The organism is Ignatzschineria indica (assembly GCF_003121925.1).
Classification (GTDB): Bacteria; Pseudomonadota; Gammaproteobacteria; order Cardiobacteriales; family Wohlfahrtiimonadaceae; genus Ignatzschineria; species Ignatzschineria indica.
Genome location: NZ_QEWR01000002.1, coordinates 1 through 57,671, shown reverse-complemented (window position 1 = coordinate 57,671; position 57,671 = coordinate 1). Strand labels below are relative to the sequence as shown.

Here is a 57,671-nt window from a genome sequence, read left to right as displayed (position 1 = left end):
AAAGACGATCCTTCTCATCAATCTCTTGAAGTTTATAGATTGCCCGAGAACGCCACCCTTCTCGTTTTGATCGCAATACATACTCATCGTCCATATGCTCTTTAAGCCATCTTGTACTACTTGCGCTTCTCTTTTTTGCCATAATTTTTACTCTTTTATTACTTTTAATTTTTGCTTTCGTTTTTTGCTTTCGCTTTTTGCTTTTATTTTTAAGCTGTTACATTGCTATTGTTATAGTGCTACTTTCACCATTTTTTTATCATCTAATAGCACTACTCAAAGAGAACAATCCATATTCAATGCTACTGTTTAACTATTTAATTAATAATTGACTAACAATTGATTAATTAATTGATTGGTTGATTAGCTAATTAACTACTGAGCTCTCCATCTCTATGCATCCTTAAGATATCCACTTAGGTATATGCACTATGAATTTTGATCCGGTGCCTCTCCTATTTGTATCGATCTCTTAGCCTTCTTCTTTTCATCCTCATTTTCTGCTTTAATATTCGCCTCTATAGCATGATACTGAAGGAGAAAAGATCGCCCTCGCCCTACAAGATAGAGCGCACCACAAAGACCAAAGAAGAGCAACAACCCTAGCTCTACTGCTGGAGTGAAATTCATAAATTGAATTGCAACTAACAAAATAATACCGGCAAGTAGTAGACTCACCGCCAACACCTTCAAATTTTTAAAAAGATGACGAAGCTGCGCTTGATGTGATACGCTAATCTCTTTATTTCGAGAACTATTTTCATTACTCATGACACAAATTAAACTCACAATTGAACATATCAAATTTCTTAAAGGTAAAGCCCATCATCTTGATCCGGTGCTTATTTTAGGTGATAAAGGCGTTACAGAAAGCTTCATCAAAGAGGCTGACAAAGCGCTTGCACATCACGAGCTTATTAAGATTAAACTCGCAGGTCGTGACCGTGAAGAGAGAGAGTCTATCACAGAAGAGATCGTTACTGCACTCAATGCAACTCTCATCCAGAAAATAGGTGCAATGATTATTCTCTTTAGACGTAATCACGAAGCACCTAAAATCTTCTTCAACTTCAAATAAGTTAACAAATTAATCAAATTAGTCGATCTTTAACCCGCTCTTTCTGCTCTTTGATCGATCATTAATAAGCTAAAAATTTAAATTAGAAGAGAACAAAAGGTCATCTTATCCTTTAAGATGACCTTTCTTTTATCTATTCAAGAGATAAAAATCCGACAAGCGCTATAAACCTATAATTCCCTTGCATCAATACGTTTACGTAACTCTTTAGGGGGAAGATATCCTGGTAAAATAGCACCATCTTCTAAAATAATTGCCGGCGTTCCCTGTACTCCCATCTCTAAAGCAAGCTGATACTGCTCCGCTATAGGATTTTTGCAGCTCGCAGGCTTAGGTTTTGCTCCACCTCGATTATCAGCAAAAGCAACAGCCTCATCTAATGCTTTATTACGATCATCAGCACACCAAACAGATACCATCTCTTGATACCCTTCTGAGTTGAGCCCACGGTAAGGGAATCCTACATAGCGGATCGTGATCCCTTCTGCTAAATAATCATCAATCTGTGAATGAAGCATACGACAAAATGGACAATCTGTTGTTGTAAATACAGTAACAACATGCTCCTCTTTCGGCGATTGATAGATCACCATATCAGTAGGATCTAATTTAGCAATCTTCTCTTTATTTTGTCGATTGGCATAGTTTTCACTCATATTGACCCCTTTGACGAGATCAATCGCATTTCCCTCTAACATATACTTCCCATCCTTAGAGAGAAAGATAGGATAAGGGCTCTCTTTTACAAAGACCTCATACAAACCATCAATTACTGATGGTTGGACCTCTTCAACAGTGACCCCTTGAATTAAGTTATTAAAGTGCTTCAAGTTTGCATCTGCATTTGCAACTGCCGATAAGCCTAATAGAGTGGCCGAAACCAGGAGTAATTTTTTCATGAATTGCCTCTGTGGATATTTTAATAATTGTCTTCTTTTATGATCAGTGTCTGCTCAATTTCTCGCTTACCTGCTCGTTCACTTTTACAGGACACTTTTTCACAATAATGTAGAGAGTGTATCGTATTCACTTACAATGTAAATAGAATATCGTAAAGATCAAACACTTTTTATCAGTACTCTTTTCCAGTAAACGCACCTATCATTACCCTCTCGGGTGATTTAAAGCATGTAACTGTTTTAGTCGCTCTTTAGCAACATGAGTATAAATTTGTGTGGTAGAGAGACTGCTATGACCTAATAAGAGTTGCACTACCCGCAGATCAGCACCATTGTTAACTAAGTGAGTTGCAAATGCATGGCGTAAGGTATGGGGCGAAACCTCTCCTTGAATACCAATCTCTTGGACATACTTCTTTATTACATACCAAAAAGCTTGCCGAGACATTGCCGTCCCTCGATTACTCACAAAGAGGGTATTACTCGCACGATCCTTGAGAAGCAGCGGTCTTGATCGATCGATATAGCTTTTTACAGCCTCTAAAGCGACCTCGCCAATAGGAACTAAACGCTCTTTATCCCCTTTCCCAACAACACGCACATATCCCACTTCAAAATTAATTTGACTATATTGCAAAGAGATTAACTCTGTCACACGAAAACCACATGAATAGAGAATCTCCAACATTGCATAATCTCTTAAACCTATTGGCGTTGATCGATCCGGTGCGTTGAGAAGCGCAACAACCTCCTCTTGCGAAATAGATACCGGAAGCGGTTTATGAAACTTAGGCAGCTTAATTTTCTCTGCAGGATTCCCTTCATTGACCTTCTCAAGCTGTAAAAAGGTATAAAAATGCTTATAGCAAGAGAGATAACGTGCAAGACTTCGCGGATTTGCATCTGCCTCAATCAGATCTTGAAAAAAATTATTAAGATCTTCTGCGGTAATTGAGACCAAATTGAGCTCACGCTCTTGTAGATAACGACTCAATTTACCTAGATCTCTAATATAAGAATCATCTGTTTGATCACTCGCACCCTTCTCAAATATTAATGAGTCACGAAATCGCTCGATCGCCACTGCATCATCTAACCACTCCATTTTTTGCTTTAATGCTCCTATCTTTACTCTAAGTTATGATTAAACGTTATGACTCAGTGTCACTCTCTTCCCATTCTCTCTTTTGAGCATACCGACCCGATACTTGCTCAAAGCGCTCTAATAATTTGAGCAATAGGTCAACACTACCTATAATAACCTCTTTCACTCAATTCTTTCTGCATCTAATGTCTGCAGCAAATAGATCTAGCTATTAGATACAATCGATTATCCACAACTATATAAATTTACGCTATCTGATTTAATTGATCTAGATAATTTAATAATTTAAGCGAGGCAATGTGGTCAAAAAACTACTTAAAAATATCGGCATCATTGTCATTACTGTCCTTCTGCTCTACTCATTCTACCTCAATGGTGATTGGCTTGAATTGTGTGCAGGTCTTGCCTTCTTCCTCTTTGGAATGCAGAGCATGCAAGATGGACTAGAAAAACTTGCCGGTGGTAGATTAGAACGAATTTTAGCGAAGAGAACGGAAACGCCCTTTAAAAGCCTTCTCTTTGGAATAAGCTCAACCTTAATTTTACAATCAACCACTGTTGTTGCCTTACTTATTATTGCCTTTATCAGTACCGGTCTTATCACTTTAACTGCCGGTATTGGCATTATTATTGGGGCCAACATTGGTTCAAGTGGTGGTATCTGGCTTTTAGCTCTTGCAGGACAAAATGTGAGCTTAGGTCCTTTTGCCTATCCGATGGTTGTGATGGGAATTCTCGCCTCGTTTGCCGGGAAAACAGCCAAAGCTGCCGGACGTGTCTTAATTGGTGTCGCATTTATTCTATTGGCGATTGATCTTATTAAGAGTGGTTTCTCTAGCTTTACAGAAGATTTTGATATCTTAAGCTATCAACTAGAAGGGTGGATGGGGATCTTAATTCTTGTCTTTGTAGGAACCGCATTAACCATAGTGCTTCAATCAAGCCATGCAACAATAATGTTGATCTTAACAATGCTTGCTCTTGCCCAGATAGATGCACCTCAAGGCTATGCTTTAACGATTGGAGCGATCGTCGGAAGTGCCTTAGCTACAGGTATTTTAGGTTTTTTAGGCGGAGATCGCGCCGGCATGAGAGTTGCCGGATCGCATGTTATCTACAATGCAGAAACAGCAATTGTCATTCTAATCCTATTCAAGCCGATCATTACACTACTCGATCTCTTCGCAATAAAATTAGCATTAGATCCCCTTATCCAAATTGCAGCTTTCTATACCCTCTTCAATATTGTAGGTCTTCTACTCTTTTGGCCGCTGAAAGGGAGATTAGCGCTCTTTTTAGAAAAAATGATTCCTAACATTCCCGAGCCAAAGCAGATTGTCGATTTTAGTGGCGACTATAGTGAGAGAGAGGTAGAGGTTCAATATACTCCCCCTAAATATCTTCTCGATACAGCGCTCTCTTCAACACAAACAGCAACCCAAGCTGTGCTCCAGGAGCTCACCTATCTCTCTAAAGTCAGCCTAGAGGTGATCTGCCATATCCTCTTTTTAAAAAGAGAGGTACTATCGGCTAAAGAGGTAACCCCAGAATCTATTACCCAATATGATGATTTTGATCCTGTTGATGCTGATCTACTCTATCGAAAGCATATTAAAAATCTCTATAGTGAGCTCCTCACCTTTATCAGTAAGATTGAATATAACAAGAATGAGGAGAAGTATCAGAGCGTTCTTTCAACTTGCCAAATTATCGCTTTTAAGTTGGTCTCTGCCGTTAAAAATAGCCATCATCTGCAAAAAAATCTCAAATATTACCTCTCACGAGATCCAAGCATGGCCCAAAACTTCTATATCCGTTTGAGAGAGTATATTGTCAGTAATTTACGGACGGTCTACTCACTACATGTCTACAATGAAGATGAATCCTCTTCTCATCTCTCTAGCCCAGAGATGAAGGAGGAGTTAAAGAATCAAGCATCTCTTCTCTACCCACAACTACAAGAGATTCCCCTTGCGGAATTGATAGAGTACTCACGTAAATTTGAGAGTCAATTTCGCTCTGATGTCTACTCAGCACTCAAGAGCGGCTCAATTGATGGATTTACCACCAGTTCTATCTTAAATGATTTGAACTACTCCACACAGATCGTTGAGAGTCTATTCAATATCCTCAAAATCATCTCACTACAAGACCAACCTTTTCTAGAAAAGGTCGATGATATCTTAACAATGGAAGAGAATGATCTTTAGCAATCATTGGTAATCTCTCTCCAAAGTCGCCTTACCCTCTTTCAGCAGAGGCTTAACCTAGAGCTATTTGATGAACAAATAGCTCTTTTTTGTGATTTTATTGCTTTTTACTGCGACTTCTACGCTAAAATAACGAATTAAGATGGTGAAAATTTAAATAAAATCAAATGAAATCAAAAAAAATTAAACAAATTTAGAAAAATTAGCTAATCATTGCTCTCTATAGTTTTTTTTATAAGGTAAATACCGTATAATCGGAGAGATAAACTATTTAAGTATTGAATATCATTTCAATATTCATTTCGGCATATCATTTCGATATTACTTAATCACAAATAATCACTTATTATTTACTTGTTTTTTAAATAATATATTCACTCTACAATAAGGATATTTGACTATATGAAAAATATTACAAAATTACTCTTAATCAGCTCAATCGCTTTTGCAGGTCTTGTTGCATGCTCAGATGAAGCAAAAGATCCCAAAGCAGCTGCAGTCAAACAGACTGAAGAGATTGCTAAAAAAGCTGAGAAAGAGGTAAAAAAAGCAGAGAAAGAAGTTGTTGAGCAAGCTAAAAAAGAGAAAGAAGCAACTGAAAAGGCTGCAAAAGAGACTGAGAAAAAGACCATAGAGCAGGCTGAAGAGACAAGAAAAGCGGCTGAAGAAGAGGCTAAAAAAGTAGAAAAAGCGGCTATTGAGAAAGCTGAAGCTGAGAAGAAAGCAGCTGAAGAAGCTAAAAAAACAGCAACAAATAGTGCTGAAGAGAAAGTTGATGAAGCAAAAGAGAAGTTAGCTGAAGCGGAAGAGAAAGCAGCAAAAAAAGCTGAAGAAGTTGCAGAAAAAGCTGCGAAAGAGAGTGAAAAAGCAGTTGATAAAGCAGCTGAGTTAAAGCGCGAAGCAACTGATAAAGTCGCAGAACAAGCTGAAAAAGCAGAAGAAGCTGCAGCAAAAGCGGTAGAAAAATCCGTTGAAACAACAGAGAAAGCCGCTGCAGATGCTGCGAAAAAAGCTGGCGACAATATGGATAAGATCGAAGAAGCTAAAAAGGCCGCTGAAGAAGCAGCTGCTGAAATTGCAGAAGAGATGAAAAAAGCAGCTGAAGATGCTATGAACAAGACCGTTGAAGAGACTAAAAAGTCTGTAGGTGATCTTGTAAAATAGAGAGAGCTTAGCTCTAAAACTTAGATCTCTTTAAAGAATCCACAGGGATTCTAGATAAAATTAGAGAACTAGAGAACAAGAAAAGAATAAAAAGCCATCCTCTTTAATGAACTGCACCCTAAAAGTCAAGTGAACCCCATTAAGAGTGATGGCTTTTACTATTTTAAGATGACTTCTTTAAGAGTTTTTGATCTTTTAAGAGTTTTGATTTTTTGAAATATTTTACGATATCTTACAAATATACCCAAAAGGACCTAAAAGATACTTACAGCATATCTGAAGGATATACCGCAAAGAAAAAGAGATGAGAATAGAGAATGGGAGAACCGTCTTCAAAGGAGCTTTCAAACTTTAGACCTTTAATCGCCTGACTAATCCATCTGTCCCGTCGATCTTTAACATTAATGCCAATTGCATCAACTCTCCTAACTCACCTTTTGGAAAGCCCTTATCAGCACGATTAAACCATAAAAGATACTCCTCAGGTAGATCTATCAAGATCCTTCCGGCATAACGACCAAAAGGCATCTTGATTGTCGCTAGTTTTAATAGATTTTCTTCCGTTAGAAAGCTCTCCATACGATTAAACTCCTCATCCCTGATAGATGATAGATGATAGATGATAGATGATCACTAAGTTAGCACTTAACTACTTCTTCCTAATGCTCTTCCCTATTATCTCTTTCTAATACTACTTACCGATACAGAAGTTAGAAAAGATCTCCCCTAAAAGGGCATCAGAACTAAACTCCCCTGTAATCTCTCCTAAAGCAATCTGAGCCAGTCGCAGCTCCTCCGCTACAAGTTCAATTGCAACTTCATCTTCAATCAATGATAATGCCGTTGCAAAATGTTCTAAAACAGAACGAAGTGCTTGCAAATGACGCTCTCTCGCACTAAAGAGTCCTTCTTGCGCCTCAAAGCCGACCTGCTTTAAGATCGCACTCTTCAGTGCCTCTAACCCTTGACCATCTTTAGCACTAATTGCAATATATTTCTCATGTGCACCAATTGCTCTACCCGATAGATCCGCCTTATTATGAATAATAATTGTAGGAATATTGAGTGCTGCTATATCGGCATCAATGCCCTCAAAAGGAGTGCGATCATCATGCATCCAGAGCACTAAATCTGCAGTTGCAGCTTCCTGTTTTGCACGCTTAATCCCCTCAGCTTCAATCTGATCTGTCGTCTCTCGAAGACCTGCTGTATCGATAACATAGAGGGGCATTCCATCCAAAATAATCTGTTCACGCAACACATCTCTTGTTGTACCTTCAATGTCGGTCACAATAGCTGTCTCTTCGCCAGATAATGCATTAAGAAGACTCGATTTTCCAGCATTAGGTCTTCCGGCGATAACAACACGAATACCATCGGTTAAAACTTTCCCATTGCCAGCAGATTTTAATAATTGAGAGACTTGATCATTTAACTCTTTTAAGCCTTTAACAACATTACCATCTGAAATAAAATCAATATCTTCTTCACTAAAATCGATCGCTGCCTCAATATAGACCCGCATCATAATAAGGGATTCTAAGAGTTCATTTACACGCTTAGAAAAATTACCTGTCAAAGAACTCATAGCCGCTTTTGCCTGCGCTTCACTCTGACTAACAATAAGGTCATGAATAGCCTCTGCTTGGACTAGATCGAGCTTTCCATTTAAAAATGCTCGCTCAGAAAATTCTCCTCTGCGTGCCATGGTTGCACCTAGTTCCAAAACACGATTTAAGACTCTGTTGAGTACAATCACGCCTCCATGCCCTTGAAGCTCAACGACATCCTCCCCTGTAAAAGAGTTAGGTCCTTTATAGAAGAGCACAACACCCTCATCAATTGTAACGCCATCATGATCTAAAAATGGAGAAAAATAGGCATGTCTCGGCTTAAGATCTTCAAGAGTTGTCATCTTTTTAACAATCTCTAACGCTTCACTTCCCGAGATTCGGACAATGCCAATCCCCCCTATTGCGGTACTTGTTGCAATAGCTGCAATTGTTTGATCTTTTAACACTCTTATACTTCCTCATAAAAAACAATCCCCATATAGGGGATTGTAAATTGTTATCGTTAATAGTGATTTTAACTATGTTTTTTCGAGTCCCGCTCAACACGCTTCATAATAATAGTCTGTTGAAGGATTGTTAAGAGGTTATTTGTAATCCAGTAGAGAACGATTCCTGCCGCGAACCACATGAACATAAAGGTAAAGACCACTGGAATCCACTTCATAATCTTCGCCTGCATTGGATCTGTTGGCGCTGGGTTTAAACGTTGTTGGAAGAACATCGTGATTCCCATAATGATCGGTAGAATAAAGTAAGGATCCATCTTCGAGAGATCTTTAATCCATAAGATCCATGGCGCTTGACGTAACTCAACACTCTCCATCAACATCCAGAAGAGCGCAATAAAAACAGGAATCTGAATAATAATCGGCCAGCAACCACCTAAAGGATTGATCTTCTCTTTACGATAGAGCTTCATCATCTCTTCCGATTGTTTTTGACGATTATCGGCATATTCTTCACGAATTAGGGCAAGCTTAGGTCCAACCTTACGCATTCTTGCCATTGAGGTATAACCCTTATTCGCAAAATAGAAGAGCGCAATCTTAACAGTAACTGTTAAAAGAATGATCGACCAACCCCAGTTGCCTAAGAATGAATGATAGAACTTCAAGATCCATAGCATCAATTCTGAAATTGGGCTAAACCAACCAAAATCGAGCGTTAAATCAAGATATTCTGCTGTCTCTTCTAGCTGCTCTTTCAACTTAGGACCGATAAAGTAACGACCTTCAAAACTATGAGCTTCACCTGGCTTTACAGTAACCGGAGCTTGGTCCATCATCCGAATCACATAAGTATTTTGTGATTCATCTTTAAAGTTACCATACTGCAACGTCTGAATGACATTTTGAGTCTGCTTTGTGGCTTCTTTATCTTTACCAGGAATAGAAGCAGCGACAAAGTATTGCTCAATCATCGCAACCCAACCACCTTCACCTCTAAACTCTTTAGGACGATATTGCACAACCTCATGCCCTTCAGCATTGAAGCCTCGCTCAGTAGTTGTCATTTTGCTATAAGCTAATTTCTCATACTTATAATCATTGTTAGGAAGAGAGAAGACGCTACCATCGAAGCTTGATGCGCCAATAGCACTCCCTTTAGGGGTCTGCGGTTTCTTAGTGGCAATCTCACGATACTCTCCACCGACCCAAACTTGGTCAGAATTGTTCTGCAACTCTTGAGTATAACCAATAGTGTAGAGCCCACGCTTGAACTCATAAATCTTATTAACGGTTAATCCGCTCTCAGGATCAACATAGGTTAGAGGAACAATGATGCTCTCATCACCAGGTTGTAACTCATAATGATCTTTTTGACTACTAAAGATAGCGTTCGTATGATTGGGCGTCCCCTCATGAGTCTGGCTCGATAATCCAGAACGAGTGACTTGGTAACGCTCGCTACTATTATCCATCACCTTAAAGGGTTTATCCTTCTCCTCTAAGCTTTCAGGATATTTAAGAAGCCCTACCTCAATAATATCACCACCCTGCTTTGCAATATTGACCGAGTACACATCTGTAACGACAGTAATATACTCATCAAGAGCAACCGCAGTTTGTACTCCTTGATCTGAGGAACCAATCATCGGGACCTGTCCATCACTATTTAGACTTCCAGTTGCACCTGGCACAACCTGCTCTACTGGCGTAAGTGGCTTAGGATCGTTGTAATCCACCCACTTCGTGTAGAGAAAATAGATGATGACAGCTAAAATCAATAAGAGAAAAAGACGCTGCTGATTATTCTGCATAAATAATTTCTTTAATAAATGTTAAAACAAATTGAGAAGTTCCTAAGGTACAGGATCTTCTCCACCTTTACAAAGTGGCTGACAACGAACAAGCCGTTTAATTGTCAACCAACTTCCTTTGATTGCACCATATCGCGTAATTGCTTCTAAAGCATAAGTTGAACAAGTCGGCTCAAAGCGACATTGATTCCCCACTAGTGGGCTCAAAAAATATTTATAAAACTTAATAAGCCATATCAAGATTGTACGCATATTTTATTGATCTGTTCCCAATGTTTTTCAAGTGAAGCGTGTAATGCTAATGAATTATGCACATCTGTCGTTGCTCGACTCATCACAACAATATCAAGCCCCTTTAAGAGCGCTTGATGTCTTCGAAATGACTCTCGAACCACTCGCTTTACAAGATTTCGATCTACTGCTCTTTTAAAGTTCTTTTTTGAAATCGCCAGACCTAATCTCGGCACTCTCAAATCTAAAGTATTCTCCTGCTCTTTTGAGTCAGATCGCTTTACTAGTTTAACTAATATAAGGAAAGAGCGATCTTTAAAACTACGGTTATCTTTAAACACCGCACTATAATCTTGTGCGGTTAATAACCTTTTCTCTCTTCCAAATTGAAAATTATTCATATCGATATATCTGATCTCAATAGATACTAACGCAATAGAGTACATTGCAAAACAAAAAGGCGCCTATTATTCAACGATAACAAGCGCCTTGAATCTTTAGAAATTGATTCTATTTAATTATGCTGATAAACGAGCACGTCCACGAGCACGGCGACGGTTGATCACTTTACGACCATTTTTTGTAGCCATACGCGCACGGAAACCGTGGTTACGTTTTCTTTTGATTAAGCTTGGTTGAAATGTACGTTTCATACCTAAATCCCTTTATTTATATAAGTGACAACACTCGTAGCGGTTACTGTTAGCACTACGAGTATCAAATTCATACTAAGACAACGGAATATTCTAGCTTTTTCCACTGCAATGTCAAGAATAATTGCATCAAGATGGAGAGAGAATAACCATTTATCTTTGCCAATTAAGACTCTTTAAGACCCGCCTCTTCTCTGAGGATATCAGCCTTATCTGTCTTCTCCCAACTGAAAGCTGTTGCCGTAGTTGTAGTTCCATCTGCAGCCTCATATTCGATCTCATAAGGATGGCGCCCAAAGTGACCATAACTAGCAGTTGGAAGATAGATAGGATGCAAGAGATCTAACATCGTAATAATGCCATAAGGGCGAAGATCAAAATGTTTACGTACTAATGTTTCAATCTCTGCCTCAGGAACTTTATTCGTTCCAAACGTAGTGATCGAAATAGAGGTTGGCTCCGCAACACCAATAGCATAAGAAACCTGAATCTCACACTTATCAGCTAATCCGGCAGCTACAATATTCTTTGCAACATAACGTCCTGCATATGCAGCTGATCGATCCACTTTAGAAGGATCTTTTCCAGAGAAAGCACCTCCACCATGGCGCGCCATACCACCATATGTATCAACAATAATCTTACGCCCTGTTAAGCCACAATCTCCAACTGGTCCACCAATTGTGAAGCTACCTGTCGGGTTAATATGATATTTTGTCTCTTTTGTTAACCACTCTGCAGGAAGCGTCTTCTTAATAATAAGCTCCATCACAGCTTCTTCCAAATCTTTCGCCTTGACTTCCTCATCATGTTGCGTTGAAAGAACAACAGCATCAACGTGAGAAATGGAACCATCATTATTGTAGGCAAAAGTCACCTGACTCTTAGCATCAGGGCGAAGCCATGAAAGCTGACGACTTTTACGTGCTTCTGACTGACACTCCATTAATCGGTGCGCAAATGTAATAGGCGCCGGCATTAAGACATCAGTCTCATTCGATGCATAACCAAACATCAAGCCTTGATCCCCCGCTCCTTGCTCTTCCGGCAATTTACGGTCTACACCTTGAGCGATCTCACTACTCTGTTTACCGATGATATTTAAGACACCACAAGTTTTACCATCAAAGCCTACTTTTGAAGAATCATAACCAATATCTGTAATTACACGTCTGACGAGATCTTCAAGATCTACCCAAGCATTTGTAGTTACTTCACCAGCAACGATCGCAACACCTGTTTTAACAAGCGTCTCACACGCGACTCGCGCACCCTTGTCTTCCTTAATAAGAGCATCAAGGACAGCATCAGAGATCTGATCTGCCACCTTATCTGGATGGCCTTCCGATACTGATTCAGAGGTAAATAAATATGTCATACTTCTCTTCTTTTAATGTTCAATAGTAAAAAAACTGCTCCCAAGCTCTTTAATTTTACCCTTCAGTCTTACTCATTAGACCTACACTTTAGATCTGTATGAAGGGTTTATATCAGCTTGAAAAAGTTTAAAAAGGATTCAATTAGTTCCGATAATTCTACCATTTTCTCCCATTATGTGCCGAATAAAATATCTTTCAACAAAATGGAAATTGAGCTATTTCCTTCACGCTCCCTCCCTCTCGCCTCCCCATATCACCACTCTCTCCAAACAACTAAAATATAATTCAATGAGTTACCAAAGAGAATAAACCCCACCAAGATAATGCTACAAGATAGAATCAATTCCATAAAAAACTGGTAAAACAGACAAAGCTGACAATCTAATGAGACTGATAAAGAAGAGGAGTAATAGAAGACAATAAAAAAGGATGGTACCACACATACTCTATTAATGGCCTCCGTAGCTGATTTCTGCTACTGATCACCGCTGCTGATCAAGATTCCATATGAGATTAATATTATTGATACCACCCGTTAAAAGATCCCTAAAATCTCCTCTAAAGGATCTACTTAAAAGGATAGATAACCCTTTGCTAATGCTCTATTTAATGCCGAGATAACAGCCTTCAATGAAGATCGTGATGTGTTGGCATGTGTTGCTGCACCAAAGAGCGTACGGTTACCGATCTGCATCTCCACATAGGAGACAGCATGTGCTGATGAACCTTTACTTCTGGCGTGCTCGCTATAATCTACGACATCTACATCCCAGGAAAAAAGCTCATTGACCCCATTCACTAAAGCCGCTATAGGTCCATTCCCCGTTGCTTTTAATACTTTCTCTCCCATCGGAGTCTTCAAGGTTAACATCATAGAAGTATTACCTTCTGCGTCCTCTTCAATATCGATTGGTGTCTTAATCTCTAATAGAGGATTAATATTGAAGTACTCTCTTTCAAAGATCTCATAAAGATGATTTGAGGTAAGTTCTACCCCTTCACCATCAGCAACCTCTTGTGCAACTTTACTAAATTCGATCTGTAATCGTCTAGGAAGCTCAATACCATGATCTTCTTCAAGAAGATAAGTAACTCCCCCTTTACCTGATTGACTATTCACTCGGATCACAGCCTCATAAGAGCGGCCTAAATCAAATGGATCAATCGGCAAGTAAGGCACTCTCCAATGTTGCTCAGGATTCTCTTTCATATCAGATAACCCTTTTCTAATCGCATCTTGATGTGATCCTGAGAAAGCGGTAAAGACAAGCTCACCGGCATAAGGATGTCGAGGATGAACTGGTAAATCAGTACAATACTCCACCTCTCTAACAACCGTGTTGATCTTACTAAAATCTAAACCAGGATGGAGTCCTTGAGAATACATGTTGAGCGCAACTGTGACTAAATCCACATTTCCTGTTCGCTCACCATGCCCAAAAAGACACCCCTCAACACGATCAGCACCGGCCATTAAAGCAAGCTCTGTCGCCGCAACAGCACAACCGCGGTCATTATGGACGTGAGCACTGATGACAACAGAATCACGACAACTAATATGATCACTGAACCACTCAATTTGATCTGCATAGACATTAGGTGTTGACATCTCAACAGTTGCCGGCAAGTTCAAGATTAACTTATTCTCTGGTGTTGGCTTAAAGACCTCACAGACAGCTTCACAAACCTCGAGTGAAAATGGCAATTCTGCATCGGAGAAGATTTCAGGAGAGTATTCAAAATGCCATTCCGTTTCAGGATACTTTAATGATTCAGCTAAAATCATCTCACCACCTTTTACGGCTAATGCTTTAATCTCCGGCTTTTCCATCTTAAAGACAACACGTCTAAAAGTGGGGGAAACAGCATTATAGTAATGAATAATCGCTTTCTTAACCCCTTTTAATGCTTCAAATGTCTTTGTGATAAGATCTTGGCGCGATTGTGTTAATACCTGAATCGTCACATCATCTGGAATACGATTCTCTTCAATCAATTTACGTACAAAACTAAATTCTGTATCGGAAGCTGATGGGAATCCTACCTCAATCTCTTTAAAGCCACACTCAATCAAAAGATCAAACATCCGAATCTTCTTCTCAACACTCATTGGTTCAATCAGTGATTGGTTACCATCACGTAAATCTGAACTTAACCAACGTGGCACTTTAGTAATCTCTTTATTCGGCCAAGTACGGTTTGTATAGTTAGGAACTTCAAAGCGTTGATATTTCTGCTCAGGATTAGGGACCATAATTAAATTCTCCTCTACTTTTATTAGTATGCTATTTCTGCGCACTCAATATGCGCTTATTATCAATAAATCGATGAATCAAAAAAAGGGGGCGGTAACAAAAAGGAAAGGTAGCAATTGCCGAAAGTGAGTACCTCAATCATCAATCACAAGAGAGATAGATGACCGACAAGATTCTACTCTTCCCAATCAAAAGAGCTAAAGAGTAGTTGTAAACTATAGGTTAAGACATGCCAACGGACGAAATGATCATTTCGTGTTGTGATATTGATTAAGGTATTTTTATCTGAGAAAGAAACTAAGGGATTCATAATCACACCAAAGAGAACTACGGATTTCTAAAATCTTTAAAATAAGCAGATTTAGGCTGCAACCATTGCGGTTACAGCAGAATAAGTCGTAGTGGTAGAAGTGTGATATTTTTAGTTTTCATAAGAAAAACCTTACCCTCTTTTAAAAAAGAGTTCAAGCTTTATTTTAAATGAATGATTTTCAATCAATCACTATTCAGTAATTCTCTGGATGAATAGAGCTCAAGAGTAAGTGAGTAAAAGAGAAAAAGAGAAGAAGAGAAGCAGCAAAAAGATAACATAAAACGATAGTGTCACGCTTTAGAAAGCCATTTAAAACAATAGGTCATCACAAAAAAAGGATGTGGCCCTAAAGCGCACATCCTCTTAATGATGAGGTAATTTCCAACTATCCTCCTCACCATCATCTCTACATTCATTATTAAGCAATTATTGAGGCTTAAATGCATCCGGCATATCCGCACCATCACCAAAAAAGAAATCATGCATCTGTTTTTCTAAAAACTCTCTCGATTTAGGATCAAGGGGGTTAATACGATACTCATTGATTAAAATTGTTTGCGCTCTTAACCATTGTTGCCATGCTTCATTAGAGACATTTTCAAAAATTTGCTTTCCTAGCTCCCCAGGATACATCTGTCTTGGCATACCTTCTGCTTCTTTTTGCAATTTGACACAAAAAACTTTACGTGACATAAACTTCTCCTCAAGTTAATTCATCTGATCTCAGTTAAACTGATCTCAATTGATTTGATCTCTAATTTCGATTCTCCATTATATAGAATGCCCCGATAGATTGCTGAAGAATCTCCTTATCGTTAGAAGATCAGACAAGAAAAAAGGTATCACTCTAACGAGTAATACCTTTTCATCTTTTTATATGGCTGGGCTACCAGGATTCGAACCTGGGAATGGCGGGATCAAAACCCGCTGCCTTACCGCTTGGCTATAGCCCAATAAATTTTATTCCATTGAGAAGAGAGTACTCACTGATTCCTCTTCATGAATGCGACTGATAGTGTTAGCAATCACATCTGCAATTGAGAGAACTCGAATCTTTTCACAGTTTCTAGCTTCTTCACGGAGAGGTATTGTATCAGTTACAATCATTTCGTCAAGCCCTGAACCTTCAATATTTTCAATTGCTTTTCCAGAGAAGATCGGATGCGTACAATATGCTCTAACAGTCTTCGCACCACGAGACTTTAAAACTTTCGCAGCTGACGCTAATGTACCTGCAGTATCAACAATATCATCAACAATGATACAGTTACGACCCTCGACCTCACCAATAATGTTCATTACTTCAGCAACATTCGGCGCTGGACGACGTTTATCAATAATTACTAAATCTGCACCCGGAATCTGTTTTGCAACAGAACGAGCACGGAGTACGCCACCAACATCAGGAGAGACGACAGTGATATCTTCAGCACCCTGAGCAATGATATCATTTTGGATAACTGATGATGCATAGATATTATCCACAGGAATTTCAAAGAACCCTTGAATTTGATCAGCATGGAGATCGATAGTCAATACACGATCACACCCTACACTTGTAATCATATTTGCAACAACTTTTGCAGAGATAGGTACACGAGCTGAACGAGGACGACGATCCTGTCTTGAGTAGCCATAGTAAGGAATGACTGCTGTAATTCTACCCGCTGACGCTCTACGAAGCGCATCACATGCTACCAGAAGTTCCATTAAGTTATCATTAGTTGGATAACAAGTTGGCTGAATAAAAAAGACATCTTTACCACGAACATTTTCATTGATAGAGATCATCACTTCCCCATCTGAGAAGCGTCCTACTGTCGCATCCCCTAACTCAAGCCCTAAATGTTCAACTACCTTTTTAGCTAACTCTGGATTGGCGTTGCCGGTAAACACCATCATCTGGTCTTTGCTACTCATTACAAAGAATCCTCTATCAATAAAGAAAATTTTCGAAAATTAAAATAGAAAAAGGTATTGCAACTATTTGTAATTTACCTCTTGACATAATCAACTCAATTACAGTGCAATACCTTTCATAATATGGCTGGGCTACCAGGATTCGAACCTGGGAATGGCGGGATCAAAACCCGCTGCCTTACCGCTTGGCTATAGCCCATCAGAAGAACAACTATTATAAACATTTATATTTTGAAGTCTAGTTTTATTTATGTCTTATTTTCGACCAACTTAACTTCTGTTTATAAGCCGCTTCAAAGTGTAGAATATCATTCTCTTTTAAGAGATTTCTTTCTGCGCTGTGTAACGACGGAAACAATTCTATCAAACTTTTTTTAAAAAACCATGAAAAGATCAAAAATTATCCCTTTTATTTTTTTCACTTTAGCAGTTACCGCCTGTACAGCCCCTAATTATGTGTCATTAGAGGAATCTGACTACTATAAAGTTTTTGGCAGAACCGCAATCAAGCATCCGACACAGAGCGGGCAAGTGAGCTTTGCTATCGAACAGGCCAAAAATAGTACGATCAACATTATCATTCAAGGACCTTTTGCCCAAGGTCGTGCAGATATCGAGATCGCCGATAATGAAACAACCATTACAATCGATGAACAGACCTTTAAGGATCGAGGTCCGGATCAACTCTTTTATAACCTTACCGGCATCGAATGGCCTGTGTCAGGCACTCAAAATTGGATTAAAGGAAAACCTTACCACCCCGATACTCACATCACTTACGATAAAGATGGAAAGATAGAGCGTTTCAATGAAGATGGTTGGAATATTAGTTACCAGGAGTGGACCACTAAGAGTGGGTTAGAACTCCCCTTAAAGATGACAATCACTCGTGGCAATGATATTCGCTTACGTTTCTTAATTGACAACTGGATTATTCGATAAGGTAAACAATGCAATATTACCCTTCCCCTGCCAAAATCAATCGCATGCTTCGAGTCATTCGACGCGAAGCTAATGGTTACCACTATCTACAAACGGTTTTTCAATTCACCGATCTCTATGATGAGATCGGCTATCAAATTACCGATCATCCTGAGATCACCTTCCACTACCCTCATATCAATTTCCCGAAGGAAGAGGATCTTATCTATCGCGCCATTATGGCACTCAAAGATGCGACCCAATGCACCAAAGGGGTGATGATCGATCTTGTCAAAAATCTTCCAATGGGTGCCGGCATCGGAGGTGGTAGCTCCAATGCGGCAACAACCCTAATCGTATTGAATAAACTATGGAAACTCAATCTCACAAAAGAGCAACTGATCGATATCGGGAGTCAATTAGGGGCGGATGTCCCTATCTTTATCTATGGAAGAAGTGCATGGGGGGAAGGAATAGGTGAAAAACTAACGCCTCTCGATCTTCCTGAAGAACGCTTCTTAATGATCAATCCCGGTATTCACATCAGTACAAAAGTGATCTTTGAGAGCCCTTTTCTACCCCGAAACTCAGCGATGATGAGTGAGTGTTATTTCGATCAATCTCGTGCGATTAATGATTGCTTGCCGGCAATATATCACCACTATCCTGAGATGGAGCAGATCATGAAAAGGCTCATAGCGCTCGATTTTGATCCTTATATTACCGGTACAGGTTCATGTCTCTATATTAAAGAACCCTCCAAAGAGAGCGATGGAGAGACTAAGTATCAACAAATCAGAGAACTTGCCACACAGCATCAATGGCAGCTCATCCCTTTCCAAAGCCGCAATATCTCACCTCTTTATAGCGCTTATCCTCAACTAAAACCTTATGAAAAAAGGATAGATTAGAAGTCAGCTTATGAAATGAGCTTATGAAATAGATCTCAGAAACTGTTTTCTAGAATTGGTTTCTAGAATTGATTTCTGGAATGGGTTTCCGGAGTGAGTTTAGATTAAATTTGGCGCAAATTGAGACTTATAAAATGTCATTGCATAAAAAACACCATTGAGTGGGATCTCATTTCAATGGTGTTTTAAGTGGGGAGAGCGATAGATATTGAAGAAATTGAATCTTATCTAATCGATTTAGACTCGATGCTGTCTTTGTCGTTGCGGCAACGCCTCATGGAGTCGCTCCTCTTTACTCGCCTTCCGATCTCTTTCAAAGAGCAGCTCATCAGGTCTTTCACCGAGATACTTCGGCCATCCTTTAATTCCTGTGCGTAAAAAGTCCTGCCGCATCACTTCTCGAACCCTCTCAACACTATATCCTCTCTCATCCACTAGATAGAGATAGATCGCTTTGAAGAGTCGATCTAAAGCAATAGCATATGCTCGACCGAAGCTTTGATAGAGTGAGCGAGCTAACGCCCTAAACTCCTCAAAAGGCTTGTCAGCAAGAATAAGCGGTAACGTTTCACGATAACGGCCTGAGTTTGCGATAAGATCCCAAAACTTTGCAAAGCGCTCCATCTCCATTACCTCAGGAAATGGTAGCTCTCGATTTTGTAAGATTGAATAGGGAGGCTCTTGGCTAAATCGATATTGAAATTCATTGGTATGTCGAATAATCGGCACTCCTTTAAGTCGCTTCAAAATACCGACCTGAATCTCTTGAGGCTCCCATGACCAGAGCTCATTAAACCCCACAGCAAAACTCTCTAAATCCTCATCAGGCAACCCCACAATAAGATCGACATGGAGATGGACATCGGTATTTTTTGAGAGCCAAGAGATATTCTCTTTCGCAATCGGAAGATTAGTACGTCGTGAAATAAGATGTTGAGTTGTGCTATTGAGTGTCTGAATACCTATCTCAAATTGCAATGAACCATCTGGAAACTCTAAGATTTTTGCTTTTAATTCATCAGAAAGATAATCAGGCACCAACTCAAAATGAAGAAAGAGGGGATCATCGGGATTCTCGGCAATTTTCTGTAGGAAAAAATCTAAAATTGCTAGAGTAAAATCTTTCTTTAAATTAAAAGTTCGGTCAACAAACTTATATTGACGCAAGCCACGACGATAGAGATCATCCATCGCATCTAAAAAAGGCTCTAAAGGAAAGCGCCAAGCTGTCTTATCTAGACTAGAGAGGCAAAATTCACACTTAAAAGGGCACCCTCGAGAGGCTTCAATATAGACTGTTCGATATTTAATATCCTCTTCTGTATAGAGATAATAGGGCAATTTAATCTCCGATAATGGAGGCTCTATCCCCTTTATAACTTTACTCTCCCAAGGCTGATTCTCAATCAGAAGTGATTTTGCCAATTGATAAAAACTGATATCACCCCAACCTGTAATCAGATAATCAATCAGAGGAAATATCTCAATTTCTTCATACTCATAAGAGACTTCAGGGCCGCCAATTGTAATAACCAGATCCGGCATAAGGGCTCGAAGATCTCGAATAAGTAGTGTCGTCTCTCTAAAATTCCAGATATAGATACCAAAAGAGACGATTTTAGGTTGACGATGATAGATCTCCTCTAACATCGCCTCCCTATTTTGTTGAATCGTAAACTCAAGGATCTCTGCCCGCTCTTCTAGCTCATAAAGATTCGCCTTTAGATAACGAAGACCTAGTGAAGCATGGGAATAACGCGCATTTAATGTAATTAATAAAATATCCATCTGTCCTTGTATCGATTCTCTTGTCATTGGAATCTTTCTCTAAATCTAAATTAATACTCCTAACAACTACTCTTCAATAAATGAAACTTTACCACCGGCAAGTGAGGCAACACGCGCGAGAGATTGAACATTAATTCCCTCTTTTTCTAACCTTGCACGCCCTTCTTGGAAGCTCTTCTCAATAATAAAGCCCATACCAGAAAGCGTTGCCCCTGCTTGATCAATTAATGATTTCACTCCTAACGCAGCATTACCATTTGCCAAGAAGTCATCGATGAAGAGAACATTATCCTCTTTAGAGAGATACTCTTCACTGACACAAACATTGTATGTACGATCCTTAGTGAAAGAGTAAACTGTTGAAAGATACATTTTTTCCATTGTTTTTGGTGTTTTCTTCTTCACAAATACAACCGGAAGCTCTAATAGGTAGCCTAACATAATCGCTGGTGCGATACCGCTTGCTTCAATAGTAATAATTTTATTGATCGGGAGCGTTGCAAAACGGCGAACAAACTCTACCGCAATCGATTTCATTAAGATCGGATCCATTTGGTGGTTAATAAAGCTATCAACCTTTAAGGTCCCATCATCAAATGCTAAACCATCTTGGACAATTCTTTCGTGAAGCAGTTTCATAAATACCTTTTGTTTCTAATAGAGCACCAGCGGTGAACAGATTACATGATATCCCACATCATTCATTAGAGATCGAATAATCGATAAGAATAATCGATAATGATTACCATCACACTTATTGTTAAGTGCTAATATAGTGAGGAATATCAAAAAAAATTTGTGCAATATTGTAGCCTAAATCGAGGGAACATGCCCTACTTTATTCCCATCTTATGGGCTTCTCTATTTACGATACCCCTATTACACAGGATGCCTATAATAATATTCCGCACCCATTCATATGGTTGTACATATCTGCGTATCCATCTGTACATTTGTACATCTGTGCATCTGTGCATCTGTATATATGAGGCGTGTGGCATGTGGCATGTGTATATATAAATATATGCGCGCACAAATAGGTTACTATCGAAATTACTGTCAAAATTGCTATCAAAGTACATTATCAGTTTGATAGCACCCCATTGATGGCGTAGCACAAAAATAATTATAAAGGAGATTTAAAGCATTATGATGAAAAAAGTCACTGATCTTCTCAAAGAAGCCATTGCTGTTAATAATCGTCCCTGGCCCTGGGAAAGAGCAATCGGTGCCGGAATCGCCATGACACTTCCTATCTTAATTGGAATTTGGCTAGATCAGTTACAGTATGGGCTTATTGCAGGATTAGGGGGCTTTACCTATCTCTATGCCTTTCCTATCCCTTATGCCCAACTCTCAAAGCGTCTACTATTTGTTGCTATAACTATTGTAACCTGCTCTTTTCTCGGCTCAATATTATCCCCTTATCCGCTCGCTGTTGCTATTGTGATGGGCCTAATTGCCGGGGTTAGTCTCTTTATTTTTAATGCACTACGTTTTATCGGTCCTTCGGCAATCTTTTTTGTCTTAATTTTTGCTTTAACAGCAGATATGACTGAAACAGACCTTATCGGCGCACTAACACGTGCAGGATTAGTGGCTCTCGGAGCGTTGCTCTCTTGGATTATTGCAATGAGTGGCTTTCTCCTCAACCCTCATCGCCCTGAAATTAGAGCGATCCGTAGAGCCTATCAACAATTAACCACATTTACAGAGAGTATCGGGACAGATCAATTTCAGAAGGAGAAGTATAAAACAATGGGGGTCTTCAAGGAGAGCTTTGACACCTTAATTGCCGGCGAACTCCCTTGGCAACCCTCCGAAACATATCGTCGCCTCCTGCATCTTGCCATTGAAGGAAATGAGTACTTTTTAACTATCCTCAATAATTGCTCCGATGATAATACAGCTATTAACCCCGAACTAGCGTTCTATCTGCAACGCTCCTTACAAAAAATCGAATCTGATATTGATCATAAATTTCTCAATAGAAAAAATAGGGATATCCTTCTCCATAATCACTCTAAAAAGAATAATAGTAGTACTACCGCAGATATCGACACCCCGAAATTGCCGGCACTCTCTCCATCAATGGCCATTATTACGCAACAGCTCAAAAAAATGGAGCAAGCCTTGCATGCTCCTCTTGCAGAATTGGAACCCGTTACATTAGAGAGCAAAACATCTGTTAAAGATCTCCTGGTGAATGCCTTCGATCGTAACTCGCTTGTCTTTTTAACGGCTATACGTTTTAGTGTTATCACTACAATGGCTGCGCTTATCGCCTATAGCTTCGACTTCACTCGTTCTTACTGGATACCACTCTCCTGTGTCGCTGTAATGTCTGGCGAATCGATGATCGCAACACTGCATCGCGCCATTCAACGCTCAATTGGTACTTTTATCGGAATTATCATTGCCAGTTCAATTCTCTACTTTAAACCTTCTGGCTATCCCATCGCACTCTTTATCCTCTTCTTTACAGCGACAATCGAGCTTTTCATTATCCGTAACTACGGTTTGGCAGTAATCTTTATTACCCCCAATGCGCTTCTCTTAGCCGAAACAATCACCGGTGGAGAGTTTTCATTCTTCCACTTCTCTAGCGCAAGAATGATCGACGTCGTTATCGGAAGTGCAATCGGTATTATCGGTGTTCTTCTAATGGGAAAACGATCTGCTTCAGTACGTATCCCACGAATTTTAATGCGTACATTACGAAACCAGTCTCAAATGATTCTTCTACTCTTCTCTCGAGAGAAAGCGAGTACTGAAAAGCAGATTCAAGCTCGACTAATAAAGATGAAAACTAACTTAAATAATCTTATGGCACTCTATAATGCTGCTATCGGAGAGATTCCTAAAAAGAGAGAGTTGCTAGAATACTACTGGCCGATTATCTACTCAATGGAGAAACTTGCCTTCCTTCTCGAGAGTGCAGCTGAGAAACCATCCCGCCCCATTCTAAAAGAGGAAGATCTAGCATCTCTGCTCTTTCTATTTGAAACTCTCGCGAATGCTGCTCAATATTCAGAAGCAGAAAAGATCAAGCCAATCCCTGAGATAGAAGGTTTTGATAGTATTCAGCGCGAAATCGATACCCTGCAACAAGCTTTTGCAAGCCAATAACTATCAAAAGATAGGAGTACCGAAAAAACTCCCATTGAAATAAGTTATTTGTAATAGCTGTTATATTAATTTTTACGATATTTTCTGTAATAGACTAAAAGGAAAGTTATGCAAAACACCTCTTTTCAGCCACTCCTCTCTTATCTTATCCGTAGCGCAATGATGGCTGACAAATTAACAGAGAGATTAACTGAAGGTGATCGCTCAACTGAACAGCTAACAGAAATGCTTACAAACCTTCTTAACGAGCAATTTCAAAACCTCAATCAAGAGCATCGAGCAAGCTATTTAGATCACACGATTACAATAGAGGAGTTTTCAGAGGAACAAGAGATTAAAACCCCCTACCAAATTTCACTTATTGATTATCCTAACGAAATAAATGATGTAGTCGGATGCCAAAAGGCTCAACACTCGCTACTACTATTTATCGCAAATCAAGAGTCAAAAGAGATGCTCGATGAGTATCTACAAACGCTCGAGCAATATGGCGCCCTACTCAAACCTCATACAATCTCCCTTAAAGAGGGAGCAATGATATTTCAACTTGTTGAAAAATATTATGACTTTGGGATAGGTACTTATAATGATTATCGGTAGTAGTTATCGATTTAGACCTGATCATTGAAAACACTACAGACGAAGCTATAGCCCTATATCTGAAAGTAACAATAACCTCTAGGCCTCTTTCAAAGTGAAGTTATCCGTATATTTTTCTAAAAAATCAAATAAGGTAATGCATGGCACACTAAAAGCCTCAGCAATATCATATAGTGGGACTTTTCTCTTCATGTCAGGATTTCTGACTTCATTCGTTACTATGGTATAACCATATTTTTTAGCATATGCAATCAGCCAAGCATCAGCCTCATGCTCATTTGCAAACTCTTCTAAAGCGTAATCAAAATAAGGATGTCCGCAAATTCTCGGATATTCTGTTACCGTAACCCACTCATCAACTGCATTCCAATGGTCTAAAAACATCTCCTTAGGTAAGCTTCGAATCCAATCTGATAACTCGTCTTTGGTTTTTAAAAGCTCTTGTTTTACTACCTTGACTGTAAAAACCATTCCTGTTGCATGCATATCTTGTAAGAGAATCCAAAAATTTCCACAAAATGAGAAACGATAATGCAGATTCTTAGACTGTATAAATATATTGCTATCTAATAAATATTTTGACATCAGACTTGCCCTTTATAAATATCCATTACAACCTTGGGGCTCGCATTAATTAATTGCCCTGCATACTTTAAGGTAATTTTCTGATTCATTGCACTACGAACAACTGTATTAGTAAATCTCCTGCTATTTCTAATAGGTATCATATAGATATATTTAGGGCCGCCAGAGCTTGCTCTTTCTTTTTTTCTTTGTAGTGCTAATGTTGTTTCATGCTGAATTTTTGAAACATAAGCGCTATCAATTAACTTGAGTTCATTCGCTCGTATAGCAGCAGCTAATGCGCTAACTCCAAAATAGTTAGCTATATTATAAGCCTCATGTTTAGGCTCATTACTATTATTCCATTTTTGCTTAAATATCTTGTGAGGCATGAGAAACTCTGCAGCGACTTTATTACAAAATCGCTCTATCAAAACCTCTCTGCTTGGCTTTTGAATATTCATTAAATATTCATAATCAATATTACTAACACCTTCTAACCCAAGCCATAAATGAGCTAGTTCATGTACAAGTGTAAATAAATTTGCAGCTTTACTATCTCGAGTATTAATAAATATCGCTGGAGCATATTGATTAGAGATTACGAATCCTCTGAACTCATCAACACTTAAAGGTTCTCTAGTATTATTCTTTACTATAGAATTTCTAAAAACTAATATTCTGCTCTCTTCAACGGCATTGATAAGGTTATTTAATAGAAGATCGGTCTTTATTGGATATTCAGGTGCCCATTTCAATTCTCTTATAATATCCTCTACGACAGTAGTTACGGATAATTTTAGGTTAAAATTATATTTACCTATGAAAGAGAGAGGTTCATAGCCCTCTTCTTTCAAAAAATCCTCATACCAATCTACCTTTTTCCGAACATCTTTTAATATTTCAAAGAAGTTACTACTAAGTTCTATTGGAGTCGCTGTTTGTCTAAAATCTGGGAACTCAATCTTTTGATCACTCAAAGGCAAATCATGAAGCAGAAAAGCTAAAGGCTGCTTAGAAACTTTAGCTAGCTTTTGTATCGCGCCTTTTCCTAACTTCCCCTCTTTAAAGTCCTCTTTTTTCTTGGGTGCAATCTCCTCGGCAAGAGTGTCAATACTCATGCCTAGAGAGCCGGCGATCCATTTGATTTTATCTACTTCTACCGTAAACATAATCACCCCAAAAAAATTAAAACAAACATCATGATTATAATTATAGTATTTATACGTTAAATATACCAAAACCTAGCTGCAGATGAATCGAGGCTAGAATGAAAATAATGAGTAAAATAAAAAACATACTTAATATAGTCTAGGGGCTGTTGAACATTCATAACTTCAGCCAAGTATAGGCACAAGCTAAAGCAACATTGTTTTTATAATGTTGTTTTAGCTTGTCACATCTTGTTGCTACACCTCTAAAATGTTTCAGCCTTGCAAATGCATTCTCCTCTAAATGCCGAGTTTTATAAATATACCAGTCCATATGACTATTGTTTGTAAGAGTATTTCTCTTTTTGGGAATAATGGCTTTAGCTCCTTGATTTATAATCTCTTCTCTAAAACTTTCAGAGTCATAGCCTTTATCTGCATTGCCATAATCTGTTGTATTTAAAGGAGTCTTACTTAGTAGCTCTAGAGCGATCTTTATATCGTGAGTCGTTCCATCTGTTACGATAAATTCAGAGAGATTACCGCAAGCATCTACGATCATATGAATTTTTGAACTATTTCCACCAACACTTTTTGATATTCCTTGAGGATTATCTGTGGCTGCTCCCGTGCTATGCTGGTGAGCTCTAATATGAGTTCCATCTATAATCAGCCATTCATAATCAATATCTTGTGATAGTTTTTTAAATAATTTCAATAGCTTGTTGTTTTTAGACCAACAACTAAAAGTCTTAAAAGTCGCATTAGGTCGCCCAAATTGTTCAGGAATATCCCTCCAAGGAACACCTGTTCTCATTCTAAATAGAATACCCTCAACGATATTTCTTAAATTTGGTTTGTCATAAATATTTAAATTAAATATTTAAATCTAGGAGAATAGACTTTAGTTTCAGCCATAGCTTATCTGTAAGCATGGTTCGAGACATAGCGAGTGGCAGGTTTTGTTTGACGATAATATTCTACCGCTCGCTTTTTTTATTTTGAACTACAATGCTCAACAGCCCCTAGCACTTCTCCCAAAAGTTCACTCACAAATCCATTCCCACTGGGAAGTTATACGTTACAGTAATTACAATCCAATTTTCAGCATCACGTTTTGATTTGAAACCCACTCACTTTAGTAGGCTTTCTGCTGTTAGGCTGGGATTTTCTCTGGCTAAACTCACGCTGATCGATGCTTTACCTCGATTAAGCTTGAAAAGCTGTTTTTCTATGGATGTTTGTGCTTGTTTTCACCTTCAAAGATCATCCTTAAATATGGACTCGCCCTTCTTTGCCGATTAATATTTTCTTTCGTTTGGCTTTTCCTGGCAACGAGTATCGCGCTTCTGCGCCCGTGTAGTGATCACGGTCATTCACAAAATAATTTATGCTTATCGCCATCTGATCGTTGATGCGTAATTACCAGCATTTGTTAACCGCTTGCTACCGGCTAGTGCTTTGACTTAATTAAGACGTAAATCCCGCCAAATTTCCCGCCAAATCAGCCTTCAGGCAACAAAAAACCCCGCAATTATGCGGGGTTTGGGCCTTTAGTTGGTGGGCCTTGCTGGGCTCGAACCAGCGACCGCTCGATTATGAGTCGAGAGCTCTAACCAACTGAGCTAAAGGCCCTTATAAATTTGGTAGGCGTAATTGGATTCGAACCAACGACCTCCACCATGTCAAGGTGGCGCTCTAACCAACTGAGCTATACGCCTGAAGCAAGATGCATATAATGCAATATATTTTAGAGTTTGACAAGCCTTATTTCTTGATTAGCTAATAATTAGTCAAACCTATCTCTATACCGCCATTTGCTAACAGAGCCTAATTAAGATTTAGAATAATACCACAAGTAGAGAAAAGAGCAAACTCAGTGATTAACTGATAGAATAACCCTTAAAATTTAACCCCCTATTTATAAATTCTAAAACAGAATAAAGAATAAGAAGTAGAGATTATGGCTGAAAAGAAAAAAGGTTGGTTTAGTAGATTATTTGGTGGCAAAAAAGAGGATAAGGCTGTCTCTCAAGAGACTCCGCTTGAGGAAAAATCTTCCGTTCAAGCAGTCAAATCCCCTGCTGAAGATGATAAAGAGATCCCCTCTCAAAAAGAGAGCTCTCCTCTTTCCACTGTAGAGCATATTGTTGAGGAGATTGCTCACGATATTGCAGATGAGATTAAAGAGAATGTTAAACCTCAGAGTCAATCCGATTCTGCAAAAGAATTGCCGGCACAACATCAGTTCTTAGAAAAGATCGCATCTGATGCCAAAGAGGAGACTCTTGAAGCATCTAATGAACAGGGTCATCTTCAAGATGAGAAAGTCTCAGAAGAGCATGTTACAGAGAGTAAGATGCCGCTTGATCCCTCCCCTATTGAGGACTCCAAAGAGGAAGCGACTGAAGTAGTTACTGAAACTGAAGAAACTGAGGTTGAAAAGATTGAAGTTGAGCAACCGGCAATCAGCGACGCACAAACAACTTCTATCGATGAAGAAGCCGATAAGCAAATTGCTGATGGTCAGATTAATGAGCAAGCTGAAGAGTATGTCGAGGTCACTCAAGAGAAGCCAAAACAGAAGAAAGGATTCTTTGCCCGCCTAACAAGTCGCCTAAGTAAGACACGCAATAGTATTACTGAAGGAATTGCAGATCTTTTCCTTGGTAAAAAAGAGATTAATGAAGAGATCTTAGAAGAGCTAGAAACGCGCCTTTTAATGGCCGATGTGGGCATCAATGTTACAGATCAACTTCTCACCTCAATTCGTGACTCTGTCTCCCGTAAGTCACTCTCTAATGTGGATGAACTCTTTGCGGCATTAAAGGTAGAGATGAAGGAGATTTTAGAGCCCGTATCAAAACCATTAGTAATCGATAAGGAGCATACACCTTATGTGATCTTGATGATTGGTGTAAATGGCGTGGGTAAGACAACAACTATTGGTAAATTAGCGAAGAAATTCCAAGCAGAAGGTCGCTCTGTAATGTTAGCCGCCGGCGATACCTTTAGAGCTGCTGCTGTAGAACAATTACAAGTTTGGGGTGAAAGAAATAAGATCCCTGTCATATCACAAAAAGAGGGCGCTGATCCGGCTTCTGTTATCTTTGATGCGATGGAATCAGCAAAAGCTCGGAAAATTGATATCTTAATTGCCGATACTGCCGGCAGACTCCATACAGACTCAGGCTTAATGCAGGAGCTTGCCAAAATTAATCGAGTGATTAAACGACATGATGAGAGCGCTCCTCACGAAGTAATGTTAGTGGTTGATGCCTCTACGGGTCAAAATGCGCTTAATCAAGCACGTCAATTTAATGAGACTGTTCCGATTACCGGCATGACATTTACCAAACTCGATGGAACAGCGAAAGGGGGAATCCTCTTTGCCATTGCGGAAGAGCTTGAGATTCCCATTCGCTTTATTGGTGTCGGCGAAACAATCGATGATCTCCGTCCGTTCAACTCAAATGAGTTTGTAGATGCTTTAATCTCAACCGAAGAGAGTGAAATCGAAAAGGGTGAGTAATGGTAGATCGCTCTTAAGTAGAAGGCCCTAAAGATCTAAAATCTCTAGGGCCTTTTTCTATGCTCTGTTCTATACTTTTTTATCTCGGCTTATCTATTCAATTCTATACATTCACTTAAGTTGAATTGTCATAACTTGAATAGTCATAACTTATAATAATTCTAAGCGTTTCTCTCTCTATTCAAACTGAAAGCCTTGTACACCTTGATTAAAAGCAGGGATATCAAATTGCGATTCTGCTCGCTTCTGATCAATGATCGATTTAAGCTGATAAAGCGCACTATGATTAGGCTGAACAACTAGACCTATTGCGACATACTGCTCTGCGATATCTAACTGTCCATAATTATAAGCATCATAAGCACTGCGATAGTAGATATCGGCAATATTGAGTAAACCCTGTTGCGCAGCACTATTTTCTGGATCTAATTTTAAGATCTCTTGATAATAGTGGTAAGCATCGTTTTGGTCGACCCCCACATAATTTCCCTGTGTATAGGCGATATCAGCCTGAAGAAGATAACTATCGATTAAAGATTGGGCTTCTTGTGAAAGATCTCCTACCGAATCATCGAGAGATAGAAGCGTTAAAGCAGGCGATTCCTCAACCGTAGTCTCAACAACAGATATCTCATCATCACCCGTTGCATCATTGTGACTTACAATCTCCACCTGGGTAAACTTCTGTGCTTCTGTACCCTCTAATGCCGGCACTTCAACCTCTGCTACGTCAACGACTTCACGAGGCTCTTTAGGAACATAGATATAACGCTGCCGCTCCTCTTCCGGAATAGCTGGATTTAACGCCGCCATTGCCCCCGATTCCTCATTAGGAACTGCCACATATTTCACCTCTTTTCCACTATAGAGAGACTCCTCTCCAAACATAAAGTAAGCAAACGCAGCTAACCCTACGAAGAGCAAACCAAATATAAATAGACTAAATCCTTGAAACCATCCCATACCTAATTGACTCCCGCGTCGTTTTTTTGGAGGATTAACATTGACATCTTCATCCTTATTGATCGATTCATCACTTTCTAGCTGTGCTGCTCTCTCCTCGATCTCCTCAATATTTTCTGCCACGATAGAGTCGATCGCACTGAAAGATTCTACCTTTGCATCACTATGATCAGAAATCACGGGCTCTAATCGGCCACCTCCTAGATAAGCGCTTCTATTTTCAGAGTTCATCTCTGAAAGCACACTACTCTCTAGAGCGGCATCAAAGAGCTCTGGAGTAGAGCGATCAGCAACAAATGAAGGGGCTTTGAGATGCGTTAACTTATTATTCGACTTAACGTTCTCATTAACATCTGATGGTGCTTCATCATACTCTTTAACAGTAAATTCTAATGGCTCACCTAACAACTCGGCATGAGAAGCCTCAACAGCAACATCATTATAGAGGCCCGACTTCTCCGCTTGTAGAGACCCCTCCCCTTTCACCTTACCCTGCACTTGAACATCTGTAGGTGATAATTCCGCCTCTTGCTTCTGAGTCACCGCTCTCTTCTCTTCTTCTCTCTTAACTGAATTCATCTTTCAAACCGATATTAATGTCGATATTAATTCTTAAAATACTCTCTATAACAGTGCTAATGCAAAATTTATTATCAGTATCTTCTTGATAACACTTTAATAACACTTTACTGATAACTTACTTCCTACAACTCCAACAGAGACTGAGGTCAGGTTTTCGCTAGACCTACACTACAGATCGATACTAGATCGATGCACGATTAAGCATCCATCAGATAACAATCAAACTCTTCTAATGCTTTTCGAAGTTCAAATAGCGGTAATCCCATAATGCCGGAATAACTTCCCTCGATCGACTCAATATACCCCGCCATTACCCCTTGAATTGCATAACCACCAGCTTTATCTTGTGGCTCACCACTTTGCCAATAGTGATGAATAAAGTCTTCCGGCAAGATAGAGAATTTTACGCGACTTTCACTTAACATTGTCACAAATTTCTCTTGAGTTCGAGCCCCTTCTGCATCAACCTTGCAACCTGACCCCACTAAAGTAATTGCTGTAAAAACAGTATGATGCTTATTAGAAAGAGTGCGCATGATATCAAAAAAATGAGCTTCACTCTCCGGCTTACCAATAATCTTACCACCGTAACTAATCGCCGTATCAGCCGTTAAAAGAAGTCTTTGATGATTGATCTGATCCCGATATTTTGAAAGTGCCGCTAGTGCCTTGGCTTCTGCCATACTTTTAACATAAAATTCCGGCATAATAGCTCCCTTTACACGCTCATCAACCTCAACATCCACTGTTTGATATTGAATTTGCAATTGTTGTAACAGCTCTTGCCGTCTTGGTGAGCGAGACGCTAATAAAATTTCATATTGACTCATCAAGTAACTCCCTTCAATAATCATCGATTAGATAGCCATCATATAAAATAAGATTTACCCCATAGGATAAATCTTATCTACACCGGCGAGTGACTCTATCTCTCTTCTACACTCATCTTCTGACTATTCAGCATCAACTACTAATTGTGACTCATTATCTCCCTCTAAATAGAGATAACGACCTTGCTGATCGAAGTGAACTTTAACAGTACGTGCTTTTTTCACTTTACCACTTGATGTGGAATGTTGAAAAACATAGTACCAAACATCAGGCTCATAAACATCCGTTACCAGTGGCGTCCCTAATAACATCTGTACCTCATGCTTACTCATTCCCGGCTTTAAATTCTCTATACGCGTCTCTTCAATATAATTACCTTGAACAACATCAACGCGATGCATTGAGCAACCAACAAAGAGAAGGCTTACACCCAATATAACGAGTGGTTTTATCATTTTCATCTTCACTATTCTCCTAAAAGAGTCGTTATAAATCATACCCTTTTTTCTCAAAATTTCTATTGAATGTTTTCAAGTTCTAACCAACGTTCGTACTTCTCTTCTAATAATGTACTCTTCTCAGCAAGCTCTGTTAACTTATCCGTCTGATAAAGATGGCTCTCCTGATAAAATTGTGCCGATTGTACCAGCGCCTCTAAAGCTTCAATATCGCTCTCTAATTGCGCAATAAGCTCAGGAAGTTGTGCTAACTCATGAGTCTCTTTAAATGTTAGTTTTCTCGGCTTATTCTCCTCACGCTTCTTATCTGAATTAGAAGATACTCTCTTATCATCAGCTTGGGATTCTTTCGTCGCGCTCTTCTCTCTCTTACGCTCAGCTGCCTGCATTTCTGCATTCTTTGCAGCTAAACGCTCTTGCCAATCGCTATAGCCCCCGATATATTCCCCGATCTTTCCCTCACCTTCAAAGACTAAAACAGAGGTGACGACACTATCTAGAAAAGCACGATCATGAGAGATTAACAGTAGAGTCCCCTCATAATTAGCAACCAGTTCCTCTAATAGCTCTAAGGTTTCAATATCGAGATCATTCGTTGGTTCATCCATAACTAAAAAGTTAAAAGGTTTTGTAAAGAGCTTTGCTAAAAGTAGACGATTTCGCTCACCCCCAGAGAGTGAGTTTACAGGACTTCTGGCCCTTTCAGGGGTAAACATAAAATCTTGTAACCAACTGATAACATGTCGTTTTTTACCCTTAATGTCGATAAAGTCACTTCCATCTGCAACATTATCACTAACGGTTGCATTAAGATCGAGTTTTGTTCGAAGCTGATCAAAATAAGCAATTTCTAACTGCGTTCCCCGCTCAATATGACCACTATCGGGCTCTAAATCCCCCATTAATAACTTCACTAAAGTAGATTTCCCAACCCCATTAGGACCGATAATCCCCACCTTATCGCCACGCATCAAGGTGAAAGTAAAGTCTTTAATCAAGCTTTTACCTGCAACTGAATAGGAGATATCATCGGCATAGAGCACCCGCTTACCCGATTTTTGTGCCTCTTCATGATGTAAAACAGCTTTTCCCTGACGCTCTAAACGTTCTTTTCGCTCTTGGCGCATCGCTTTTAAGGCTCGAACGCGCCCCTCATTTCGGGTTCTTCTTGCTTTGATGCCTTGTCGAATCCAGACCTCTTCTTCTGCTAACCGTTTATCAAAGAGTGCATTTTCTTGCGCCTCATTATGAAGTTCGATCTCTTTAAACCGCTGATAATCAGAAAATGATCCGGGATACTCTGTTAAATTTCCACGATCTAACTCAATAATTTTAGTGGCAACATTATCTAAAAACTGGCGATCATGAGAGACAAAGAGAAGCGCACCACGGTAGAGATCGATCAATGTCTTCTCTAACCACTCAATCATCTCAATATCGAGATGGTTTGTTGGCTCATCTAACAAGATAAGGTCAGGGTCACTCACTAAAACTCGAGCTAATAGAACCCGACGAATCCAACCGCCAGAGAGCTCATTCATCCGTTTTTGACCATCGAGCTCCAATCTTGTTAAGATTTCTGCCACCCTTGAATCGAGAGTCCAAGCATTTAAACGATCAAGCTCACTCTGAAGATCACCTAATTTTGCTAAATCAACATTGTCGCCAGCATCAATCATTGCGTGATACTGCTGTAGCTTCTCACCCACCTGGCTTAAACCACTTGTCACAACCTCATAGACACTCTGCTCTAAATCAGTGGGAATCTCTTGATCTAATTTTGCAATCTTCAGATCATCACTAAAAACGACCTCGCCACCATCTGGCATAATCTCTTGCGATACAACCTTCAAGAGTGAGGATTTCCCCTCTCCATTACGGCCTACTAAACAGACTCTCTCACCCTTTGAAATAGCAAATGTCACATCCTTTAGAAGCGGTCTTGCCCCATAAGCTAAAGAGACATCTTGTAAACGTAGTAGTACCATAAAACTCCTGAAGAATAGTCTAAAAAAAGAGACCTAATATAATCTATTGACTGTCCATTATACTCGATCATGTTTCATATCATATCTTGATTTTAGGGTGATATGATCTCATCTGGGATGCAGTTTACATACCTAGAATCAAGAAAAATTAATCCTTGCTAAATCAATCGATCTGACTCATCAATCGAAACTCCATATTATCTCCTTCTACTCATCGCTAGCAGAAGGCTCCCCTTGGATAATCACGATCCCCAAAGGAGCAGCTATCACTCTTTTTTCAGCTTCTACAATCACCTTCTTAACCCCCTCAAAGTAAGGCTTTGCCATTTTTGAAGGGATCAACATCTCAGGATAGAGTTGAGCCTCCTCTATGGGATTATCATCGCCAAATCCAAGAAGTTCTAAACTCTTCTCATAATTAAACGCAGCATAGATCATGCCGACAACGATGATAAAAAGGAGTAAAATCCAAGAGACTAATGCTTTATTAAGCGTAAATGCCGGTTGCAATTCTGCGGTCACAAGACGAACTATCCGACCGGGATAACCATATGAGAACGCATGTAAACGATTGAGATCCCGAGAGGAGCAATCTGCTGTCTTGCCATGATGCTTATAGATATGCCAAACGAGCTCCTTGATCTGCATGTGATTAATCGGACCAATTGTAAAACTCTTAGAGTGAAGTAGAAGCTCCTTTGAGTAGATATCTTGGTTATTAAGATCCATAAAGAGAACTACGACCACATGGATCTCTTCTTGCCCTCTTCGAAGTCCTCTCTTATTGATCGCCTCTTTTGTACGATAGATAAAAGAGAGCTCCTCAGTAGTGAGCTGATCTGCATCATCCACTAGCAGCACCATCTTTAAACCTGTTGGCGGAATCTCCTTAAGACGTGTAATAATCGCATCTTCATTCGCCTCACACTCTAAAAGAGTGGCTATCTTGGTAAAAATAGAACCCTTGCCGGCAATCACTTCACGCGCAACAATATGCCCATACTCATTTAATCTACGGCTCAGCTCCATCATAAAGCGAGATTTACCACACCCTGAAGGGCCATAGATAGAGTAGAAATCCCCGAGCCCCATACTAATATGTTGCTCTACCCGTCGCATCACCTCTTCGATAGGCCCTAAGGATAACCAAGGTAATTTATGCATAAGCTCATCTCTGTGCATCTAAGGTGTTCCAAATTCAATTGCTTCGATAATAAACTCTTCAGGAACCTCATCCGTTATGATTGCCTTGCCTATCGTCTCTAAAAGTACAAAACGAATCTTTTGTGTCACATTCTTCTTATCTAATCGCATCGCATTTAAGAATGCAGGAATAGAGAATGCTTCAGGAGCAATACAAGGCAGTCCAAAAAGATCGAGCAGAGAGGTGATATAGAGCTGATCCTTTTTACTAATGTATCCCATTCGACATGAGAGATAGCCGGCCATATTAATACCAATTGCAACAGCTTCTCCATGGAGGATTCCTTGATACTTCATCAATTTCTCAATCGCATGCCCAAAAGTATGACCAAGGTTAAGTGTCGCTCGAATACCTGATTCTCGTTCATCTTGATCAACAATACTCTTCTTACAAGCACATGAGTGATAGATCATCTCTGAAATCACTTCGGGATCTTTTGCTAAAATCGCTTCATAATTGAGTCGCATCCACTCTAAAAATGGGGCATCTTGAATAAATCCATATTTTAAGACCTCTGCAAGACCACTAATATATTCACGCTGTGGCAATGTCTCGAGCAATGAGAGATCAATTAAAACACGTTTAGGCTGATAGAAAGTTCCAATCATATTCTTCCCCAAGGGATGATTGACCGCAGTCTTTCCGCCGACTGAACTATCGACTTGCGCTAAAAGTGTTGTAGGAATCTGAACAAAGTCGATACCTCTTTGATAGGTACTTGCAACAAACCCGGCAAGATCACCAATCACACCACCACCAAAGGCTATCAGAAGACTTTTACGATTAAATTCTAACTCTAAAAGACGGGTATGAACCTCAGCAAAAGAGGTTAAATTCTTATACTGCTCCCCATCCTCAATGATGACCACATGGTCTCGATTACCATCAACTAGAGATAAAATTCGATCTGAGTGGAGGGCGTATATCGTATTATTTGTTAAAACAAGCCGCTGAGTATAGGGAAACTCATCTACAAAACGCTTCGTCGCTAATAGGTTCTTATCAATCTCAATATCATATGAACGATCGGCTAAATCTACAGTTAAAGTCTTCATCTATTATCACTTCCTATAAGCCACTCCGGGAGAGGCGATCGATTTTGAACAATACTCTCTATGATACCACTAACAACCACCTTCGGGGGGATATTGTCTGAAAAAGCAGTATATGCCGCAACCTCTCGATAGAGAGGATCACGGATCAGGTAGAGTGCTTCAAGAACGGCCTGCGGATCATCCTGCTGCAATAGAGGCCGCTGGTTATCAAACCGAACTCGTTCATACTGCACTTCCGGCGAAACATTAAGATAGATAACAATACCATTATCAGATAGTTGTCGACGATTCTCTTCTGCCAAAATAGCACCGCCTCCTGTGGAAAGAATAATCCCCTCTTTTGCCGTTAAAGCCTCTATCGCTCGTTTTTCTCGCTCTCTAAATCCTGATTCTCCTTCTAACTCAAAGATGTAAGGTATCGTAACACCTGTTATCTCCTCAATGTAGTGATCACTATCAAAAAAAGTGAGATTTAATGCTTCCGCCAATAGACGCCCTACCGTGGATTTACCAGCCCCCATCGGCCCTACTAAGTAGATATTTCTCTCAATATTTCTCTCAGTACTATTCTCAGTATTACTCTTCACCAAATTCCCCGCTCCTACAAAATCTATCTTGACAATAACCCCTACTAACTTCTTATCTATTGCCAAACTCTATTTTAATTTTCTCTTTAATCTCTGCTTCTATTTTCGCTTTGATTTCACTTTGACTTCACTTTGATTAAGGACTCAGTGTATCAACTATTCTTGGCCTAATAAATATTAACAACTCTGCCTTTTTCTGCTTATTTCCCTCTCGCTTAAAGAGTCTCCCTAAAAAGGGAAGTCGACTCAAAAAAGGGACTTCTGAAACAGTTGTTGCGGTATCATACTCATAGATACCGCCTAAAACGATTGTCTCACCATGATTGACTAATGCCTGCGTTTTGAGCTCTTTTTTCGAAATAATAGGCTCCCCTTTTGGATCATACCCTGAGATCTCATCTTTAGAGATTAAGATATCGATCAAAATCTTCCCCTTTGGGGTGATTTGCGGGACGACATTAAGCTCCATAACCGCATCTTTAAATTCTGTATTTGTCCCCTCATTAGAGCTTGTTGAATAGGATACTTCAGTTCCTTGCTTGATATAGGCGGCTCGCCGGCTTGTCGTTAAAATCGTAGGATTAGAGAGCATCTCACCTCGCCCCTCTGATTGCATTGCCGAGATCTCTAGACCTAAATTTAGCCCTTTGCCTAAAATCATATAGCCCATAGAAAAATCGGGAAGAGAGACCCCTAATGAGGTTAAACTTCCTAATTGACCTCCAAAGTGACCTGCACCTGCTTGCTCATTAGGAATCGTTCCTGAAAGCTCATAAGCTCCCCGTTGATAATTGAGTCCCCAATTGACCCCAAGTTCTTTAGCAAAATCATCAAAAGCAGCCACAATGTAAGCGGAGATCTCCACCTGTTGTGCAGGCTGATCTAACTGATCAATAAGGCGTTTCAACTCCCTCATTTCAGATACAGATGCGGTTATCACTACCTGATTGAGACGATGATCGACACCGAGAGTGAAAGTTGATCCATTACCACCTCCTCGTAATTCAGCTGATCCTCCTGATGCCTTTCCTCGCAAAATCTCAGCAATTTCCTTTGCTTCTGCATAATGGAGCGCGACAACCTCAGTAATGATCTTCTCTTGATTCATTCTTGCAAAAGTATTGTGGCTTGCAATCATGATGACACCATTTACCTCCATTGAACTTAACCCCGTATAGAGAAGGAGAAGCTCTAATATCTCTGAAAAACTCATCTGATTAAGATGGAGTGTAATGTGCTGATCAACAGTGGGATCAACAATAATATTTCTCCCTGATTCTTTCGCCAATAGATTCACAAAGTAAGAGAGGCTGACGCCATTTAGCGAGAAAGAGTAGAGAGGCTCTCCATTTTGAAAGCTCTGTGAACTCTGCACATCCGGTACCCAATCATTTGTCGCGATAACAGAAGGGAGTGAGCCCGTATTATCAGAGGACTCCTCCTTCGATAGGCTATCGATCTGATTACTTCCAAAACTGATAGGTTGCAGTATAATCCCCAATAATAGTATGAGAAAAATAGCTATCACAATTGATCTTCTTACTGTCACACCCTTCTGTTTCTCTGCTAAACATCTTATCTGCTCCAATTTTAATCCTAACTGCATCACTACCCTACTTCCCTCTGCTTCTACTCTACTTCCAAATAGCATCTACCCCCCCTATGCCTTATCCAGCAGTCACTCTCTTAAGGCTTCTTCTTGAAGATAGTCTATAAACTCCCGATTAAAGAGCAGAAGCTGATCTCTATAAAAATCGATCTCTACAGATTGTCGCTCTAAAATAGAGAGATCAACAGCTATTATCTTCCCATTATTATAGGAAAATAGTGCTCTTCCACGATGATCGAAGGGGGATAGCGATAACGCCTCTCTCTTAATCACTCCTAAAAAACGAATTCCTTGAAATACCTCTCCCAACTGCCAATGAAATAACGGCTCTTCATGCCTCTTGAGCATGCCTTCTATTGCAGAGTAATGATCATTGTGATCCAATCTCACAGAAGAGAAAGGGAGCCGAAATGATCCTGACTCGGAAGATAAATTTTTTGAGATAAAATTTTGAGCAATCCACGCTTGCCAATCACTGAGCGATAATTGATGGGTTAAAAGCTCTTGGGAGATATCACTAGCCTTTGTTGCCGGGATATCAGATAGAGAGGAAATTGAGCGCTCGGCCTCCCCTAAAAGTATAAAAAGATCATAAAATTTTAGCTGAACCTTAAACATCTTCCTTGGCATCTGCGCTGCCATCTCTTCTATCGCAGTATCACAAAGGGCATTACTTGACATCTTCGTCCAACTTTCAATCTCTACAAGATATCTAGGATACTGCTCCGAAAGTGAATAGAGGCTCTTTAAAAGTTGTGATGTATCACCACATAACCGTAACTTAAGAGTAAGACTTCCTCGATGAGACGCATCAGAAATAGGAGTAAATAGTGAAAGGATTAATCCATTATCGATGAAAGAGCGATAAACTCTCTCCGCAAAATCATCAACCGACCCCCATTTTGTCAATTGTTGCTGAATCATCGCTCTCACTTCCTTGAGCTGAGGAGATTTTAGTAATGCCTCCTGCTCCTCTCTTACAAGGGTTAATAGTGATTGTTGCCGTTGATATCGCTCTTCTAACTGTTGCAGCTCTCTTCTCTCTGAAAAATCAAATCCTAAGGGGGTCCATTTTAGAAGAAGAAAACTTAATAACAGCAAAAGAACCGATAGCAGTATCCAACGACTTTTAAAAGAGAGCCGGCAATAATCGTGCCAGTGAAACTCCCGAAGATCTCGCTTAAAAAATTGAACTAATTCTAACAATGATCTCCTCATTCTCCACCTACTTCACGTAAAGAGAGATGAGGCTCTAAAGAGAGTGTAAATAATCGAAATGGCTCCTGATCAGCACTCATTTGGGTAGTTATTTTCCAGCCATTTTGAACAAAGAGCGCTTCGATCTCACGCATTAAATCAAAGGAAACAACTCGTCCTTGCAATACTAAAGGAGCTTCCCTTTTCTCTTGCCACAGATTAGTGAGATAAATTTTTTGTGAATAGTGTTGCTCTATTTGCACTAAAAGCATAATCAATGAGATCACGCTACTCTTTTGCTGAAGAAGATGGAGATCTCGCCATCGATAGAGTGGATCGAGAGCTTGATCTGCTCTTCTGATCTCTAATTGAGTTGCTCTAAGATCTTTTTCCAACTCTTGATGACTCAATCTAAGCGGAACAATCAAAAGATAACGCATTACAAGGGATAATAAAACAATCAGAAAAAGGAGCAAAATAGCCCCTAATAGCTCAATTAAAATAGGACGCTTCTGCCATAAGGATCTTAACTTTGTAAACAAAGAAGAGAAACCCAATAAACATCTACTTAAAATCCCTCTTTGAGACCTTGTATATTGATGCTTATGGGTCTGTTTCTTTTGTGCCTTAATATCCGAGTCGGAGAGCTCAGTAATTATAATCTTCACCTTACAACTTCTTCCTCTATCATTACGCAACTCATTACTGAAGCAATTGCATAATACCCTTAAATTCCCACTGATATTTGATTTAACTGACTTAACTTACTTGACTGACTTAATTTATGGGCTTATTGATCTAAAGAGCTAGGATAGCCTTATATAGATCAGCCTCAATAAGTTAAAACTTAGTTTCTATTTCGCATCACTGGGAAAATAGAGTGGTTTAGAGGGCTAGATATGAAAGTTTTCAAGGCGCTAAAGCAATATAAGAAGAGGATTTAAGAAGAGGATTCTCTTGAACCTCTCAATCAATAGAGAATCTCTTCACAATGATCTTGCAGTTAACTCGCTATTACTTCGCTTTACTCCCACTACGAGAATGGTGAGAAGAGGGATCATCTATCTGATTTCTATCATCATGATCCATAATATAGAGGTCCTTCGTATAGTAATATCCTAACTGATTCTTCCCAGTATATCCGCCAACATGTGGCTTAACTAAACGAAGATTTGCAAAATAGAAGATTGGAATAATTACAGAATCCTGATCTAACTTCTCTTCTGCAATTTGATAGAAATGAGCTCGCTCTTGATCATCTTTCGCTGTTAAAGTCTGCCTCATCAACTGATCAAATTCATCGCTCTTATAATGAACGGTATTAACGCTACTATCCCCTATCATCATATTTAAAAAGCTAGATGGCTCATTGTAATCAGCACACCACGAAGCTCGGACAACATCATAATTTCCAGCACGCCGACTATCTGCATAAGTCTTCCACTCCCGATTATCTAGTGTCATCTCTACACCTGCATTCTGCTTAAGAAGTGAAGCTGCGGCAACACCCATCTTTTTATGAAGATCAGAGGTGTTATAGAGCAGTTTAATTTTTAAAGGATTAGATTCATCATAGCCTGCCTCTTTTAAGAGCGCTTTTGCTCGCGCACTACGCTCCTCCATCGGCTGATTAAACCATTCTGGAACGGTCAATTTCTCAATGCCGGCAATATAAGGAGGGGTAAAACTATAAGCGGGTAGATCACCTTGCGCTTTTACCCGATCTGTTAATAATTCTTGATCAAGTGCTAACTTTAACGCCTCCCTTACTCTAATATCAGTAAAAGGCTCCCGGCTATTATTGATCCCGTAATAATAGGTGCAAAGATAAGGACTTACCTTAATCTCATCAGGGATCTCTGCTTGTAACTTCTGAAAAAAGTCGATAGGAATATTGGCGGTAATATCGATCTCTCCGGCACGATAACGCTGTGCCTCTGTCACTTCTGAGGTAATCGGTAAAAATAGTACCTCATCAATCACCGTATTATCATTATCCCAATATGCTTGATTCCTTTTTAGCTTAATAAATTCATTTACTTGCCACTGTGCCAATTGATACGCGCCATTACCCACAAAATTCCCAACATTGGTCCATTGATCACCATATTTTTCTATCACTTTTTGGGGAACAGGCGACATCGCCGTATGCGCTAAAAGCTGTGGAAAATAGGGGACAGCAGTTGATAATCTCACCTCTAATGTCTCATCATCTAACGCTTTAACACCGAGATCATCTGCCGGCTTCTCTCCTAAAATGACATCATCAATATTCTCAATGTGTGCATATTGCAGATAACTGGCATAAGGGGAACCCGTTGCCGGATCTGCTAATCGTTTCCATGAATACTCAAAATCTGATGCCGTAATAGGATCGCCATTAGACCACTTAAGGTCAGGTTTTAACTTGAAACGCCAAACGATAAAGTCCTCATTCTCCCAGGACTTTGCCACTCGAGTCTCCATCTCCCCATCATCATTGATAATCACAAGCCCTTCAAAGAGATCACGAGATAGGTGAGACTCGGCAACGCCTTCAATTTTGTGTGGATCCAATGATTGAGGCTCAGTACCATTATTGCGAACTAGACGCTGTTGATCTGCCAACTTAACTCCCTTAGGAACAATTGCAGAAGAGGCTAACTCAACTGAAGCTCCCCAAAGCGAAAATCCTACAGCAAGCGGCAGTAATGCCAAACGCCCTTTATAAAAACGATTTTTCTGCTCCATCGTCATATCTCCTTTTAAGACTTTTTTTAAATCTCTCTAAATTCTCTCTAAAATGTCCTTAAGACCTTGATAACTTACTCTTTATAACTGATTCCCTCTTCCTCGATTCTTCTATCTTCTTCTCTACTTCTTTTCTACTTCTTTTCTATCATACTTTTAATATTATGCGCCAATACCAGGGGCACAACACCTTATGCTAATAGTAGTAATACTATTTTTAATACTATTTTTAATACTATTTAATAGTATTAAAAAAAGCAGCCAAAATGGGGTACTCCATTCAGCTGCTTTTCTACTTGCTCATAGTAAAAACCATGTAATGAATAGATCGATAGATCAATATAGAGATATACCGATATCGACAAAACAAGATGATTAGCGCAATATGATTAGCGATTAACGATTAGTAATTAATGCTCAATAATATACATATCTTTCGTATAAGCATAACCTAGTGGATTGTTAACGCTATAACCGCCCACATAGGGTTTTACTAAACGAGGAGATACATAGTAGTAGATAGGAACTAATGCACTATCTTCATCGAGAATTCTCTCAGCTTCTTGATATGCTTTTACGCGCTCATCTTCTGTCGCTGCGGTAATACTTTTACGCATTGCGGCATCAAATTCATCACTCTTATAGTGAGAGGTGTTATTACTACTAGTTGAGAGCATAATATTTAAGAAACTTGATGGCTCATTATAATCTGCACACCAACCGGCTCTTGCAACTTCATAATTACCCTGATGACGGCTATCTAAGAATGTTTTCCACTCTTGATTCTCAAGTTTTACTTCAATGCCGGCATTCTGTTTTAAGATCGATGCAGCGGCGATGGCAACCTTTCTATGCGCCTCAGAAGTATTATAAAGTAGTGTAAATGAGAGCGGATTACCAGGACCATATCCTGCATCTGCTAAGAGTTGTTTTGCCTTCTCATTACGCTCCTTCTGTGTAAGCTGGAACCACTCTGGCTCAATCGCTTCCATATCAACTGTTGAAGGCGGAGTAAAACCGAAGGCCGGCGTCTGTCCTTGTCCCATGACTTTATTTGCAATAATATCGCGATCAAGCGCTAACTTAACAGCCGCTCTTACCCGTGCATCATCAAAAGGTGCTTGCTCATTATTAATTTCATAATAGTAAGTACAGAGTGATGGAGAGATCTTCACCTCATCTGGGATATCACGTTGCAATCTTGAGAAGAGATCTACGGGGATTGCATTATTGGTCATATCCACTTCGCCACTACGATAACGATTCACATCGGTAACCTCTGAAGGGATCGCGAGGAACGTTACTTCATCGATCACAGTTTTATCGTTATCCCAATACTGATCGTTGCGCTCAAGAACAATACGCTCATTCACCACCCAATCTTTTAATTTATAAGCACCATTGCTGACAAAATTCTTCGGTGAAGTCCACTGATTACCATACTTCTCAACAGTTGCACGATGAACAGGAACAGTTGATGTATGCCCTACCAATTTATCAATATAGGGAATCGGCTCACTTAACGTAATTTCAAATGTATGGTCATCTAGAGCACGGACACCTAATGTATCAGGATCTGCTTTACCATTAACAATATCATCGACATTTTCAACATGGGCATATTGAAGATAACTTGCATAAGGAGATGCGGTATTTGGATCAACTAAACGTTTCCATGAGTAGACAAAATCTTCCGCAGTTACCGGATCACCATTAGACCATTTCGCATCTTTGCGCAGATTAAAACGCCAAACACGATAATCATCACTCTCCCAAGATTCAGCAACTCCGGGACGGATCTCACCATTAAGGTCAATATTGACAAGACCTTCAAATTGATCGCGCGCTAAGTTTGCCTCCGGCACCCCTTCAATTTTATGAGGATCAAGTGATTGCGGCTCTGCACCATTATTTCGTATCAGTTTCTGCTCTTTATGAAGTTTAGTACCTTCCGGTACCTCTGCCGCAACGGCACCACTTACTGCCATTGTCGCAATTAATGCCGATGCTAATAGACTCTTTGCAAATCCTTTTTTCATAATCTCTCCTAACATAGTGATAAAAGTGGGGGCTTAAAAATCCATCAGAATCTATAAGATAAGAATTGCCAAATAAGAGTTTCCAATAAAAATCTGATTAAACGATAATCTAATCCAGTTCTATTTCACCACTTTTATATTTAATTTTTAACATTTTCACTATAGCACGGGATAAAAAAGATAAAAGTATTCCACTTCAAAAGTGTGAACAAATAAGATGCAAACTTCAGAGATTAGATCAATAAATCACAATTAATAAGAGCAAAATCATTATGCAGTAAAAATCGTTCGAAATTTTCAATCAATAGAGCTAACAACTCTAACTACCCCCGCTAATCTCTCTAACCTGCTTTAATAAAAACAGATGGTAGTTTGAGCCAAGGTAAATCTCGGTTCAAATCTTTATACTAATTTATACTGTTTTATCATACTGTCTTATACTACTTAAAGAGGCTTAAACTTAAGAAATAGAATGACAGGATTGTAGGATTGCAAGATTGCAAGATTGCAAAACTCTATTAAATAGAGTCAATAAATTCAGATAAAAGGAACTAATGATGAAGATTAACATGAATCTAACCCCCATGAAAAAAGGTCGACTCCTTATTACAACTGTTGCAACTGCTCTTCTTTTAAGCGCATGTGCTCAAGGTGTTGATGTAGCTAAACGATTAGAAAAGTGTGTCATTGATGGCAATCAAAATAATAACTGCGAGCTCTCCACTTTAGAAGGAAGAGACGAGAGTACTAAATAGATAACATAAATAGATCGGCATAAAAAATCCCTAGCCTCTAAAACTCTACAATAGAATCTTAAAAGCTAGGGATACCCCGTTCCCACCCATATAGAGAATCAGTATATGGTAGTCAATAGTCAAGTGTTACTTGTTCTGTGGCTTTGCCACGGAGTTAACTGTTCTTAACGTTAATTGTTAAAGGATACATGGTTAATGCTATGACAGTTATCAGTTTTATACTCGCCTTCTCTATATTGCCAATACTGATTGTACCTCTAAAGTAGCTCTGTACGCCAATTAATTGATTGTATCTGGTTATCAAGCTCACGCCATGCTTTCGAGAGCTGATCATATTCTTTACTAAGCAACTCAACATTCACGACAGAGATAAACTTAATTTCAGACATACTATAACGATTACTATTTTCCGAAGCTTTATCGATCATCTGTTGAACAACTTGACGCTTTTTCATCAAATTTTCTCGCTCAATGAGTGCTTCCGACAATTTCTTATCCTTATCAAAATCTGTTGCAAGATTCGTTTTATTAATTCGCTCGATCAGAACACCTAATGCATCTATTGCCGTAAAGAGCTCCTTTTTCAAACTATTAGGTGAAAGCGCCGGCTCATCTCCTTCTTGAACTTTAATATTATCGCCTAAACGTGTTGTTAATTGTGCGATTCTTGTCTGTAGATCAGCACGATTATTGAGTGCTTCTCCTAACGTTATAGCTTCGGTTTCTTTCATTTTTCTCACTTGCTCTATCTTGTTTATCTTGATTTATCTTTTAAAAAAGATGATGGAAAATATTTTATCTTATAGCTTACAACCTTCACTATTATTTAACGCTCTCTTAATGCCTCTTTAACACGGCCAAAAGGCTTCATCAAGTAATCAAATACGGTTTTATCGCCTGTTTTAATATCAACTGTTGCTATCATCCCCGGCACGATGGGAAACTCTTTACCGCTCTTTTTATCAACCAAAGAATCTGTCTCTGTTCTAATAAAAACGCGATAGTAGAAAACATCAGGTTTTGTCTCATCTTGAATTGTATCAGGAGAGATAACGGTTACTTTTCCATCTAACCCTCCAAAGATAGAGTAATCATAGGCTGTAATTTTCACTTTAGCTTCTTGACCTGGATGAATATAAGCGATATCTCGCGGAGAGATACGCGCCTCAATTAAAAGCTGATCATCTAATGGAACAATTTGCATTAACTCTCCATTCGGTGGTACAACTCCCCCACGAGTAGTCAATATGACATCCTTAACAACACCTCTAACAGGAGAACGTAATGTTAATCGGGAAAGTGAATCCTCTCGTCCTCTGACGACAGACTCCAATGACTCCGCTTCTGCCTGAACTTTACTCAATTCTTCCCGAGCTTGCACCATATACTCAGAGAGTTTATCAGTAATTTGAGACTCTAAATCGACTACTTGTCTTTGTAATTTTAAAACATCAACATTACTCGCAGCTCCCTGTTGCGCTAAAGCTTGGGTTAATTGGAGCTCAGATTTTACCAATGCAAGTGACTGCTCTAAACCACGAACAGATTCTTCCAACGCTTTTCTTCTAGTCTCATAAAGACGAGTCTCTGCTTGGATCAACTCAGGAAAAGCATCAAGTTCATCTGGAAAATCTAACTCACTATGATCCACTTCTGCCTCAAGACGCGCAATACTGGCAAGCGCAGCACGATACTTCGCTGCACTCTCCTCAACAGTAGCTTCAGTTTTAGTTAAATCGAGTTGCGCTAAAACCTGCCCTTTATCAACAATATCCCCTTCGCGCACATAAAGATCAGAGATAATTCCCCCTTCTAAGGATTGAATAACCTGCTCACGAGAGGTAGGAACAACTTTTCCAGATCCCGTTGAGACCTCTACAATTTCAGCAAAATAAGCCCATACTATTAAGGCTACTAATAGTAGTAAAAAAGCCCAAATAATACGGGATGATTTTACTATTTCAGACTCCCCAATATGATCTTTATAACATCTCTGATCTTCTTCATAATCTAATAATAAAAGATCACGTTTTTCATCGGTTTTACTCATATAAACCTCTTAAATTCTTCTAATACTCGTAGAGAAGATTAGTTTCTATCATTCTAATAGCACTAATCATTTGATAATTATCGCTAAAACTTATCTATTTAGCATGATCGGTTTCTCTACTTAAGACCTACTTCTTCCCCGATAATTGTGCTAGCACTTTCTCTTTAGATCCATCTAATACAATTCGACCATTGTTAATTACAATAATACGATCCATAAGATTTACAACGCTCATCTTATGTGTCGCTACAATCAGAGTTTTTCCAATACTCCAGCCCTCTAATGCCGAGATAAAGCTCTTCTCTGTCACATCATCAAGCGCCGAAGTTGGTTCATCTAAGAGCGCAATATGGGGGTTACGAATAAAGAGTCTTGCCAATAACAGGGATTGCTTTTGTCCCCCAGATAGACCATGCCCACCTTCCGCAATAACGTAATCTAAACCTGTTGGTAGTTGACTGATAAAGCTTGCCGCTCCGGTCATATTCAGAGCATGAAGTAGACTCTCATCAGTTGCTAAAGGAGCACCAAAAAGCAGATTTTCTCGAATCGTTCCGTGAAACAATCGGGAATTTTGGCTCATCAACCCTATATCTCGACGAACATCAGCCGGATCAATATGGGACAAACTTACCCCATCGAGCGTAACCACGCCCCCCTTAGGAGTTAACAATCCTGAAAGGACCTGTAAAAGGGTTGACTTTCCGGCACCATTGCGACCTAAAACTGCAATTTTCTCTCCCGGTTTAATCTCTAAATTCTCAATCGTCAATGAAGGTTGTTGACTCTCTGCATGATAGAAAAACTGCGCATTTTTAATCTGATAATGACCGGCGATCGCACTCTTATGAACCCGTTTCTCCCCAGGAGGATGGTCCACCGGAAGCTCCATTAGTTGATTAATCCCTGCTAAAGCGACTTTTGCCTGCTGCCAACGATTTAAAACTTGCGTAATTCCTGCCATAGGTGCAATCATTCTTCCACCTAAAATAGATGCAGCAATAAGAGACCCTGTTGTTAAATCCCCCTCCATCACCATTGGAGCCCCAAATAATACAATCACAGCAAAAGCTGATGTTTGTATACTCTGTGTCCAACTATTGAGGGTACTAATCAAGGAGCGCAGTTGAAGATTAACATCAGCTGAAACAGCATTATAGTTATTCCATTGCGTCTGAAAACGATGTTCTGCTTGCAGTGTCTTAATATCCTCATTGCCCTGTATCGCTTCCACTAACATCGCATTTCTTAATGCCGACTCCCTCATTGCCTGATTAGCAAAAGCGCGTAATTTCTTTTGGGCTAAAATTCCAGGTAGAACCATCAAGATAACAGCACCAATAGGAATCCAAACTAAAGATCCCGCGATATACCAAAAGACAAAACAGAAAAGAAAGAAGAACGGCATATCAGCAAATGCTGTAACAGTGGTTGATGTTAACAATTCACGAACGCTGTCTAACTCTCTTACTTGAGAGATAAATGTCCCGGTCGATTTAGGTCGGTGCATATTATTGATACGCAACACATGACCAAATACACGATCTGAAATGCGCATATCTGCCCTTTTCCCTAAAAGATCGGTTACTCTCGTCCGCAATTTTCGCATAATAAAGCCAAAAATAATGGCAACTAAAACACCACTAAAGAGAACATAAAGCGTGGGATAAGATTCAGCTGGAATAACCCTATCATAAACTTGTCGAGTAAAGAGAATCCCCGCTAATGCTAATACGTTCACAACAAAAGAAGCAATAAAGATATGGCTATAGGGCTTCCAATCTTTTATGACAATCTTTCTAAACCAACTGCGATCATGAGGTTTAACATACTCATCAACTCTTGCATCCCTAACGGTATGTGTTGGCCTTAAAACAACGGCTAATATGACATTCTCTAAAAGGTCTTTTCTACTAATTCGACTCTTCAGACCCCCATCACCACTATAAGTAATACCGAGGTCACCATCTTTATCGATCGCATCAATAACACCGATCTGACCCTCTTTTAGCTGAACAACTAAGGGTAAACGCCAGACAGACAGTTCAGAGTCCTCTAATTTTATAACACTAAAACTCAAGCCCGCCTGACGAGCAATACTTCGCAATACATCACTAACCGGTCTATCGCTGAGCCAGTGGCTTGTCAATAAGATATTCTCTTTCGAACACTCTATACGATAATGCTTAGCCACCATTAAAATGGCTTCAATCCATGAACCATAATCTCGATTATCTGGTTCACTAACTGTTTCCTCGACTTCTTCCGTTACTGCTTCAATATTTTCGTTCTTGTTCACAAATTTACTTCCAATATTAATAATTAATTCCGAGTGATAGAACAGATCTAAACACAGTCAATTTTATCTTTTATTATACTATTTTGATGAATATCAATATACAATTTATTCAAGATCATCAATAACTCATCTCTTTTTGAGATTTAAATAAAAATAACAAAACAATAAAAAATAAAAATAATTTTTTACATCTGAAAAAGAAAAATCTGCCAATCCTATTAAACATTGACAGATTATAATAATGATATTGATATCAATTATATATTAATTAGTTGCTAATAAGAATTCAATTATCAACGATATTGATTTATACCTAAACTTTTCCCTAATTGGCCTTGATAAAATGCACAATCTAATTGTGCTTGAATGATATCAAGCTGGTTATTGACAACTTCAACCTGAGCCTGATGATATTCTCGCTCAGAATTTAATAGATCAACTAACGTTCTAGTTCCTAATTCTAAATATTGTTTCTTATATAACTCTTTAGTATGTTTAAGATTATCAACACGTTGCATCAAGAGATTTTTCCGCTTATGGAGGTTTTCTAAATTGACTTGGGTATCGCTCAATTTTTGACTCACATCTAATTGAACCTCAGCTTTTTTAGCATCAGCTGATTGAGCTCGATTCGCAGCAGCTCGCTTACTAGCTGACAGCCCTCCCCCTTGATATACCGGCATCGTCACATTAAGACTCACGGTAGAATCAATGCGCGAACCATAACGAGGCGTAGCATTGAGCGCTCTTGAAGCATTTCCTCTCAATGAAATGGTTGGTAGTTCATCTGCTTTTGCCCTTTCAAGCTCAGCAAGCGCCCGTTCAGCTTCCAATTCTGCTACTTGATATGCAGGGATAGCACTCCAATCAGGTGCAACGTCACAAGCTAAAGAGAGACCGGCAGGAAGCGATCCAATCGTTGCATTACTCAATTGGGGCTGACCGATAATAATCCCTAATGTTCTCAAAACTGTTTGATGCTGGGTTGCAACATCTAGCTCTTCAGATAGAACATCATCTAAGCGCGATTTTGCTTGATAAACGTCGGAAAGATTGCTTGCTCCCTTTTCATATCTCTCATCAACTAGCTTTCCTAATGCTGCAATTCTTTGTACTTGATCTTGAGATAACTGCATCAACTTTTTATAACGATCTGCAGCAACAACTGTCAATGCGGCGATATGCATTAGCTCTTCATTCGTCATTGATGTATAAGCTTTTGCCGTCAAATAACTATACTCTGCACTCTTAACTGCACTTGATCTTTTACCAAAATCATAGAGAACTTGCTCTATTTCAAGATTGATATCTTGTAAAAACTCACGATCATAACGATCTGAGCGATTACTATCTCTACGCATCCCAATACCCCCATTAATTTGAGGGTAGTATTTCGATTCCGCAACTGCAATTAACTCCTCTTCGGTACGCTCTTCTCCTTTCGCCTGAGCTACACGAGGATGAAATAGAATGATTTCTTGAGCAGCATCAACAAGAGTAATACTATTGCCTCTCTTCTTATAATTCGCCTTCTCATTCTTCTCATCTAACTTTAGCTGATTCGATTCTTGAACTTTCTGCTCTAGTTGTTTCGATAAAGCTAATAATTTTTGCGCTTCTGCACTGTTAACCTCTTTTATCTCAATCTCTTGAGAATTAAGTGAAGGGCTATTACTGTTGGCGCAAGAAGCTAATATTATACTTCCGAGGATAATAGTTATTCTTTTAACAAAAGGCATACTTTTCATTGGAATCCATTAAAATTGAAACTTGAAATTGAAACTTGAATCTATAAGGCTCTTTCAATCAATTGTTCCCTATAGATTCTGTTATAAATCAAAATCTCTTAGATCGAAGATTATAACTTATTATAGAAAGATATAGTAAAATTATTCCCCCATTAATCCCAATAGATACAAACAAATAGAATAGAGTTTACTACTCCCATAAAAAAGCTAGATAGATTATTCTCTATCTAGCCCATCTAAAGTCATTTATCGATATGACTATATGATTTTTACTAAGATTATCGACCTGCCATAATCTCATCAGATGGAATTTTTGAGATTTCAAGGCCACTCATTGGGGTCCCTAAATTTTTAGAAAGTTGTACTAAAAGCTCAAAATCCTCATAATTTTTAGTCGCTTGCACAATAGCAGATGCAAACTTCTCAGGGTTTTCAGATTTAAAGATACCGGATCCTACAAATACTCCATCAGCACCTAAAAGCATCATTAATACAGCATCAGCGGGTGTTGCAACACCACCTGCCGCATAGTTAACAACCGGTAATCGTCCTAATCGTTTTACCTCTTTCACTAATTCATAAGGTGCTTGATGATCTCGTGCAAAAACCATCAGTTCATCATCAGCCATATTCACTAACTGACGAATCTCAGCATTCACTTCACGCATATGACGCACAGCTTCAACAATATTTCCTGTCCCGGGTTCACCCTTAGTTCTAAGCATTTTTGCCCCCTCACCTAAGCGACGTAATGCTTCGCCAAGATTACGGCACCCACAAACAAATGGAACACGATAATCACTCTTTAAAAGATGGTAAACATCATCTGCCGGCGTTAACACCTCACTCTCATCAATATAGTCGATATTCATCGCCTCTAAAATTCTAGCTTCTGCAATATGCCCTATACGAACTTTTGCCATCACAGGAATCGATACTGCTTTCTGGATCGATTCGATTAATGCCGGGTCTGTTGTTCTGGCAACTCCTCCCTCTTTACGAATGTCAGAAGGTACTCGCTCTAATGCCATCACTGCACAGGCACCTGCAGCCTCTGCAATTTTAGCCTCTTCAACATTCACAACATCCATAATCACGCCACGTTTAGGCATTTCGATAAATTGACTCATTTTCTCTCCTTCATAGTAGATATTATATTAAATAGATTTAAACAGATTTAAATAGTTGTTATCACATGACTGTCAATTACTATCTGATATATGATTTTTATATATTTTATTAGTAATTGAAAATATTGTTTATTGACAACTATTATTCATGATTAACATCGCCGTTGAAATAGATATATAAGTGGGATATAGATAGAATATTAGATGGAATATATGAATAGTAATAACCATACTTATTCGACCATACTTATTCGCCACTTTTATCAAACAAACTCTACGATATAGAACTTTCTCAATCTATAAAAGATCCATTTGGATGAGTTTATACCCATCCATTTAAAGCCGATCTAATCTCTGGTAAATTAAACAGTAAAGAAGGAGATCATTTTTAATAAATGATCTCCAAAAATAAGAAGAGATCCTCGCCTCTCCCTCAATAACAATTTAATTGACAAATAACTCAAATAACAGTCGTCCCATGCATTTTGACATCAAAAAAAATAGTAAAAAACCTCTCTACCAACAAATCATCGAATCTATCGAAGACGCCTTAATAGCAGGGAAAATATTACCGGGGGAGAAACTCCCTTCCGAAAGGGAACTTAGCCAATTCTTTTCTGTCAATCGATCGACTGTTGTAAGAGCAATGGAAGAGCTTCATGAACGTCGCCTTATTATCCGAAAAGTAGGCTCCGGCACCTATATTAATCCACAGAAGTGGGGTCAATTTTCAAAACCGAGATTACAGTGGAATGGTGCATTTAATAGAGAGATCTTCCAACCAAAAGTGAAATATGATCTCACAAATGGCGATCTTCCAATAGAACTATACCCCTCTCTTCAGCTTCCTGAAATTGATTGGCAATTGCTATTAAATGCCGAGCGAGAGCAAGAATCGATGCGGCTCGGTACAAGAGACTTAAGATCTGCAGTTCAACGTTATCTTAAAAGAAGCCATCGATGGGAAGTACCTATTGAGGAGATTATGATTACCTCAGGCACACAACAAGCGCTCTCACTTATAGCGCTTGGACTCTTAAAAAGCGGAGACTCTATCGCTATTGAAAATCCATCCTATTTCTACTCGCTCTCCATCTTTCAAGCTTTAGGTATTCGAATATATGGAATCCCTATGGACCAAGAAGGTGTCATCATTTCAAAGCTTGATCAATTACTCTATAAACATAGAATCAAGATGATCTTCATCAATCCTATCTTTCATAATCCTACGGGTCGAGTCATATCGTCTCAAAGAAGAGGAGCATTAATAGCTTATTGTCATCGAAAACAGCTACCTATTGTCGAAGATGATGCTTATGGTCAATTAGCATTCTACAACTATATCGACAATCGCCCGCTAAAAATGACAGATAAAAATCATAATATATTTTATTTAGGCTCTCTCTCAAAATATCTAGGAAGATCAATTCGTATAGGTTGGATGGTTGCACCCCGTTCTATCATCGAAAACTTAGCCAATATTCGGCAACAGCTTGATTCAGGCTTAAGCTCCCTTCCACAATATATGGCAGAGTATTATCTTGAACATTATGCAAATCAGCATGAGTTAAAATTACAGCAAGCTCTAAAAGTAAGAGCAGATCGCCTTGTCAATTGGCTCGATAAAAACTTAACTGATCTTCTAACTTATCAAATCCCTCAAGGAGGATTTCACCTCTATGCAACACTAAAATCGAAAAGCTCACAAAAAATGGTAGAAAAAAGATTATCAGAACTCAAAATAAAAGGGATTCAAGATAGTTACTTTGGCGGCGATGGCTTAGCTTATCGATTCTCTTTCCCCCACTTTTCTCTCTCGGAATAACCACAAGACTGCAAGTGTTAATGGTAAGATAAAAAGCGTGGGGCTACGATAACTATAAAGAGAATTAAAAGAGAAGATATCAACCCAGACAGTATCACTAAAAATAAGGAAGAGTAAAACACCCAATGTACCTACTAAAAGTGCATAAAATGCCCCTTTTTCACTATAGCCTTTTAGATAAAATCGCCCTAACATCACCGGAAAGTGGGCGCTTGCTACCCATGAAAATGCAAGTCCAAAAAGAAAAGCAAGATTCATTTCTCTAAAAAAATAAGCAAGTATCGCGCCAAAAATAAAGATGATTAATACGGCTAAACGAGCAATGATCAACTGCCAAGCCTCACTTAACTGTTGCTCGGTTTTTAATAGTGGTAATAGATCATGAGTCACTGTCGCACTAGCAGCCATGACAATACCAGAGATAACTGCTAATACCGTAATAAGAACCAATATTGCTAAAATCGTTTGAAAGAGACCTCCACCCAATAGAGAAGCTAAATGAAGTAGCGTCATATTTGCCCCTCCTGTTAGCTGCTCTCCTTCTAATAAAACTACAGCACCAAATCCAATGATGAGATTAAGAATAAAAAAGATTGCGATCAGTAGCGTTGTTCCTGATGCTGAAAAGAGCGCAACAGATTGATTTTTAACTGTAAAAAAACGCATTAAAATATGGGGCAAGCCTAATAAACCTAATAATAATCCTAATATTAATGAGATTTGCTCAATTCCTGAACTAATAGCGCTACTTGGCATCAAATAATCAAAAGAGGTAACGGCTGCAACACGCAGAAATAATTCTTCAAATGAGAAATTCACTCTCTTCAAAACTAAAAAGAGCAATGTAAAGGCAAATAGAAATAGTAATAGCGCTTTAATACTTTGAATAAACGTTGTTGCTCTCATGCCCCCTACTAAAACAATAAAAAGTGTTAAAAGAGATATAACTAATAATGCACTTACAAAGGTTAAATCTAGTAGTAGAGTAAGTAATGCGCTAGCTCCCACCAATTGTACTAATAGATAAAATATCGATATGAGAAGACTTGTCACTCCACTTAAAACTTTTAATCTTCGACTATTAAATGAGGTATTAATCACATCAGAGAAAGTAAAGGCACCAGTAGCTCTTAATTTATCGGAAAAGAAGAGGAGTAATAAAACCCATCCTAGTAGTGTTGCCACTGCATAGAAGAGAGAATCCATTCCCTGGGTAAAATACATTGCTATCGAGCCCAAAAAAGCTGCTGCAGAGAGATAATCTCCAGCTAGCGCGAATGAGTTTTGCAATACACCTATCGACCGATCAGCTAAAAAATAGCGGGTCACACTTTTACTTTGATGCATCATTATTCCCTGTAGTTCTATAAACTTTATTCATCAACTTCCTATCTCATACTCATTAAGAGATTGGCTATTATCGATCATCCTTTATTTGCAAATCTCTATTTAAAAAATAGAGTAGCGCATAAAAAAGAGCAATAAAAGCCCCCCATAACATCACTACTACACCGCCTAAAATAGAATAAGGGACTCCCCATATAAAATGAGTTGCCATAAATTGTGGCCAAAAGGAGAGACCAATGTAATAGATAATCATTGGAAAAAGGGCAAGAAATGCTAATAAAATTCGATATTTTTTCATTTAAAACGTCATAACATAAAAGGAATTATTGTGGTCTGCATAAAATATTAGAACTGAGACATAAAATATTTACCATTGTATCAATCTTCGAACTCCAAAATCATCTTAACTCTACTGAAAATTAGCCATAATTTTAAGAGAGCAGCTACTATAGGCCTCCTCTAATAATATCAATGAAGTTATTATTTCAAACTTTTCCCTTTGATATTTTTATAAGTACCGATCTTAAAACAAATAGAAGCTAATGAGTTGCCGGGGCTCACCATCGCATTCTTCCAAAAACTGCCTGCCGGCAAGGGGCATAGAAGAAGCCAGCCAGCAGACATGCAGTTGTGATAAGAGTGAGACAGTCGGCTCCTGCCACTCAATAAATCCTCTTATAAGTTCAAACACTAAAACAAACAGAGGCTAATGAGATGCCGGTCTTCACTATCGCATTCTTCCAGAAACTGCGTGCCGGCAAGAGGCATTGAAAAGACCCAAACTGCGGGCATGCATTGGTTAAAAGAATGAAACAGTCAGTTCTCGCTGTTCCTAGAATTCTCTTAAGAATCATAAAGATGAGTAGTTGAAATAACAAAGGCTGATGAGTTGCCGGATCTTACTACTGCATTCTTCCAATAATCACGTGCCGGCAAGAGGCATCGCAAATGCCAAACTGCGGGCATGCACCGGCTAAAAGAATGAAGTAGTCGGTTCCCGCAGCTCCAGGAGCTTTCTTAAGAATAAAAAAATCCAGACAAAGAAAAAGCTCCTAGCTAATTAGCTAGGAGCTCTTAATGAAGCCCTAGGGTTGACCTACTCTCACATGGGATCTCCCACACTACCATCGGCGCTGCTACGTTTCACTTCTGAGTTCGGGATGGGATCAGGTGGTTCCATAGCGCTATTTTCCCCAGGTAAACTGGTTTGTGCTTGAAGTGTTGATGCATCTCTGCATTTTATCTTGCACTCCACTCACGAATAAATTTGATTAGTTGGTTAGTAACAGCAATGTCTGATTGAATTGCTTAAGTTGTTTGTATTCGCGTCAACTTTGGAAACGATCATGTCTCGTATCAAAATTGTCTAAGACCTATTATATGGTCAAGCCTCACGGTCAATTAGTATTGGTAAGCTCAATGCATTACTGCACTTACACACCCAACCTATCAACGTCGTAGTCTTCGACGGACCTTCAGAGGGGTTAAACCCCTAGGGAAATCTAATCTTGAGGTGGGCTTCCCGCTTAGATGCTTTCAGCGGTTATCCCGTCCGTATGTAGCTACCCGGCTATGCCATTGGTATGACAACCGGACCACCAGAGATACGTCCACTTCGGTCCTCTCGTACTAGAAGC

Annotated in this window: 47 protein-coding genes, 4 tRNA genes, 2 rRNA genes and 2 pseudogenes (1 of these 55 running past the window's edge); 10 read left to right on the top strand and 45 right to left on the bottom strand. The window is 39.2% G+C overall.

The features are described from left to right. Both rlmE and DC082_RS00565 read right to left on the bottom strand, forming a co-directional pair. Positions 1 to 142 carry the start of a 23S rRNA (uridine(2552)-2'-O)-methyltransferase RlmE gene (gene rlmE / locus DC082_RS00570; RefSeq protein ID WP_094568241.1) on the bottom strand. 497 nt of this gene lie to the left of the window's left edge, so the window shows 142 of its 639 coding nt (coding positions 1–142); its start codon is at positions 140 to 142; its stop codon lies beyond the left edge, outside the window. Positions 143 to 429: 287 nt separating this feature from the next. Beyond that, positions 430 to 771 carry a hypothetical protein gene (locus DC082_RS00565; RefSeq protein WP_109235295.1) on the bottom strand — a complete coding sequence of 114 codons (342 nt, stop codon included), beginning with the start codon at positions 769 to 771 and terminating at the stop codon, positions 430 to 432. On the opposite strand from DC082_RS00565, the gene yhbY reads away from it, so the two are divergent. After that, positions 770 to 1,078, top strand: coding sequence for a ribosome assembly RNA-binding protein YhbY (yhbY, locus tag DC082_RS00560; protein ID WP_094568243.1), 309 nt, complete (start codon positions 770 to 772; stop codon positions 1,076 to 1,078). The genes DC082_RS00565 and yhbY overlap by 2 nt on opposite strands. A 170-nt stretch (positions 1,079 to 1,248) precedes the next feature. On the opposite strand, the gene DC082_RS00555 is transcribed toward yhbY, so the two are convergent. Next, positions 1,249 to 1,977 carry a thioredoxin fold domain-containing protein gene (locus DC082_RS00555; protein WP_109235294.1) on the bottom strand — a complete coding sequence of 243 codons (729 nt, stop codon included), beginning with the start codon at positions 1,975 to 1,977 and terminating at the stop codon, positions 1,249 to 1,251. Between the two features lie 205 nt (positions 1,978 to 2,182). Then, positions 2,183 to 3,082 carry a site-specific tyrosine recombinase XerD gene (gene xerD, locus DC082_RS00550; RefSeq protein WP_109235293.1) on the bottom strand — a complete coding sequence of 300 codons (900 nt, stop codon included), beginning with the start codon at positions 3,080 to 3,082 and terminating at the stop codon, positions 2,183 to 2,185. Positions 3,083 to 3,381: 299 nt separating this feature from the next. Here xerD and DC082_RS00545 point away from each other — a divergent pair, with 299 nt between their 5' ends. Continuing rightward, positions 3,382 to 5,292: a Na/Pi cotransporter family protein gene (locus DC082_RS00545; RefSeq protein ID WP_109235292.1), complete on the top strand. Its 1,911-nt coding sequence runs from the start codon at positions 3,382 to 3,384 to the stop codon at positions 5,290 to 5,292. A gap of 402 nt (positions 5,293 to 5,694) precedes the next feature. Beyond that, a complete protein-coding gene (locus DC082_RS00540) occupies positions 5,695 to 6,456 on the top strand; it encodes a hypothetical protein (protein ID WP_109235291.1) in 762 nt (253 codons plus the stop codon). Positions 6,457 to 6,807: 351 nt separating this feature from the next. Here DC082_RS00540 and DC082_RS00535 read toward each other — a convergent pair whose 3' ends face one another. From DC082_RS00535 to DC082_RS00480, 13 genes are all read right to left on the bottom strand, one after another. Continuing rightward, complete coding sequence (locus DC082_RS00535) at positions 6,808 to 7,035, bottom strand: DUF3820 family protein (protein WP_109235290.1); 228 nt, start codon at positions 7,033 to 7,035, stop codon at positions 6,808 to 6,810. 112 nt (positions 7,036 to 7,147) lie between these two features. Next, positions 7,148 to 8,476 (bottom strand): tRNA uridine-5-carboxymethylaminomethyl(34) synthesis GTPase MnmE, encoded by a 1,329-nt coding sequence (gene mnmE / locus DC082_RS00530; protein WP_275665668.1) that lies wholly within the window; start codon positions 8,474 to 8,476, stop codon positions 7,148 to 7,150. 68 nt (positions 8,477 to 8,544) lie between these two features. After that, a complete protein-coding gene (yidC, locus tag DC082_RS00525) occupies positions 8,545 to 10,290 on the bottom strand; it encodes a membrane protein insertase YidC (protein WP_109235288.1) in 1,746 nt (581 codons plus the stop codon). Positions 10,291 to 10,332: 42 nt separating this feature from the next. Further along, a complete protein-coding gene (gene yidD, locus DC082_RS00520; RefSeq protein ID WP_094568251.1) occupies positions 10,333 to 10,542 on the bottom strand; it encodes a membrane protein insertion efficiency factor YidD in 210 nt (69 codons plus the stop codon). Further along, positions 10,527 to 10,922: a ribonuclease P protein component gene (gene rnpA / locus DC082_RS00515; protein WP_109236145.1), complete on the bottom strand. Its 396-nt coding sequence runs from the start codon at positions 10,920 to 10,922 to the stop codon at positions 10,527 to 10,529. Before rnpA ends, yidD begins: the two co-directional genes overlap by 16 nt. A 117-nt stretch (positions 10,923 to 11,039) precedes the next feature. Further along, complete coding sequence (gene rpmH / locus DC082_RS00510; RefSeq protein ID WP_026878661.1) at positions 11,040 to 11,174, bottom strand: 50S ribosomal protein L34; 135 nt, start codon at positions 11,172 to 11,174, stop codon at positions 11,040 to 11,042. Between the two features lie 166 nt (positions 11,175 to 11,340). Next, positions 11,341 to 12,552, bottom strand: a complete 1,212-nt coding sequence (metK, locus tag DC082_RS00505; RefSeq protein WP_109235287.1) for a methionine adenosyltransferase — start codon at positions 12,550 to 12,552, stop codon at positions 11,341 to 11,343. A 572-nt stretch (positions 12,553 to 13,124) separates the two neighbouring features. Then, the gene (gene leuA, locus DC082_RS00500; protein ID WP_109235286.1) at positions 13,125 to 14,807 is read right to left on the bottom strand and encodes a 2-isopropylmalate synthase; all 1,683 of its coding nucleotides are present in this window, start codon (positions 14,805 to 14,807) and stop codon (positions 13,125 to 13,127) included. A gap of 176 nt (positions 14,808 to 14,983) precedes the next feature. Further along, positions 14,984 to 15,118, bottom strand: coding sequence for a hypothetical protein (locus DC082_RS10960; protein ID WP_255406361.1), 135 nt, complete (start codon positions 15,116 to 15,118; stop codon positions 14,984 to 14,986). Positions 15,119 to 15,547: 429 nt separating this feature from the next. Continuing rightward, complete coding sequence (locus tag DC082_RS00495) at positions 15,548 to 15,814, bottom strand: oxidative damage protection protein (RefSeq protein WP_094568254.1); 267 nt, start codon at positions 15,812 to 15,814, stop codon at positions 15,548 to 15,550. A 185-nt stretch (positions 15,815 to 15,999) separates the two neighbouring features. Then, positions 16,000 to 16,074, bottom strand: a tRNA-Gln gene (locus DC082_RS00490). 7 nt (positions 16,075 to 16,081) lie between these two features. Next, positions 16,082 to 17,041 carry a ribose-phosphate pyrophosphokinase gene (locus tag DC082_RS00485; RefSeq protein WP_109235285.1) on the bottom strand — a complete coding sequence of 320 codons (960 nt, stop codon included), beginning with the start codon at positions 17,039 to 17,041 and terminating at the stop codon, positions 16,082 to 16,084. A 124-nt stretch (positions 17,042 to 17,165) separates the two neighbouring features. Further along, a tRNA-Gln gene (locus tag DC082_RS00480) sits at positions 17,166 to 17,240 on the bottom strand. 185 nt (positions 17,241 to 17,425) lie between these two features. On the opposite strand from DC082_RS00480, the gene lolB reads away from it, so the two are divergent. Together lolB and ispE are read left to right on the top strand one after the other, a co-directional pair. Next, complete coding sequence (gene lolB, locus DC082_RS00475; RefSeq protein ID WP_109235284.1) at positions 17,426 to 17,983, top strand: lipoprotein insertase outer membrane protein LolB; 558 nt, start codon at positions 17,426 to 17,428, stop codon at positions 17,981 to 17,983. A gap of 8 nt (positions 17,984 to 17,991) precedes the next feature. Then, positions 17,992 to 18,873 (top strand): 4-(cytidine 5'-diphospho)-2-C-methyl-D-erythritol kinase, encoded by an 882-nt coding sequence (gene ispE / locus DC082_RS00470; protein ID WP_109235283.1) that lies wholly within the window; start codon positions 17,992 to 17,994, stop codon positions 18,871 to 18,873. 237 nt (positions 18,874 to 19,110) lie between these two features. On the opposite strand, the gene DC082_RS00465 is transcribed toward ispE, so the two are convergent. After that, positions 19,111 to 20,688, bottom strand: coding sequence for a B12-binding domain-containing radical SAM protein (locus DC082_RS00465; protein WP_229821504.1), 1,578 nt, complete (start codon positions 20,686 to 20,688; stop codon positions 19,111 to 19,113). Between the two features lie 39 nt (positions 20,689 to 20,727). Beyond that, entirely contained in the window at positions 20,728 to 21,300 is a 573-nt protein-coding gene (gene xpt / locus DC082_RS00460) for a xanthine phosphoribosyltransferase (RefSeq protein WP_109235282.1), read from the bottom strand. Between the two features lie 510 nt (positions 21,301 to 21,810). Here xpt and DC082_RS00455 point away from each other — a divergent pair. Together DC082_RS00455 and DC082_RS00450 are read left to right on the top strand one after the other, a co-directional pair. Beyond that, positions 21,811 to 23,790, top strand: coding sequence for an FUSC family protein (locus DC082_RS00455; RefSeq protein WP_109235281.1), 1,980 nt, complete (start codon positions 21,811 to 21,813; stop codon positions 23,788 to 23,790). A gap of 108 nt (positions 23,791 to 23,898) precedes the next feature. Next, complete coding sequence (locus DC082_RS00450) at positions 23,899 to 24,390, top strand: hypothetical protein (protein WP_109235280.1); 492 nt, start codon at positions 23,899 to 23,901, stop codon at positions 24,388 to 24,390. Positions 24,391 to 24,468: 78 nt separating this feature from the next. Here DC082_RS00450 and DC082_RS00445 read toward each other — a convergent pair whose 3' ends face one another. From DC082_RS00445 to DC082_RS00425, 5 genes and pseudogenes are all read right to left on the bottom strand, one after another. Then, positions 24,469 to 24,975 carry a DUF4411 family protein gene (locus tag DC082_RS00445; RefSeq protein WP_109235279.1) on the bottom strand — a complete coding sequence of 169 codons (507 nt, stop codon included), beginning with the start codon at positions 24,973 to 24,975 and terminating at the stop codon, positions 24,469 to 24,471. Continuing rightward, complete coding sequence (locus DC082_RS00440) at positions 24,975 to 26,126, bottom strand: ImmA/IrrE family metallo-endopeptidase (RefSeq protein WP_109235278.1); 1,152 nt, start codon at positions 26,124 to 26,126, stop codon at positions 24,975 to 24,977. Before DC082_RS00440 ends, DC082_RS00445 begins: the two co-directional genes overlap by 1 nt. Positions 26,127 to 26,283: 157 nt before the next feature. Beyond that, positions 26,284 to 27,052, bottom strand: a pseudogene (locus DC082_RS00435) (IS5 family transposase). Positions 27,053 to 27,663: 611 nt separating this feature from the next. Further along, positions 27,664 to 27,740, bottom strand: a tRNA-Ile gene (locus DC082_RS00430). A gap of 9 nt (positions 27,741 to 27,749) precedes the next feature. After that, positions 27,750 to 27,826 (bottom strand) — tRNA-Val (locus DC082_RS00425). A gap of 242 nt (positions 27,827 to 28,068) precedes the next feature. Here DC082_RS00425 and ftsY point away from each other — a divergent pair. Then, positions 28,069 to 29,637 (top strand): signal recognition particle-docking protein FtsY, encoded by a 1,569-nt coding sequence (gene ftsY, locus DC082_RS00420; RefSeq protein ID WP_109235277.1) that lies wholly within the window; start codon positions 28,069 to 28,071, stop codon positions 29,635 to 29,637. Between the two features lie 177 nt (positions 29,638 to 29,814). Here ftsY and DC082_RS00415 read toward each other — a convergent pair whose 3' ends face one another. The 12 genes and pseudogenes from DC082_RS00415 to DC082_RS00360 all read right to left on the bottom strand — a co-directional run bounded on the left by DC082_RS00415 (position 29,815) and on the right by DC082_RS00360 (position 44,880). Continuing rightward, positions 29,815 to 31,179: a tetratricopeptide repeat protein gene (locus DC082_RS00415; protein ID WP_109235276.1), complete on the bottom strand. Its 1,365-nt coding sequence runs from the start codon at positions 31,177 to 31,179 to the stop codon at positions 29,815 to 29,817. Between the two features lie 200 nt (positions 31,180 to 31,379). Continuing rightward, positions 31,380 to 32,012: a Maf family protein gene (locus DC082_RS00410; RefSeq protein WP_109235275.1), complete on the bottom strand. Its 633-nt coding sequence runs from the start codon at positions 32,010 to 32,012 to the stop codon at positions 31,380 to 31,382. Positions 32,013 to 32,135: 123 nt separating this feature from the next. Then, positions 32,136 to 32,474 carry an outer membrane protein assembly factor BamE gene (locus tag DC082_RS00405; RefSeq protein WP_157957377.1) on the bottom strand — a complete coding sequence of 113 codons (339 nt, stop codon included), beginning with the start codon at positions 32,472 to 32,474 and terminating at the stop codon, positions 32,136 to 32,138. Positions 32,475 to 32,530: 56 nt separating this feature from the next. Continuing rightward, on the bottom strand, positions 32,531 to 34,459 hold the full coding sequence (locus DC082_RS00400; protein ID WP_109235273.1) for an ATP-binding cassette domain-containing protein: 1,929 nt from the start codon (positions 34,457 to 34,459) through the stop codon (positions 32,531 to 32,533). A gap of 207 nt (positions 34,460 to 34,666) precedes the next feature. Continuing rightward, complete coding sequence (locus DC082_RS00395; protein WP_133243666.1) at positions 34,667 to 35,623, bottom strand: P-loop NTPase family protein; 957 nt, start codon at positions 35,621 to 35,623, stop codon at positions 34,667 to 34,669. 18 nt (positions 35,624 to 35,641) lie between these two features. Continuing rightward, positions 35,642 to 36,718, bottom strand: a complete 1,077-nt coding sequence (gene aroB / locus DC082_RS00390; RefSeq protein WP_094568269.1) for a 3-dehydroquinate synthase — start codon at positions 36,716 to 36,718, stop codon at positions 35,642 to 35,644. After that, complete coding sequence (gene aroK / locus DC082_RS00385; protein ID WP_268245755.1) at positions 36,715 to 37,305, bottom strand: shikimate kinase AroK; 591 nt, start codon at positions 37,303 to 37,305, stop codon at positions 36,715 to 36,717. Before aroK ends, aroB begins: the two co-directional genes overlap by 4 nt. A 136-nt stretch (positions 37,306 to 37,441) precedes the next feature. Continuing rightward, positions 37,442 to 38,956, bottom strand: a complete 1,515-nt coding sequence (gene pilQ, locus DC082_RS00380; RefSeq protein WP_109235271.1) for a type IV pilus secretin PilQ — start codon at positions 38,954 to 38,956, stop codon at positions 37,442 to 37,444. 27 nt (positions 38,957 to 38,983) lie between these two features. Next, a complete protein-coding gene (locus tag DC082_RS00375) occupies positions 38,984 to 40,120 on the bottom strand; it encodes a hypothetical protein (RefSeq protein ID WP_133243665.1) in 1,137 nt (378 codons plus the stop codon). An 8-nt stretch (positions 40,121 to 40,128) separates the two neighbouring features. Next, positions 40,129 to 40,779 (bottom strand): hypothetical protein, encoded by a 651-nt coding sequence (locus DC082_RS00370; RefSeq protein WP_109235269.1) that lies wholly within the window; start codon positions 40,777 to 40,779, stop codon positions 40,129 to 40,131. Positions 40,780 to 41,191: 412 nt separating this feature from the next. Further along, a pseudogene (locus tag DC082_RS00365) lies at positions 41,192 to 42,841 on the bottom strand (ABC transporter substrate-binding protein); the annotation flags it as partial. Between the two features lie 410 nt (positions 42,842 to 43,251). Further along, entirely contained in the window at positions 43,252 to 44,880 is a 1,629-nt protein-coding gene (locus DC082_RS00360) for an ABC transporter substrate-binding protein (RefSeq protein WP_109235267.1), read from the bottom strand. A 554-nt stretch (positions 44,881 to 45,434) separates the two neighbouring features. Between DC082_RS00360 and DC082_RS00355 the strand changes: the two genes are divergently transcribed. Next, positions 45,435 to 45,635 (top strand): hypothetical protein, encoded by a 201-nt coding sequence (locus DC082_RS00355; protein WP_133243664.1) that lies wholly within the window; start codon positions 45,435 to 45,437, stop codon positions 45,633 to 45,635. Positions 45,636 to 45,892: 257 nt separating this feature from the next. On the opposite strand, the gene DC082_RS00350 is transcribed toward DC082_RS00355, so the two are convergent. The 5 genes from DC082_RS00350 to pdxS all read right to left on the bottom strand — a co-directional run bounded on the left by DC082_RS00350 (position 45,893) and on the right by pdxS (position 52,862). Further along, complete coding sequence (locus DC082_RS00350; protein ID WP_109235265.1) at positions 45,893 to 46,366, bottom strand: DIP1984 family protein; 474 nt, start codon at positions 46,364 to 46,366, stop codon at positions 45,893 to 45,895. A gap of 95 nt (positions 46,367 to 46,461) precedes the next feature. After that, on the bottom strand, positions 46,462 to 47,685 hold the full coding sequence (locus DC082_RS00345) for a beta-barrel domain-containing protein (protein WP_109235264.1): 1,224 nt from the start codon (positions 47,683 to 47,685) through the stop codon (positions 46,462 to 46,464). 127 nt (positions 47,686 to 47,812) lie between these two features. Continuing rightward, positions 47,813 to 49,984 (bottom strand): type I secretion system permease/ATPase, encoded by a 2,172-nt coding sequence (locus tag DC082_RS00340; RefSeq protein WP_229821503.1) that lies wholly within the window; start codon positions 49,982 to 49,984, stop codon positions 47,813 to 47,815. Positions 49,985 to 50,277: 293 nt separating this feature from the next. Continuing rightward, complete coding sequence (locus tag DC082_RS00335; RefSeq protein WP_229821501.1) at positions 50,278 to 51,732, bottom strand: TolC family protein; 1,455 nt, start codon at positions 51,730 to 51,732, stop codon at positions 50,278 to 50,280. Between the two features lie 278 nt (positions 51,733 to 52,010). Next, positions 52,011 to 52,862: a pyridoxal 5'-phosphate synthase lyase subunit PdxS gene (gene pdxS, locus DC082_RS00330; protein WP_109235263.1), complete on the bottom strand. Its 852-nt coding sequence runs from the start codon at positions 52,860 to 52,862 to the stop codon at positions 52,011 to 52,013. A gap of 478 nt (positions 52,863 to 53,340) precedes the next feature. Between pdxS and DC082_RS00325 the strand changes: the two genes are divergently transcribed. Continuing rightward, positions 53,341 to 54,687, top strand: coding sequence for an aminotransferase-like domain-containing protein (locus DC082_RS00325; protein WP_109235262.1), 1,347 nt, complete (start codon positions 53,341 to 53,343; stop codon positions 54,685 to 54,687). Here the strand turns inward: DC082_RS00325 and DC082_RS00320 are convergent. The 4 genes from DC082_RS00320 to DC082_RS00305 all read right to left on the bottom strand — a co-directional run. Next, positions 54,643 to 56,034 (bottom strand): sodium:solute symporter family transporter, encoded by a 1,392-nt coding sequence (locus DC082_RS00320; protein ID WP_157957376.1) that lies wholly within the window; start codon positions 56,032 to 56,034, stop codon positions 54,643 to 54,645. The genes DC082_RS00325 and DC082_RS00320 overlap by 45 nt on opposite strands. A gap of 70 nt (positions 56,035 to 56,104) precedes the next feature. Continuing rightward, positions 56,105 to 56,332: a hypothetical protein gene (locus DC082_RS00315; RefSeq protein ID WP_109235260.1), complete on the bottom strand. Its 228-nt coding sequence runs from the start codon at positions 56,330 to 56,332 to the stop codon at positions 56,105 to 56,107. Between the two features lie 785 nt (positions 56,333 to 57,117). Continuing rightward, positions 57,118 to 57,232: ribosomal RNA gene (gene rrf, locus DC082_RS00310) — 5S ribosomal RNA — on the bottom strand. Positions 57,233 to 57,414: 182 nt separating this feature from the next. Then, a 23S ribosomal RNA gene (locus DC082_RS00305) occupies positions 57,415 to 57,671 on the bottom strand; the annotation flags it as partial.

Bases quoted from the DNA above. Each gene is read 5' to 3' on its own strand.
- DC082_RS00355 (WP_133243664.1), top strand. From the start codon at position 45,435: ATGATGAAGATTAACATGAATCTAACCCCCATGAAAAAAGGTCGACTC.
- ftsY (WP_109235277.1), top strand. From the start codon at position 28,069: ATGGCTGAAAAGAAAAAAGGTTGGTTTAGTAGATTATTTGGTGGCAAA.
- DC082_RS00535 (WP_109235290.1), bottom strand. From the start codon at position 7,035: ATGGAGAGCTTTCTAACGGAAGAAAATCTATTAAAACTAGCGACAATC.
- rnpA (WP_109236145.1), bottom strand. From the start codon at position 10,922: ATGAATAATTTTCAATTTGGAAGAGAGAAAAGGTTATTAACCGCACAA.
- DC082_RS00445 (WP_109235279.1), bottom strand. From the start codon at position 24,975: ATGTCAAAATATTTATTAGATAGCAATATATTTATACAGTCTAAGAAT.
- DC082_RS00400 (WP_109235273.1), bottom strand. From the start codon at position 34,459: ATGGTACTACTACGTTTACAAGATGTCTCTTTAGCTTATGGGGCAAGA.
- DC082_RS00565 (WP_109235295.1), bottom strand. From the start codon at position 771: ATGAGTAATGAAAATAGTTCTCGAAATAAAGAGATTAGCGTATCACAT.
- xerD (WP_109235293.1), bottom strand. From the start codon at position 3,082: ATGGAGTGGTTAGATGATGCAGTGGCGATCGAGCGATTTCGTGACTCA.
- DC082_RS00485 (WP_109235285.1), bottom strand. From the start codon at position 17,041: ATGAGTAGCAAAGACCAGATGATGGTGTTTACCGGCAACGCCAATCCA.
- ispE (WP_109235283.1), top strand. From the start codon at position 17,992: ATGCAATATTACCCTTCCCCTGCCAAAATCAATCGCATGCTTCGAGTC.
- xpt (WP_109235282.1), bottom strand. From the start codon at position 21,300: ATGAAACTGCTTCACGAAAGAATTGTCCAAGATGGTTTAGCATTTGAT.
- DC082_RS00555 (WP_109235294.1), bottom strand. From the start codon at position 1,977: ATGAAAAAATTACTCCTGGTTTCGGCCACTCTATTAGGCTTATCGGCA.
- pilQ (WP_109235271.1), bottom strand. From the start codon at position 38,956: ATGCTATTTGGAAGTAGAGTAGAAGCAGAGGGAAGTAGGGTAGTGATG.
- DC082_RS00465 (WP_229821504.1), bottom strand. From the start codon at position 20,688: ATGACAAGAGAATCGATACAAGGACAGATGGATATTTTATTAATTACA.
- DC082_RS00325 (WP_109235262.1), top strand. From the start codon at position 53,341: ATGCATTTTGACATCAAAAAAAATAGTAAAAAACCTCTCTACCAACAA.
- lolB (WP_109235284.1), top strand. From the start codon at position 17,426: ATGAAAAGATCAAAAATTATCCCTTTTATTTTTTTCACTTTAGCAGTT.
- metK (WP_109235287.1), bottom strand. From the start codon at position 12,552: ATGACATATTTATTTACCTCTGAATCAGTATCGGAAGGCCATCCAGAT.
- leuA (WP_109235286.1), bottom strand. From the start codon at position 14,807: ATGGTCCCTAATCCTGAGCAGAAATATCAACGCTTTGAAGTTCCTAAC.
- DC082_RS00450 (WP_109235280.1), top strand. From the start codon at position 23,899: ATGCAAAACACCTCTTTTCAGCCACTCCTCTCTTATCTTATCCGTAGC.
- DC082_RS00395 (WP_133243666.1), bottom strand. From the start codon at position 35,623: ATGCATAAATTACCTTGGTTATCCTTAGGGCCTATCGAAGAGGTGATG.
- DC082_RS00315 (WP_109235260.1), bottom strand. From the start codon at position 56,332: ATGAAAAAATATCGAATTTTATTAGCATTTCTTGCCCTTTTTCCAATG.
- DC082_RS00320 (WP_157957376.1), bottom strand. From the start codon at position 56,034: ATGCATCAAAGTAAAAGTGTGACCCGCTATTTTTTAGCTGATCGGTCG.
- DC082_RS00360 (WP_109235267.1), bottom strand. From the start codon at position 44,880: ATGAAAAAAGGATTTGCAAAGAGTCTATTAGCATCGGCATTAATTGCG.
- DC082_RS00345 (WP_109235264.1), bottom strand. From the start codon at position 47,685: ATGAGTAAAACCGATGAAAAACGTGATCTTTTATTATTAGATTATGAA.
- yhbY (WP_094568243.1), top strand. From the start codon at position 770: ATGACACAAATTAAACTCACAATTGAACATATCAAATTTCTTAAAGGT.
- DC082_RS00335 (WP_229821501.1), bottom strand. From the start codon at position 51,732: ATGAAAAGTATGCCTTTTGTTAAAAGAATAACTATTATCCTCGGAAGT.
- DC082_RS00350 (WP_109235265.1), bottom strand. From the start codon at position 46,366: ATGAAAGAAACCGAAGCTATAACGTTAGGAGAAGCACTCAATAATCGT.
- yidC (WP_109235288.1), bottom strand. From the start codon at position 10,290: ATGCAGAATAATCAGCAGCGTCTTTTTCTCTTATTGATTTTAGCTGTC.
- DC082_RS00495 (WP_094568254.1), bottom strand. From the start codon at position 15,814: ATGTCACGTAAAGTTTTTTGTGTCAAATTGCAAAAAGAAGCAGAAGGT.
- rpmH (WP_026878661.1), bottom strand. From the start codon at position 11,174: ATGAAACGTACATTTCAACCAAGCTTAATCAAAAGAAAACGTAACCAC.
- DC082_RS00440 (WP_109235278.1), bottom strand. From the start codon at position 26,126: ATGTTTACGGTAGAAGTAGATAAAATCAAATGGATCGCCGGCTCTCTA.
- DC082_RS00455 (WP_109235281.1), top strand. From the start codon at position 21,811: ATGATGAAAAAAGTCACTGATCTTCTCAAAGAAGCCATTGCTGTTAAT.
- DC082_RS00540 (WP_109235291.1), top strand. From the start codon at position 5,695: ATGAAAAATATTACAAAATTACTCTTAATCAGCTCAATCGCTTTTGCA.
- yidD (WP_094568251.1), bottom strand. From the start codon at position 10,542: ATGCGTACAATCTTGATATGGCTTATTAAGTTTTATAAATATTTTTTG.
- pdxS (WP_109235263.1), bottom strand. From the start codon at position 52,862: ATGAGTCAATTTATCGAAATGCCTAAACGTGGCGTGATTATGGATGTT.
- DC082_RS10960 (WP_255406361.1), bottom strand. From the start codon at position 15,118: ATGAATCCCTTAGTTTCTTTCTCAGATAAAAATACCTTAATCAATATC.
- DC082_RS00410 (WP_109235275.1), bottom strand. From the start codon at position 32,012: ATGAGTCAATATGAAATTTTATTAGCGTCTCGCTCACCAAGACGGCAA.
- DC082_RS00415 (WP_109235276.1), bottom strand. From the start codon at position 31,179: ATGAATTCAGTTAAGAGAGAAGAAGAGAAGAGAGCGGTGACTCAGAAG.
- aroB (WP_094568269.1), bottom strand. From the start codon at position 36,718: ATGAAGACTTTAACTGTAGATTTAGCCGATCGTTCATATGATATTGAG.
- DC082_RS00405 (WP_157957377.1), bottom strand. From the start codon at position 32,474: ATGAAAATGATAAAACCACTCGTTATATTGGGTGTAAGCCTTCTCTTT.